The 56,520-nt window shown below is 69.6% G+C and carries 55 protein-coding genes and 1 pseudogene (1 of these 56 running past the window's edge); 16 read left to right on the top strand and 40 right to left on the bottom strand.

Going from position 1 to position 56,520, the window contains the following annotated elements; genetic code table 11:
* Positions 1–65 precede the first annotated feature (65 nt).
* Entirely contained in the window at positions 66–578 is a 513-nt protein-coding gene (locus ABGB18_RS23920) for a hypothetical protein (RefSeq protein ID WP_347697801.1), read from the top strand.
* 110 nt (positions 579–688) lie between these two features.
* On the opposite strand, the gene ABGB18_RS23915 is transcribed toward ABGB18_RS23920, so the two are convergent.
* The gene (locus ABGB18_RS23915) at positions 689–1,327 is read right to left on the bottom strand and encodes a TetR/AcrR family transcriptional regulator (protein WP_347697800.1); all 639 of its coding nucleotides are present in this window, start codon (positions 1,325–1,327) and stop codon (positions 689–691) included.
* Positions 1,328–1,504: 177 nt separating this feature from the next.
* On the opposite strand from ABGB18_RS23915, the gene ABGB18_RS23910 reads away from it, so the two are divergent.
* From ABGB18_RS23910 to ABGB18_RS23895, 4 genes are all read left to right on the top strand, one after another.
* The gene (locus ABGB18_RS23910; protein WP_347697799.1) at positions 1,505–2,254 is read left to right on the top strand and encodes an IclR family transcriptional regulator; all 750 of its coding nucleotides are present in this window, start codon (positions 1,505–1,507) and stop codon (positions 2,252–2,254) included.
* A gap of 71 nt (positions 2,255–2,325) precedes the next feature.
* The gene (glpK, locus tag ABGB18_RS23905; RefSeq protein ID WP_347697798.1) at positions 2,326–3,801 is read left to right on the top strand and encodes a glycerol kinase GlpK; all 1,476 of its coding nucleotides are present in this window, start codon (positions 2,326–2,328) and stop codon (positions 3,799–3,801) included.
* Positions 3,802–3,821: 20 nt separating this feature from the next.
* A complete protein-coding gene (locus tag ABGB18_RS23900; RefSeq protein WP_347697797.1) occupies positions 3,822–5,372 on the top strand; it encodes a glycerol-3-phosphate dehydrogenase/oxidase in 1,551 nt (516 codons plus the stop codon).
* Positions 5,373–5,396: 24 nt separating this feature from the next.
* Positions 5,397–5,885 carry a hypothetical protein gene (locus tag ABGB18_RS23895; RefSeq protein WP_347697796.1) on the top strand — a complete coding sequence of 163 codons (489 nt, stop codon included), beginning with the start codon at positions 5,397–5,399 and terminating at the stop codon, positions 5,883–5,885.
* A gap of 132 nt (positions 5,886–6,017) precedes the next feature.
* Here the strand turns inward: ABGB18_RS23895 and ABGB18_RS23890 are convergent, their stop codons facing one another.
* Genes ABGB18_RS23890 through ABGB18_RS23875 form a run of 4 tightly spaced genes read right to left on the bottom strand, consistent with a single transcriptional unit; the run spans position 6,018 to position 9,601 of the window.
* Positions 6,018–7,427: an NAD-dependent malic enzyme gene (locus ABGB18_RS23890; RefSeq protein ID WP_347697795.1), complete on the bottom strand. Its 1,410-nt coding sequence runs from the start codon at positions 7,425–7,427 to the stop codon at positions 6,018–6,020.
* 55 nt (positions 7,428–7,482) lie between these two features.
* Complete coding sequence (locus ABGB18_RS23885) at positions 7,483–8,112, bottom strand: cytidylate kinase-like family protein (RefSeq protein ID WP_347697794.1); 630 nt, start codon at positions 8,110–8,112, stop codon at positions 7,483–7,485.
* Positions 8,113–8,121: 9 nt separating this feature from the next.
* Positions 8,122–9,066 (bottom strand): tetratricopeptide repeat protein, encoded by a 945-nt coding sequence (locus tag ABGB18_RS23880; protein WP_347697793.1) that lies wholly within the window; start codon positions 9,064–9,066, stop codon positions 8,122–8,124.
* Positions 9,050–9,601 (bottom strand): MarR family transcriptional regulator, encoded by a 552-nt coding sequence (locus tag ABGB18_RS23875; protein ID WP_347697792.1) that lies wholly within the window; start codon positions 9,599–9,601, stop codon positions 9,050–9,052. The genes ABGB18_RS23880 and ABGB18_RS23875 overlap by 17 nt, the downstream gene beginning before the upstream one ends.
* A gap of 229 nt (positions 9,602–9,830) precedes the next feature.
* Here ABGB18_RS23875 and ABGB18_RS23870 point away from each other — a divergent pair, with 229 nt between their 5' ends.
* From ABGB18_RS23870 to ABGB18_RS23860, 3 genes are all read left to right on the top strand, one after another.
* Entirely contained in the window at positions 9,831–11,567 is a 1,737-nt protein-coding gene (locus tag ABGB18_RS23870) for a hypothetical protein (RefSeq protein ID WP_347697791.1), read from the top strand.
* A gap of 28 nt (positions 11,568–11,595) precedes the next feature.
* Positions 11,596–12,267 carry a DUF4230 domain-containing protein gene (locus ABGB18_RS23865; protein WP_347697790.1) on the top strand — a complete coding sequence of 224 codons (672 nt, stop codon included), beginning with the start codon at positions 11,596–11,598 and terminating at the stop codon, positions 12,265–12,267.
* A 161-nt stretch (positions 12,268–12,428) separates the two neighbouring features.
* Complete coding sequence (locus ABGB18_RS23860) at positions 12,429–12,581, top strand: hypothetical protein (RefSeq protein ID WP_347697789.1); 153 nt, start codon at positions 12,429–12,431, stop codon at positions 12,579–12,581.
* Between the two features lie 181 nt (positions 12,582–12,762).
* Here the strand turns inward: ABGB18_RS23860 and ABGB18_RS23855 are convergent, their stop codons facing one another.
* Both ABGB18_RS23855 and ABGB18_RS23850 read right to left on the bottom strand, forming a co-directional pair.
* A complete protein-coding gene (locus tag ABGB18_RS23855) occupies positions 12,763–13,170 on the bottom strand; it encodes a zinc-binding dehydrogenase (RefSeq protein ID WP_347697788.1) in 408 nt (135 codons plus the stop codon).
* A 344-nt stretch (positions 13,171–13,514) separates the two neighbouring features.
* Positions 13,515–14,702, bottom strand: coding sequence for an acetyl-CoA C-acetyltransferase (locus ABGB18_RS23850; protein ID WP_347697787.1), 1,188 nt, complete (start codon positions 14,700–14,702; stop codon positions 13,515–13,517).
* 84 nt (positions 14,703–14,786) lie between these two features.
* Between ABGB18_RS23850 and mce the strand changes: the two genes are divergently transcribed.
* From mce to ABGB18_RS23835, 3 genes are all read left to right on the top strand, one after another.
* Complete coding sequence (gene mce / locus ABGB18_RS23845) at positions 14,787–15,236, top strand: methylmalonyl-CoA epimerase (RefSeq protein WP_347697786.1); 450 nt, start codon at positions 14,787–14,789, stop codon at positions 15,234–15,236.
* Positions 15,237–15,402: 166 nt separating this feature from the next.
* The gene (locus ABGB18_RS23840) at positions 15,403–16,698 is read left to right on the top strand and encodes a DivIVA domain-containing protein (protein ID WP_347697785.1); all 1,296 of its coding nucleotides are present in this window, start codon (positions 15,403–15,405) and stop codon (positions 16,696–16,698) included.
* Between the two features lie 107 nt (positions 16,699–16,805).
* Entirely contained in the window at positions 16,806–18,026 is a 1,221-nt protein-coding gene (locus ABGB18_RS23835) for an AI-2E family transporter (RefSeq protein ID WP_347697784.1), read from the top strand.
* 15 nt (positions 18,027–18,041) lie between these two features.
* On the opposite strand, the gene ABGB18_RS23830 is transcribed toward ABGB18_RS23835, so the two are convergent.
* The 5 genes from ABGB18_RS23830 to ABGB18_RS23810 all read right to left on the bottom strand — a co-directional run bounded on the left by ABGB18_RS23830 (position 18,042) and on the right by ABGB18_RS23810 (position 24,399).
* Positions 18,042–18,851, bottom strand: coding sequence for an alpha/beta fold hydrolase (locus ABGB18_RS23830; protein ID WP_347697783.1), 810 nt, complete (start codon positions 18,849–18,851; stop codon positions 18,042–18,044).
* A 127-nt stretch (positions 18,852–18,978) separates the two neighbouring features.
* Positions 18,979–19,737 carry an SDR family NAD(P)-dependent oxidoreductase gene (locus tag ABGB18_RS23825; protein WP_347697782.1) on the bottom strand — a complete coding sequence of 253 codons (759 nt, stop codon included), beginning with the start codon at positions 19,735–19,737 and terminating at the stop codon, positions 18,979–18,981.
* Between the two features lie 104 nt (positions 19,738–19,841).
* Positions 19,842–23,006 (bottom strand): LamG-like jellyroll fold domain-containing protein, encoded by a 3,165-nt coding sequence (locus tag ABGB18_RS23820; protein WP_347697781.1) that lies wholly within the window; start codon positions 23,004–23,006, stop codon positions 19,842–19,844.
* A gap of 317 nt (positions 23,007–23,323) precedes the next feature.
* Entirely contained in the window at positions 23,324–24,028 is a 705-nt protein-coding gene (locus tag ABGB18_RS23815; RefSeq protein WP_347697909.1) for an alpha/beta hydrolase, read from the bottom strand.
* An 80-nt stretch (positions 24,029–24,108) separates the two neighbouring features.
* Complete coding sequence (locus ABGB18_RS23810; RefSeq protein ID WP_347697780.1) at positions 24,109–24,399, bottom strand: ATP/GTP-binding protein; 291 nt, start codon at positions 24,397–24,399, stop codon at positions 24,109–24,111.
* Positions 24,400–24,482: 83 nt separating this feature from the next.
* On the opposite strand from ABGB18_RS23810, the gene nucS reads away from it, so the two are divergent.
* From nucS to ABGB18_RS23795, 3 genes are all read left to right on the top strand, one after another.
* A complete protein-coding gene (nucS, locus tag ABGB18_RS23805; protein WP_347697779.1) occupies positions 24,483–25,145 on the top strand; it encodes an endonuclease NucS in 663 nt (220 codons plus the stop codon).
* A gap of 151 nt (positions 25,146–25,296) precedes the next feature.
* The gene (locus ABGB18_RS23800; RefSeq protein WP_347697778.1) at positions 25,297–26,763 is read left to right on the top strand and encodes an aldehyde dehydrogenase family protein; all 1,467 of its coding nucleotides are present in this window, start codon (positions 25,297–25,299) and stop codon (positions 26,761–26,763) included.
* A 144-nt stretch (positions 26,764–26,907) separates the two neighbouring features.
* A complete protein-coding gene (locus ABGB18_RS23795) occupies positions 26,908–27,450 on the top strand; it encodes a TetR/AcrR family transcriptional regulator (RefSeq protein ID WP_347697777.1) in 543 nt (180 codons plus the stop codon).
* 127 nt (positions 27,451–27,577) lie between these two features.
* On the opposite strand, the gene ABGB18_RS23790 is transcribed toward ABGB18_RS23795, so the two are convergent.
* The 4 genes from ABGB18_RS23790 to ABGB18_RS23775 form a co-directional block, all read right to left on the bottom strand.
* Positions 27,578–27,895, bottom strand: a complete 318-nt coding sequence (locus ABGB18_RS23790) for an STAS domain-containing protein (protein ID WP_347697776.1) — start codon at positions 27,893–27,895, stop codon at positions 27,578–27,580.
* Between the two features lie 80 nt (positions 27,896–27,975).
* Positions 27,976–29,139, bottom strand: coding sequence for a histidine kinase (locus ABGB18_RS23785; protein ID WP_347697775.1), 1,164 nt, complete (start codon positions 29,137–29,139; stop codon positions 27,976–27,978).
* Positions 29,140–30,249, bottom strand: a complete 1,110-nt coding sequence (locus ABGB18_RS23780; RefSeq protein WP_347697774.1) for an ABC transporter permease — start codon at positions 30,247–30,249, stop codon at positions 29,140–29,142. It lies immediately after the preceding gene.
* Complete coding sequence (locus tag ABGB18_RS23775) at positions 30,246–31,142, bottom strand: ATP-binding cassette domain-containing protein (RefSeq protein ID WP_347697773.1); 897 nt, start codon at positions 31,140–31,142, stop codon at positions 30,246–30,248. The genes ABGB18_RS23780 and ABGB18_RS23775 overlap by 4 nt, the downstream gene beginning before the upstream one ends.
* A 165-nt stretch (positions 31,143–31,307) precedes the next feature.
* Here ABGB18_RS23775 and ABGB18_RS23770 point away from each other — a divergent pair, with 165 nt between their 5' ends.
* On the top strand, positions 31,308–31,898 hold the full coding sequence (locus ABGB18_RS23770) for a cob(I)yrinic acid a,c-diamide adenosyltransferase (RefSeq protein WP_347697772.1): 591 nt from the start codon (positions 31,308–31,310) through the stop codon (positions 31,896–31,898).
* A 3-nt stretch (positions 31,899–31,901) separates the two neighbouring features.
* Here ABGB18_RS23770 and ABGB18_RS23765 read toward each other — a convergent pair whose 3' ends face one another.
* The 23 genes and pseudogenes from ABGB18_RS23765 to thrC form a co-directional block, all read right to left on the bottom strand.
* A complete protein-coding gene (locus ABGB18_RS23765; protein ID WP_347697771.1) occupies positions 31,902–32,282 on the bottom strand; it encodes a DUF2550 domain-containing protein in 381 nt (126 codons plus the stop codon).
* 29 nt (positions 32,283–32,311) lie between these two features.
* Entirely contained in the window at positions 32,312–32,713 is a 402-nt protein-coding gene (locus tag ABGB18_RS23760) for a F0F1 ATP synthase subunit epsilon (protein ID WP_090935559.1), read from the bottom strand.
* 103 nt (positions 32,714–32,816) lie between these two features.
* Positions 32,817–34,265 (bottom strand): F0F1 ATP synthase subunit beta, encoded by a 1,449-nt coding sequence (gene atpD, locus ABGB18_RS23755; RefSeq protein WP_347697770.1) that lies wholly within the window; start codon positions 34,263–34,265, stop codon positions 32,817–32,819.
* Position 34,266: 1 nt separating this feature from the next.
* On the bottom strand, positions 34,267–35,169 hold the full coding sequence (locus ABGB18_RS23750) for a F0F1 ATP synthase subunit gamma (RefSeq protein WP_347697769.1): 903 nt from the start codon (positions 35,167–35,169) through the stop codon (positions 34,267–34,269).
* 3 nt (positions 35,170–35,172) lie between these two features.
* Positions 35,173–36,822: a F0F1 ATP synthase subunit alpha gene (gene atpA / locus ABGB18_RS23745; RefSeq protein ID WP_347697768.1), complete on the bottom strand. Its 1,650-nt coding sequence runs from the start codon at positions 36,820–36,822 to the stop codon at positions 35,173–35,175.
* Positions 36,823–36,859: 37 nt separating this feature from the next.
* Positions 36,860–37,669, bottom strand: coding sequence for a F0F1 ATP synthase subunit delta (locus ABGB18_RS23740; protein WP_347697767.1), 810 nt, complete (start codon positions 37,667–37,669; stop codon positions 36,860–36,862).
* On the bottom strand, positions 37,669–38,226 hold the full coding sequence (locus tag ABGB18_RS23735) for a F0F1 ATP synthase subunit B (protein WP_347697766.1): 558 nt from the start codon (positions 38,224–38,226) through the stop codon (positions 37,669–37,671). Before ABGB18_RS23735 ends, ABGB18_RS23740 begins: the two co-directional genes overlap by 1 nt.
* Before the next feature lie 27 nt (positions 38,227–38,253).
* The gene (gene atpE / locus ABGB18_RS23730) at positions 38,254–38,493 is read right to left on the bottom strand and encodes an ATP synthase F0 subunit C (RefSeq protein WP_347697765.1); all 240 of its coding nucleotides are present in this window, start codon (positions 38,491–38,493) and stop codon (positions 38,254–38,256) included.
* 70 nt (positions 38,494–38,563) lie between these two features.
* Positions 38,564–39,361 (bottom strand): F0F1 ATP synthase subunit A, encoded by a 798-nt coding sequence (gene atpB / locus ABGB18_RS23725; RefSeq protein WP_347697764.1) that lies wholly within the window; start codon positions 39,359–39,361, stop codon positions 38,564–38,566.
* A gap of 70 nt (positions 39,362–39,431) precedes the next feature.
* Positions 39,432–39,647 (bottom strand): AtpZ/AtpI family protein, encoded by a 216-nt coding sequence (locus ABGB18_RS23720; protein WP_347697763.1) that lies wholly within the window; start codon positions 39,645–39,647, stop codon positions 39,432–39,434.
* 65 nt (positions 39,648–39,712) lie between these two features.
* Entirely contained in the window at positions 39,713–40,135 is a 423-nt protein-coding gene (locus ABGB18_RS23715; protein ID WP_347697762.1) for a hypothetical protein, read from the bottom strand.
* 130 nt (positions 40,136–40,265) lie between these two features.
* The gene (locus ABGB18_RS23710; protein ID WP_347697761.1) at positions 40,266–41,552 is read right to left on the bottom strand and encodes an MraY family glycosyltransferase; all 1,287 of its coding nucleotides are present in this window, start codon (positions 41,550–41,552) and stop codon (positions 40,266–40,268) included.
* Between the two features lie 57 nt (positions 41,553–41,609).
* Positions 41,610–42,875 carry a serine hydroxymethyltransferase gene (glyA, locus tag ABGB18_RS23705; protein WP_347697760.1) on the bottom strand — a complete coding sequence of 422 codons (1,266 nt, stop codon included), beginning with the start codon at positions 42,873–42,875 and terminating at the stop codon, positions 41,610–41,612.
* Positions 42,876–42,939: 64 nt separating this feature from the next.
* On the bottom strand, positions 42,940–43,311 hold the full coding sequence (locus tag ABGB18_RS23700; RefSeq protein ID WP_347697759.1) for a hypothetical protein: 372 nt from the start codon (positions 43,309–43,311) through the stop codon (positions 42,940–42,942).
* Complete coding sequence (locus ABGB18_RS23695) at positions 43,311–45,695, bottom strand: hypothetical protein (protein ID WP_347697758.1); 2,385 nt, start codon at positions 45,693–45,695, stop codon at positions 43,311–43,313. Before ABGB18_RS23695 ends, ABGB18_RS23700 begins: the two co-directional genes overlap by 1 nt.
* Positions 45,696–45,891: 196 nt before the next feature.
* Positions 45,892–46,539 carry an L-threonylcarbamoyladenylate synthase gene (locus ABGB18_RS23690; protein WP_347697757.1) on the bottom strand — a complete coding sequence of 216 codons (648 nt, stop codon included), beginning with the start codon at positions 46,537–46,539 and terminating at the stop codon, positions 45,892–45,894.
* 10 nt (positions 46,540–46,549) lie between these two features.
* A complete protein-coding gene (gene prmC / locus ABGB18_RS23685) occupies positions 46,550–47,404 on the bottom strand; it encodes a peptide chain release factor N(5)-glutamine methyltransferase (RefSeq protein ID WP_347697756.1) in 855 nt (284 codons plus the stop codon).
* Entirely contained in the window at positions 47,401–48,453 is a 1,053-nt protein-coding gene (gene prfA, locus ABGB18_RS23680; protein WP_347697755.1) for a peptide chain release factor 1, read from the bottom strand. The genes prmC and prfA overlap by 4 nt, the downstream gene beginning before the upstream one ends.
* A gap of 90 nt (positions 48,454–48,543) precedes the next feature.
* Complete coding sequence (gene rpmE, locus ABGB18_RS23675; protein ID WP_139627932.1) at positions 48,544–48,762, bottom strand: 50S ribosomal protein L31; 219 nt, start codon at positions 48,760–48,762, stop codon at positions 48,544–48,546.
* A gap of 146 nt (positions 48,763–48,908) precedes the next feature.
* Positions 48,909–49,307, bottom strand: a pseudogene (locus tag ABGB18_RS23670) (LuxR C-terminal-related transcriptional regulator); the annotation flags it as partial.
* Between the two features lie 195 nt (positions 49,308–49,502).
* On the bottom strand, positions 49,503–51,500 hold the full coding sequence (rho, locus tag ABGB18_RS23665) for a transcription termination factor Rho (protein WP_347697754.1): 1,998 nt from the start codon (positions 51,498–51,500) through the stop codon (positions 49,503–49,505).
* Positions 51,501–51,957: 457 nt separating this feature from the next.
* The gene (gene thrB / locus ABGB18_RS23660) at positions 51,958–52,863 is read right to left on the bottom strand and encodes a homoserine kinase (protein WP_347697753.1); all 906 of its coding nucleotides are present in this window, start codon (positions 52,861–52,863) and stop codon (positions 51,958–51,960) included.
* A 28-nt stretch (positions 52,864–52,891) separates the two neighbouring features.
* Complete coding sequence (thrC, locus tag ABGB18_RS23655) at positions 52,892–53,950, bottom strand: threonine synthase (protein ID WP_347697752.1); 1,059 nt, start codon at positions 53,948–53,950, stop codon at positions 52,892–52,894.
* A gap of 168 nt (positions 53,951–54,118) precedes the next feature.
* Here thrC and ABGB18_RS23650 point away from each other — a divergent pair, with 168 nt between their 5' ends.
* Positions 54,119–55,591, top strand: coding sequence for a glycosyltransferase (locus tag ABGB18_RS23650; RefSeq protein WP_347697751.1), 1,473 nt, complete (start codon positions 54,119–54,121; stop codon positions 55,589–55,591).
* Positions 55,592–55,647: 56 nt separating this feature from the next.
* Here the strand turns inward: ABGB18_RS23650 and ABGB18_RS23645 are convergent, their stop codons facing one another.
* Positions 55,648–56,520, bottom strand: the 3' portion of a protein-coding gene (locus ABGB18_RS23645; protein ID WP_347697750.1) for a glycosyltransferase family 2 protein. Its footprint extends 207 nt past the window's final position; 873 of the gene's 1,080 nt are visible here — the last part of the coding sequence; the start codon falls outside the window, past its right edge; its stop codon occupies positions 55,648–55,650.

The following is a 56,520-nucleotide window of genomic DNA, read 5'->3' as shown; positions in this document are numbered from 1 at the left end:
CGATGTTACTTTTCGTACGCGCTTGGGCACCTTACGTAGCAAAGATCACACCCTGGAGGGAGCACATGCGCGTCGGAACCCGTCTAGTCCTGGCGACCCTGCCGATGGGCTTCACGTTGTTGCTCCCCTCGGCGGCGCAGGCCTGGCCGTGGCCGCGGCCCGACCCCGGCGACCCGTTCACGATGTCGGTCGACGACGTGGCCTGCGGCACGGGCCGGGTGGCCGTACGGCTGCACAACCAGAGCCGCGAGCTCGTGCGGTTCGCACTCAAGGCCGACTCGTCGAGCGTGGCCACCGGTTCGATCCCGGCCCGCGCGACGATCGTCAAGCACGTCCCCGTGCGCCGGGGCAGCAACGCCGAGATCGAGGCGTTCCAGGTGACCGACAAGCAGCCCGAGGCGCTCATCGACTCCACTCTTGTCGACAACGACTGCCCGTGGGGCCACCGCACCGGCCACCTGCCCTTCACCGGTCCGCCCGCCGACCTCATGGCCAAGCTAGCCACCGCGGCCGGCATGGTGGTGATGGGCGGGATCCTGTGGTGGTACGGCTCCATCTGGCCACGCACCCACCTCTGACTCCGGCACGGGACCCGGCCCGGCCGCACATCGCGCCTGACCCCCGATATCAGGCTCGACAAAGGCCCGGCAGTCCGGCCTACGGCTCGATCAGCGCTCCGCCGGTCGGCCTACGGCTCGATCGACGCTCCGTCGTACGTCTCGACGAAGGCCCCGGCCCGGGCGGCGGCCAGTGTGCGCGCGACCGACCGCTCGGCCATCTCCCGCGTCACCGACTCCCTGGTGACCATCAGCCGGTAGTAGAGCGGGGCCGAGACCGCGCGCACCACTTCCCTGCCGTCCGTGCCCTCGGGCAGCTCGCCCCGCTTGACGGCCAGGTCCACGACGTGCGCCCACTCCTCGATGCGGCGCAGGTAGAACGTGCGCAGCGCCCGGGCGGCCTGCTCGTCGCAGGTGGCGGCCGCGATCACCGCCTGGAGCGTCGGCCCGAGCCGCTCGTCGGCCAGCGCGCCCTGGACGCCGAGGGCGTTGGCACGCAGGTCCTCCTCGACGGCGCCCGTGTCGGTGTGGGGTGAGGACTGGTTGGCCAGCTCGGTCATGAGGTCCGCGACCAGCCCCGCGGTGCTTCCCCAGCGCCGGTAGACCGTGGTCTTGCCGACGCCGGCCTTGGCCGCGACCTGATCCATGGTCAGGCCGTGGAAGCCGTGCTCGACCAGCTCGTCCTGCGTGGCCTCGAGCACGGCCGCGCGAACCCGCGCGGTGCGGCCTCCGGGCCGCACGGTTCCCGCCGAACGGGAAGGTTGGTCCATCTGGTCTCCTTCTTGCCGCCCATTCTAATGGCACTCTAATTCCATTAAGGCGCTGGGCATCTCGGCCTTCGAGTCTTCTCACCCTCTGGACGCGATCCGCCGATGATCGGTTCCACGACCTCAGATCAGCACCCCTCCGTTCGGCAGTACCGAACGCGCCTGGGTTAAAGTGCGATTGTGGGAGAGACGATTCAATCGGTCGAGCGGGCGGCCGCGATCCTGCGGTTGCTGGCCTCCGGCCCCGGCCGGCTCGGGGTCGCCGAGCTGGCCAGGGCGCTGGGCCTGCCGAAGGGGACGCTGCACGGCATCCTGCGCACGCTGGTCCACGTCGGGTTCGTCGAGCAGGACCACGCCACCGGCAAGTACCGGCTCGGCGCGACCCTGCTCCACCTGGGCAGCAGCTACCTCGACGTCAACGAGCTGCGCACCCGCGCCATCAACTGGGCCGACGCCCTGGCCGGGCGCAGCCACGAGAGCGCCTGGATCGGCACCCTGCACGAGGGCCAGGTCCTGGTGATCCACCACGTGTTCCGGCCCGACGACAGCATGCAGACCCTCCAGGTGGGCACGTACCTGCCGCCGCACGCCAGCGCGCTGGGCAAGGTCCTGCTCGCCCACGACCCGTACGGCGAGACGCCCGCGCTCCCGCTGCAGCCGCACACCAAGCGCACGATCGTCGACCCCGCCGCCCTGGAGGCCGAGCTCGACCTGGTCAGGACGCGCGGCTGGGCGGCCGAGACGGAGGAGCTGACGGAGGGCGAGGTGGCCATCGCCGCGCCCATCAAGGACTCGCGCGGCATCGTCGTGGGCGCCATCGGCATCCGCGGCGCCGTCGAACGGCTCGCGCCCGACGGCCCTCTGATCATGGAATACGTCTCTTATGTACGCGACGCGGCCCGCGCCATCACCCGCGACCTGGCGCGCTGACTTGTCCGCCCGCCCGACCCACGAATACGATTCGTTCGGCATTGTCGAACCTGAGCGAAGCGAGGAACCTCGTGCCTCGACCCCGATACGTCGCAGCCATCGACCAGGGCACCACGTCCAGCAGGTGCATCGTCTTCGACCAGGCCGGCCACATCATCTCCGTCGCCCAGCGTGAGCACCGCCAGATCTTCCCCAGGCCCGGCTGGGTCGAGCACGACGCGGGCGAGATCTGGCAGGCCGTGCAGGGCGTGCTGGCGGAGGCCGTCAGCGGCGCCGAGCTGGCCGGCGACCGGATCGCCGCCCTGGGCATCACCAACCAGCGCGAGACCACCGTGCTGTGGGACCGGCAGACCGGCAACCCCGTCTGCCCGGCGATCGTCTGGCAGGACACCCGCACCGCACCGCTGACCCGGGCGCTGGCCGAGCACGAGAAGCTGTTCAGGGACAAGGCCGGGCTGCCGCTGACGACCTACTTCTCCGGACCCAAGATCCGCTGGCTCCTCGACGAGCACCCGGGGCTGCGGGAACGGGCCGAGCGCGGCGAGGTGCTGTTCGGCACGATGGACAGCTGGCTGCTGTGGAACCTCACCGGCCGCCACATCACCGACGTGACCAACGCCAGCCGCACGATGCTGATGAACATCCACACACTGGCCTGGGACGACGAGCTGCTCGCCGCGATGGGCGTGCCCCGCGCGATGCTGCCGGAGATCCGGCCGTCCGCCGAGGTCTACGGCCGCACCGCCGACGGCGTCCCGGTCGCCTCGGCACTCGGCGACCAGCAGGCGGCGCTGTTCGGCCAGACGTGCTTCGCGCCCGGCGAGACCAAGAGCACCTACGGCTCCGGCAGCTTCCTGCTGATGAACACCGGCCAGGAACCGGTCGTCTCCAAGCACGGCCTGCTCACCACGGTCGGCTACCAGATCGGCGACGGCCCGGCCACCTACGCCCTGGAGGGCGCCATCGCGGTGACCGGCTCGCTGGTGCAGTGGCTGCGTGACAACCTGGGCCTGATCTCCAGCGCGGCCGAGATCGAGACGCTGGCCAGGACGGTGGACGACAACGGCGGCTGCTACTTCGTGCCGGCGTTCTCGGGGTTGTTCGCGCCGCACTGGCGCTCGGACGCGCGCGGGGTGATCGCGGGGCTGACCGGGTTCGTCAACAAGGGGCACATCGCGCGGGCCGTGCTGGAGGCCACCGCGTGGCAGACGCGCGAGGTCGTGGACGCCATGAACGCCGACTCCGGTCTCGACCTGTCCACGCTGCGCGCCGACGGCGGCATGACGGCCGACAACCTGCTCATGCAGACGCTGGCCGACGTGCTCGACGTGCCGGTGATCCGTCCCATGGTGGCCGAGACGACCGCCCTCGGCGCCGCCTACGCGGCGGGCCTGGCCACCGGCTACTGGCCGGACATCGACAGTCTGCGCGCCAACTGGCACAAGGCCGCCGAGTGGCGGCCCGCGATCGACGGGTCCGTACGCGAGCGCGAATACCGCAACTGGAAGAAGGCCGTGGCCCGCACCCTCGGCTGGGTCGAGCAGTGAGCATCTGGAGGGAGACAGCGATGGCGACCGCGATCGGGACCTACCGGGCCGAGGTCCGGGAGGAGTTGTCCCGCAATGCGTACGACCTGCTGGTGATCGGCGGCGGCATCCTGGGCACGTCGGTGACCTGGATGGCCGCCCAGGCCGGGCTCCGGGTGGCCATGGTGGACGCGGGCGACTTCGCCGGGGCCACCTCCAGCGCCTCCTCCAAGCTCGTCCACGGCGGCCTGCGTTACCTGCAGACCGGCAACGTCAGACTGGTCGCGGAGAACCACCGCGAGCGCCGCGCGCTGGCCGCCGACATCGCGCCGCACCTGGTCAAGCCTCTGACGTTCCTGGTGCCGATCTACCGGGGCGGGCCGCACGGTGCGGCCAAGCTCGGCGCGGGGGTGTTCCTGTATTCGGCGCTGTCGGTGTTCGGCGACGGGATGGGCCGGGTGATCACGCCGGGCCAGGCCGTGACCCGGGTGCCGGCCCTGCGCACCGAGGGCCTTCGAGCCGCCGCCGTCTACGGCGACCACCAGATGAACGACAGCCGGGTCGCGGTGATGACCGTACGGGCCGCCGTCGACGCGGGCGCGATCGTGCTCAACCACGCCGAGGTCGTCGGGCTGCGCAAGACGGACGGCAGCGTGACCGGGGCGGACCTGCGCGACCGGCTCGACGGCACCGAGTTCGGTGTCTCGGCCCGTCTCGTCCTGAACGCCACCGGCCCGTGGGTGGACCACCTGCGGCGGATGGAGGACCCGGGCGCGGAGCCGAGCATCCGGCTGTCCAAGGGCGCGCACCTGGTCATGCGCCGCCACGAGCCGTGGAAGGCGGCCTTGACCACGCCGATCGACAAATACCGGGTGACCTTCGCCATCCCGTGGGAGGACCACCTGCTGCTGGGCACCACGGACGAGGCGTACGAGGGCGACCCCGCCGAGGTGAGCGCCACCGAGGCCGACATCGCGCAGATCCTCGACGAGGCGGGCCACTCCGTGCGCGACTCCCAGCTCAAGCGCGAGGACATCACGTACGCCTTCGCCGGGCTGCGGGTGCTCCCGGGCGGGCCCGGCGAGGTGGCGGCGGCCAAGCGGGAGACCGTGCTGACCCGGGGCACGGGCGGCATGCTGTCCGTCGCGGGCGGAAAGTGGACGACTTATCGGCACATCGGCAGGCACGTGTTCGACATGCTCGCCCACCTGCCCGGCCGGCCCCTGGGCGACGACCTGGCCGACATCCTGCCCGCCGTGCCGCTGCCCGGCCTGGCCAGCCCGGACGCGGTGGCCATGCGGCTGTGGACCGACCGGGACCCGGGAACACGCATGGACCCCCTGGTGGCCCGCCATCTGGCCACCCACTACGGCACGATCGCCTTCGAGCTGGCCCGGCTCATCCGCGAGGACCCCGCACTCGGGGAGCGCATCCATCCGGACGGCCCCGACATCTGGGCCCAGGCCGTCTACGCCCGCGACCACGAGTGGGCCGCCACGGTGGACGACGTCGTACGCCGGCGCACCACGCTCACGGTGCGCGGGCTGGACACCCCCGAGATCCGCGCCCGCATCGCCGGCCTGCTCACCTGACGCGTCCCGGGGAAGGGGGTAGGCATGAGCACTCCGATGAACGAAGCCCTCCTCCGCCACTTCCGCGACCTGCGTGACGGCAACCACGGCCCGGCCGTCACGCGCGAGGACAAGGAACGCCTCTTCTACGCGGCCGTCGAACTCCTGGACCCGGTGGCCCGCACCGCCCTCGACGAGGCCAACACCGACCTGCTCCGCGACACCGGGGAGGTGGTGGCCAGCGGCATCACGAGGTCGCAGGAGGGCGGCCTCAACGCACTGTGGTCACTCACGTGGCCGGAGCAGCGCGCCGCCGGCACCCAGCCCATCGCGATCGTGGCCCACTACGGCCACGACTTCCACCACCCACACCTACGCGGCAACACGGTCGGCGACTGGCCCCTCAACGTCTTCGACGCCCCGGACGCCCGCTCCCAACTCGACACCCTCCGAGTGATCATCGCCGCCGACACCCACAACCTGGTCTTCCAGGAAAGCTACCGCCTCATCCCCGCGATAACCCAGCAACCCTGAGCCACCCAACCGGCCCACAATGCGCCGTTACGGCGGCCCGCCACGCGCGGGTCAGCCACCGTCCCCCTGGAGGCCCCGAACCACGTGCGGCGGATGGCGTGCCGCCGGCTCCGCCGTAACAGATAGAAGTCTCTATGCTTCGGTGAAACCTCTCGCACGCCCGCCCGCCGACTCTCGGACCGCTGCGGCGACGGCGCCCGCCACATCGGGGTGGAACACGCTCGGCACGATGTAGTTGGGCCCCAGCTCCTCAGGCGTCACCACGGCGGCCAGCGCCCCCGCCGCCGCCAGCAGCATCTCCTGCGTCACCCCGTCCGCCTGGGCGTCCAGCAGCCCGCGGAAGACCCCCGGGAAGGCCAGCACGTTGTTGATCTGGTTGGGATAGTCGGACCGCCCCGTGGCCACCACGGCGGCGTGGCGGCGCGCCTCGTCCACCGACACCTCGGGCTCCGGGTTGGCCAGCGCGAACACCACCGCGTCCGACGCCATCGCCGCGATGTCGTCACCCGTCAGGATGCCCGGCGCGGAGACCCCGACGAACACGTCGGCGCCCTTGATCGCCCCCCGCAGGTCCCCGGCGTATCCCTCGGCGTTGGTGTGGTCGGCGATCCACTGCAGCGAGTCGTCCAGGTCGTCGCGCCCCTTGTGCACGGCCCCCAGGTAGTCGCACACGACCACGTTGCGCGCGCCGGCCGCCAGCAGCAGCCGCAGCACCGCGTTGCCGGCGGCGCCCGCGCCGGCCATGGTGATCTTGACGGCGTCGATGTTCTTGTTCACGACCCGCAGCGCGTTGGTCAGCGCCGCCAGCACGCAGATCGCGGTCCCGTGCTGGTCGTCGTGGAAGACGGGGATGTCGAGGAGCTCGCGCAGCCGCCGCTCGATCTCGAAGCAGCGCGGCGCGCCGATGTCCTCCAGGTTGATCCCACCGAAGCCCGGCGCGATCACCTGGACCGTGCGCACGATCTCGTCCACGTCCTGGGTGTCGAGGCAGATCGGCCACGCGTCGATGCCCGCGAACCGTTTGAACAGCGCCGCCTTGCCCTCCATCACCGGCAGCGCCGCCTCCGGCCCGATGTTGCCGAGCCCCAGCACGGCCGAGCCGTCGGTGACGACCGCCACCGTGTTGCGCTTGATGGTCAGGCGCCGCGCGTCCTCCTTGTTGCGCGCGATCGCCATCGACACGCGCGCCACCCCGGGGGTGTAGGCCATCGACAGCTCGTCGCGGTTGCGCAGCGGCACCTTGGACTTCATCTCGATCTTGCCGCCGAGGTGCATGAGGAACGTGCGGTCGGACACCTTGTGGATCACGACGCCGTCGATGGCCTCGAGCTGGTCGACGATGGCCTGGGCGTGGTCGGTGTCCCTGGCGGCGCACGTCACGTCGATGCGGAGCTTCTCGTGACCGGCGTTGGTGACGTCGAGGGCGGTCACGACACCGCCCGCCGACTCTACGGCATGGGTGAGCTGGCTGACGGCCTGGCCGCCTGCGGGCACCTCGAGCCGGACGGTGATGGAGTATGACACACTCGGGACGGTCGCCACGCCAATCGCTCCTTCGGGACTGACCAAGAATGCATCCATGTTAGGGGCCTTCAGGTCAATCCAGTGCCTCGGCGGCGGTGACGATGAGGTCCACGCAGGTCGGGACCGGGATGGTGGTGCTGTCGAGCACCAGGTGATACTGGCAGGGGTCGGTGGGATCGGCCCGGTAGAAGTGCCGCACGTAGGCCGTCCTGGCGCGGTCGTTGTCCTCGATGATCTTTCTGGCCTCGCGCTCGCTCAGGTCTCCCAGCGTGGCCGTCTGCCGGATCCTGCGCGTGATCGGGGCGTCGAGCCGGACGTGCACGGCGCCGGGATGGTCGGCCAGCACCACCGCCCCCGCGCGGCCCAGGAAGACGCCGCCCTGGGTGCGGGCCATCTCCTTGAGCATGCGTTCGGTACGGCGCACGAACTCCTCGGGCGGAAGCGGCATCGCGCCGGGGACATACATGTCCACGCCGCCGAACGTGACCGTGGGCAGCCGCATCGCCCCCGACAGCAGCCTGCCGAGACCGTGCTCCGCCCGGTCATCGTGAGCCAGCGCCTCCTCCATCGTGCAGCCCAACTCCTGGGCGACGGCGCTGGGGATGGCGCGGTCGACAAAAGGCACCCCAAGACGCTCGGCCACGGCCGGGCCGATCTGACTGCCGGCCGTGCCGTATGTCGCCGATATGGTGACGACCCGCATAACCCCAGGCTAGAACAGCGCGCTCGCCAAAGCCCTACGTGCTTTCGCCAAAGATGGGTCTTCTGTCGGCAATGCGTCGAACAAGCCGAGCAGGTGCCGCCTGGCCTTGTCACGCTCGTCGCCCGAGGTGCGCTTGACCACGGCGATGACGCGGCCGAACGCCTCGTCGACCGAGCCCGACAGCATCTCCAGGTCGGCCGCGAGCAACTGCGCGTCGATGTCGGCCGGGTCCTGCAGGCGCCGCTGGACGTCGGCGGGGTCGGCCTCGGCCGTGCGCTTGATCAGGCCGACGCCGGCGAGCCCCATCTTGGCGTCCTCGTTGCCCGGCGAGCGGGCCAGCAGCCGCTGGTAGGCCTCCTGCGCCGCGTCGAGGTCGCCGCTCTCGATGGCCTGCTCGGCCGCCACCATGTCGGGGTCGGCGGGCGGGCCGTCGGGCGCCTGCTGCTGCTGCTCGCCGTCGGCCGGGGCCGGCCGGGCGTCGGGATTGGCCTGGTAGAACTGCTCGACCGCGCCCATCAGCTCGTCGAGCCAGCGGCGCACCTCCTGCTCGGGGAGCACCTGCTGGAAGCCGGTCACGGCCTGACCCTGGAAGATGGCCAGCACGGTCGGCACGGCCTGCACCCGCAGGGCCTGGGCGATCTGCGGGCTCGTGTCCACGTTGACCTTGGCCAGCACGGCCCTGCCGCCCAGGTCTCCGACCACCTTCTCCAGCACCGGGCTGAGCTGGGCGCTGCCCGGCGCCCGGGGCGACCAGAGGTCGAGGACGACGGGCATGGTCATCGAACGGTCGATGACATCGGTCGTGAACGTCTCCTCGGTCACGTCGACGACCGAGGCCGACGTGGCCGCCTGGGGACCCGCGGCCTCCCGCCGGGCCTGAGCGTCGATTGCCTGCTTGCGCGCGCCCAGGTCCACCGCTCCGTAGAGTGACCCGGGCCTAGAGAAGTCCGCCATGCCCTTCATCTTGCCGCATGGACGGAGGCGCGAAGTCACCCGCCGCCACCCGCAGCGTACGCAGCAGGTCGAACATCTCGTGGAGTTCGTCCTCGGCGTACATCGTCATGCCGAACTCGGCGGCCATCAGGTCGTCCGTGGCCCGCCGTACGACGTCCCTTCCCGAGTCGGTGATTTCGGCGAGCACGCCGCGGCCGTCGCGCGGATTCGGCAGCCGGGATACGAATCCGGACCTCTCCAGCCTGTCCACCGTGTTCGTGACGCTGGTGGGGTGAACCATGAGACGTTCGCCGATCTTGGACAGCGGCAGCGCGCCCGTCCTGCTGAAGGTCAGCAGCACCAGCGCCTCGTAGCGGGCGAAAGTCAGGTCGTACGGCCTCAGGAGCGCGTCGAGCTGCGACAACAGGACCTGGTGGGCTCTCATGATCGAGGTAACGGCCGCCATGGCGGCGGAGGGACCGAAGTGGGCGCGCCAGGAGTCCGCGGCGCGGTCGATCGGGTCGAACGGCAGGTTGAGCGGCTTCGACGGCGTCACAAGCGCTACCGTAGCGCGCCCCTCGCCCCGGTTCGTCTGAGTACTCCTCGCGACAGGCCTCTTCGCTTGACCAAGAGTCCGGACATCAATCATCACGCTCAGTTATGGTTCTCATACGAATGGTGACGGCGAAGCCAAGTCCGAGGGCCGTGGGGACCGGCCTGGACTGATCGATTACGCGTCGCCTAGGGGCACGGGGGGTGCTTGATGTACGTCAACGGGAAAAAGGGTGCGTGAGCACGCGGGCGTTTCACGAGAGGAGCTGAAGCAGAGCGCGGCGGTCACCGTTGCCGTGCTCCTGGCTCTCGGCCTGGTCGCGGCGTGGAACGTCCTGATACCCGGCGTGGACGCCTGGGAGAACATCGTGGCCGCGGTCATCGGCTCACTGCGGTTGACCGGACCGGTCGCGGCCGCGTTCGCCGCCTGGGTGGCGCTGCGCAAGCGCCGGGCCCTGCGCGGCCGCTCGCTCACCACGTGGCGGGCGCTCAAGGCGCCGCTGGCGATCGTGGTGGTGGTGCTGGGCTCGTTCGGGGCGACGGTGCTGGTGCTGGCCGTCAAGACGGTGCTCACCGACCAGGCCGGTCGGCTGAGCCTGTCCGGGCTGGGCATGGGCATGGCGGGGCTGGCGCTCTACTCGGTGATCGGGTGGGTGGCCGGCTGGGTGGCGCCGCACGCGTTCACCCCGCCCGTCGCGGGGCTGGCCTGCTACGTGGTGTTCTCGTGGCTGGCCGACGACCGCGGATGGGCCGACAAGCTGGCGCCCGGCACCGGGGAGCCATATGACCTGTTCCAGGGGTTGAGCGGAGCGCCGTTCTTCGACCAGACGATCTGGCTGCTGGGCATCACGGCGACGCTGCTGCTCGGCTGGGCGGCACTGGTGACCAGGCAGGCGCTGGTGCTGGTGTGCGCGGTGCTGGCCGTGCTGACCGCCGCGATGGGCGTGTCGCGGGTGCTGGCCCAACCGAAGCCGGCCGCGGCCGAGGACATCGCCTACAGCTGTCAGGAGTGGCCGATCACGGTGTGCGTGCATCCGGGGATGCGGGCCGGGCTGACCGAGCTGGGGGCGGCGTTCACGCAGATCGCCTCCCGGCTGGCGGGCACGCCGGCCGCGTTCACGCGGGTGGAGCAGCGGCCGCTCGAAGACGAGCTGAAGCCGTCGAACGGGCTGGCGCCGGTGCACGTCCCGGACCTGTCCGCCGGGTTCGCGGAGGAGGCGGCGTACGAATACGTCGACTCGCTCGCCGCCCGGTGCCCCGGCACGGTCCCGGACGGCTACCGGCAGATCGTGATGGCCTGGCTGCGCAGCGAGCCGCTGCCCGGCGGGCCGATGCCGGAGCACCAGTACGCCGCCTCGTGGTTCTCGGGGTTGAGCGAGCACCAGCGGCGGGAGTGGCTGCGCATGTTCTACAGCGACTTCCAGCGCTGCGGCCTGTCGAGCACCCACTTCGGCGGGGGTCCCGCGCGGGTGCAGGTCGCTCCGTCCGTACGGCCGACGCCGGAGTCCAGCCAGGTCTACCCGGTCTACCCGGATCCCGCCCACACGCCCACGCGCGACTCGGCGCCCGTCACCCCAGGGACCGGCTCGGCGCCCGGCTCCGGCCCGCCGCGCGGGGCCGGGACCTCGCCGGGGTCCGTCACGGGATGGACGTCCGGCACACCCTCCGCGGACTGGACTCCGGTCATGCCGACCGCGGACTGGACTCCGGTCATGCCGACCGCGGGCTGGACCCGGGCGATGGCCCCGGCGAGACCCACGATGGCGCCCGCCGCCGCGACGTCCCCTCCTCTCTCTAAGGCGCTGTCCCCGGCGATGTCCGCCGCCGTGTCCGGGGCCCTGGCCGCGGTGTCCTGGGCGAGCGGCTCGAACCCGGCGCGCATGCCGGGGAGCGTGGTGGCGGCGGACGGGCCGCTGGTGGCGGAGTGGGACGGCCGGGGACCGCAGATGTCACCAAACCGTTGGCACTGATGATCGACGAGCGGGTAGTCATGCTCGCATGACGACTTCCCGTACGACGCCGCCCGAGGTGAGTCCCGGGCGGCGCCGCAGGTGGCGATATGTGGCGGGTTTCCTGGTCCTGGCGGTCCTGCTCGTGGTGGGCGGCCGCCTGGCCTGGTCGTGGCTCAACCCGCTCGGCGAGCAGGTGATCGATCGCAGCCAGCCGGTGTTGCTGCAGTCGATCAAGGACCTGAGCAGGTTCGAGGCCGCGACGGGGAACTTCCAGGTGGTCGTGGACCTGGAGAAGGACGCCAACTTCCTGCCCGACGCGATCAAGGGCACGCGCACGCTGTTCGTCGGAGCCGGCGGGGTGGACGCGTACGTGGACTTCTCCGCCATGGCGACGGGCGCGGTGACGGTCTCCCAGGACCGCACCCAGGCGACGGTGCGCCTGCCCCGGGCCCAGCTCGAGAAGCCCAATCTGGACAACAGCCGCTCCTACGTGTTCGCCCAGCAGCGCGGCCTGTTCGACCGGGTGCAGGACTTCCTGACGGGTTCGCCGGGTGACCAGCGCGAGCTCTATCTGCTGGCCGAGAAGAAGATCACCGAGGCGGCCGTCGCGAGCGACCTGCGCGCCCGGGCCGACGCCAACACCAAGGCGATGGTGTCGGGCATGCTGAAGTCGCTGGGCTTCACGAAGGTCACGGTCAAATACACCGACGAACCCTAGCCCCGCTCGCGCCTACCTTAGGCGCCCCGCACATCCCACTAAGGACCTTCCTAGCAACCCATATGCCAACAGATAAGGCATACGCCCGATGTGGCGGAGAGGGCCTTAGGCCGAGTCTTGAGAGTGCGGAGAACAAGACTCGCCAACAGGGGGACATTCGGATGAACGCCGAACTTGATTACACGGTGATGCAGCACCGCGCCTCCGAGCTGCGGCGGACCGCCGCCGAGCAACGCCAGGTGCGCGAGGCGATGCGGGCCCGGCGCTCGGATCGCCGCCACCGCTCGATCCTGCCCAAGTTCCTGGCCTCGTGACCACCCACACGCAGCCCGGCCGCAACCTCCCTCGCGGCCGGGCTGAACTGCCCCCTTAGGGGGGCACGCGCGGGACCGGATTCCTGGCCGGTTCCGAGGCGCGAAATCACGAAGCCCCGGTCCATTCCTGGTCGGACCGGGGCTTCGTGCCGCTCAGGTCCCGGCAACACGTGTTTCAGGATCACTCGCCGGAGCGCACAGCGATGACGAGCTTGCCGAGCGCGTGGCCCTGCTCCAGGTGGTGGATGGCGTCGGGGAGCTCTCTCAGCGAGCACTCCCGGTCCACCATCGCCGTGATCGTGCCCGCCTCCAGCAACTCGGCCGGCACCCGCAGGTCGGCGGCCTTGGCCGGGGCGAACAGCGCCCGGCGGGCCCCGGCGGCAGGCGCCCAGCGTGACCTCCGGGTCGAGCCGCCCCTCGTCGCCGCCGTCGCTGCCGGCGTCTCGACCCAGGCCCTGCGAGCGGCGTTGTGGGGCAGCGCCGGGGTGGGTGCGGTGACCCGGGTCGAGAGACCTCGGCTGATCCTCCGTTCGAGCTGACGCCCGTCACGGACGTCTACGGGAACGCCCGGAAGTGCCCTTCCGACCACGACGTGGACTGGTGGCGCTGGAGTCGTGGTCTGCTTCCGGTGTGAGGTAACAGGATTTATGCGGTTGAGACGCCCTTGTGCGGCGGAAGATCTCCTTTCGGTCTGGGGGGTAGCCCATTATGTACACGGAGAGTAACGAGATCGCAACTCTCTGTTCACGCATCGGGGATGTCCCATGGCACGTGATCACATATGGGCACCACCCAGCACCGCAAGGCACCGGCGAGCGGTCACCGGCCCCTCCCGGAGCACGGTGACCCGGCGGTTCGCCCCGCCAGGACGATGAGCCCAGCCAGGACGGTGAGCCCAGCCAGGACGGTGAGCCCGGCGGTTCGCCCGGCTTGCTAGGACTTCGGGACCCGGATGAGGAGGGCGTCGCCCTGGCCTCCGCCGCCGCACAGGCCGGCCGCGCCCAGGCCGCCGCCGCGCCGCTTGAGCTCGTACGCCAGCGTCAGCACGATCCGCGCCCCCGAGGCCCCGATCGGGTGGCCGAGGGCGATGCCGCCGCCGTTGACGTTGACCTTGTCCAGCGGGATGCCCAGCTCCTTGGCCGACTGCAGGACCACGCTGGCGAAGGCCTCGTTGATCTCCACCAGGTCCAGGTCCTGCGCGGTCACGCCCTGCTTGGCCATCGCCTGCCTGATGGCGTTGGCGGGCTGCGACTGCAGCGAGGCGTCCGGGCCCGCCACGTTGCCGTGCCGGCCGATCTCCGCCAGCCACTCCAGGCCCAGCTCCTCGGCCTTGGACTTCGACATGACCACCACGGCGCAGGCGCCGTCGGAGATCTGGGAGGCCGAGCCCGCCGTGATCGTCCCGTCCGCCGCGAAGGCCGGGCGCAGCTTGGCCAGCGTCTCCGGCGTCGTGTCCCCGCGTACGCCCTCGTCGTCCTTGACCACCACCGGCTCGCCCTTGCGCTGCGGGATCTCCACCGGGGCGATCTCCTCCTCCAGGACGCCGTTCTTGATGGCGGCGGCGGCGAGCTGGTGGGAGCGGGCCGACAGCGCGTCCTGCTCGTCGCGCCCGATGCCCAGCCTGGTGTTGTGGCGCTCGGTCGACTCGCCCATCGCGCACTGGTCGAACGCGCAGAACAGGCCGTCGTGGGCCATCGAGTCCACCACCGGCGAGTCGCCGTACTTCACGCCCTTGCGCAGTCCGGGCAGCAGGTGGGGGGCGTTGGTCATGGACTCCATGCCCCCGGCCACCACGATGTCGAACTCACCGGCCCTGACGAGCTGGTCGGCCAGGGCGATGGCGTCCAGGCCAGACAGGCACACCTTGTTGATGGTGATCGAGGGGACGGTCATCGGGATGCCGGCCTTGACGGCCGCCTGGCGGGAGGGGATCTGGCCCGCTCCGGCCTGCAGGACCTGGCCCATGATGACGTACTCGACGGCCTCCGGCGCCACCCCCGCCCGCTCCAGGGCGGCCTTGATCGCGATGCCGCCGAGCTCCACGGCCTGGAGCCCGGACAGGGCGCCGAGCAGCTTGCCGATCGGGGTGCGAGCTCCGGCGACGATGACGGAACTGGACATGACAACGGCCTCCTGTGCTCGCGTCGGATTCTTTGACACCATACCCACGAGTAGGGTGACGATCGCCATGGAGGTAGGCCACACATGTTCATGCGTATTGACCACGTCGCCATCGCCTGCCACGACCTCGAGGAGAAGATCGCCTTCTTCTCCGAGACGTTCGAGTTGACGGTCGTGGCCCGCGAGGTCAACGAAGAACAGGGGGTCAAGGAGGCTATGCTGCACATCGGTGACGGCGAAGGTGGGGGCTCCTACATTCAGCTCCTAGAGCCTCTCTCGGCGGACTCACCTGTGGGAAAATTCCTCGCCAAGCGGGGCGAAGGCCTCCACCACGTGGCATTCGGGGTGTCCAACATCTCGGAAGCCATGGCTAAGATCGAATCAAAGGGCGTGAGGCTGCTGGACGAGCGTCCCAGGCACGGGTCGATGGGCTCGGAGATCGCTTTCCTGCATCCCAAGGATGTCAGCGGAATGCTGACCGAGTTGGTCCAGGCAGCCCCGCCTTCGAAAAACGGAGAAAACGTTCATACGTAACTAGTCACGCAGAAAGCTGGACGGGGCTTCGCCGGTGGCACCAGCGGAGTACGCTTGACCTTCCACCGGACATGGGGCCTGCCGCGAGGCCAGGTCCCTGGTACGGATGCCCCGAACCCCCCGTCCGGCCCGTGTAGCCGTCTCGACAACCCAGGATCGAGCCTCCATGCAGTCCGACATCGACGCCCAGCTCAACAACTTCTTCGAGGACGCCCCAGCACGCGAGTTCGACGTAGTGCTCCGTGGTTACGACCGGCATCAGGTCCACGATCACCTGAAGCAGCTCGACGGGGAGCTTCGCCAGGCCCGCGAGCAGGTCGCCGGCCTGCAGCGCGATCTGTCCGACTCCCAGCGTCAACTACAGGAGCAGGAGCGGCCCACCTACTCCGGGCTCGGTGCCCGAATCGAGCAACTGCTACGCCTGGCCGAGGAGCAGGCCACCGAGCTCGTGCAGGCCGCCAGGTCCGAGGCCAACGAGATCAAGGCCCAGGCCAAGGTCGAGGCCGCCGACATGCGTGCCGCCGCCGAGGCCGAGGCAGCCGAGAAGCGCGCCCAGGCCACGCGCGAGAGCGACGACATGCGCTCCACCGCCGAGCGGGAGGCCGACGAGATCCGCTCGACCGCCCGCCGCGAGGCCGACGAGCTGACCAACACCACCGAGCGCGAGGCCGCCAAGCTGCGCGCCACGGCCGACCACGAGGTCGCCGAGAAGCGCGCCGACGCCGAGCGGGAGATCGCCAAGCTCCGCACCACCACCGAGCGCGAGGTCGCCCAGCTACGCGCCTCCACCAAGCGCGAGCGCGACGAGGTGCTGACCACCGCCAAGCGGCAGGCCGACGAGATGCGCGCGCAGGCGCAGCGGGTGCTGGAGGAGTCGGAGGCCAAGCGGGCGCAGGACGAGGCGGAGTTCGAGATCCAGCTCGCCTCTCGCCGCGAGGACGCCGAGCGCCAGGAGGCCGAGCGCCACGCCAGCGCCCAGGCCGCCACACAGAAGCTGGTCGCCGAGGCCGAGCAGCGCGCCGCCACGGCCGAGTCGAGGGCCACGAAGGCGACCCAGCAGGCCGACCAGACCCGCCGCGAGGCCGACCTGCACGCCAAGCAGCTCGTCGCCAACGCCCGCAAGAGCTCCGAGTCGATAGTGGCCGAGGCCAAGACGAGCGCCGAGACGATAGTGACCGAGGCGAAGAACGAAGCCGAGCGCACCCGTACGGCGATGCAGCGCCAGGTCGACGAGCTCACCCGCCAGCGCGACAGCATCACCAGCCACCTCGCGCAGCTCCGTCAGCTCCTCGGTGGCGCCCCCCTGCCCGGCATGGACCCCGAGCCCGCGGTCACGGCGGCCCCGCCGAAGCCGGCGCTCGCCGCGCCCGCGCCCGCGCCGGTGGTCGAGGCTCCGGCCACCACGCCGGCCGCCAAGGCCGAGTCCAAGTCCGAGGACGACGCCGAGTGGTGGCAGGAGTAGCCGCCGGCCAGTAGACGGGGGGCTGAGTGACGGCTGGAGAGAGCCTGGCGATCCGATGGTCGCTAGGCTCTCTCTTCTTTGTCCGCCGGTGACCACGGGGAGTCCTCTTGACCGCAGAAGCCGATCCCACCAAAACCGACCCTGCCGAGACCGGCCCCACCAAAACCGGCCCCGCCAAAACCGGCCCCACCAAAACCGACCCTGCCGAGACGGGCCCCACCGAGACCGGCCTGGGCAAGGAGCGGGCCCCGCGCGGCGACTCCGCTCTCGACGGGGCCGGGCAGCCGTACGGGCTGCCCGGGAAGCCGCTCGCCCGCGGCCCCTTCCTGTTCGGCCTGGTCGGCGGGCTGGGAGTGCTGACGGCCATCGCCATCGCGCAGATGGTCGTCAACTCTCTGAGCACCATCATCCTGGTCGTCGTGGCGATGTTCCTGGCCGTCGGGCTCAACCCGGCAGTCGAGGCACTACAGCGCCGCGGACTGGCCAGGCGGGGGGCGATCTCGATCGTGTTCGCCGGCGTCATCGTGGCGTTCGTGCTGTTCGGCCTGGCCGTGGTGCCACCGGTCAGCCAGCAGCTCACCGAGTTCATCGCGGCCGTCCCCGGCTACATCACCGACCTGAGCAACCATCCGACGCTGCGCCAGATCGATGCCGACTACCAGATCCTGACGCAGTTGCGCTCGTTCGTGACCACGACGCTCGGGCCGGCGCTGGCCAGCGGGATCATGGGCGCGGGCCTGGTGGTGCTCAACGGCGTGTTCACCACGGTGACGCTGCTGGTGCTCATGCTGTACTTCCTCGGCTCGCTGCACACGATCAAGGAATATCTGCTCAAGCTGGTGCCCGCCTCCCGCCGGGCGCGGACGGGCGCGATCAGCGAGCAGATCCTCACCGGCATCGGCGGCTACGTCGCGGGCAACGTCCTGATCTCGATCATCGCGGGCGTGCTGACCTGGATCTTCCTGTCGGTGATGGGCGTCCGGTACGCGCTCGCGCTCGCCCTGGTCGTGGCCCTGACAGACCTCATCCCACTGGTGGGCGCCACGATCGGCGCGGTGCTCGTGAGCGGCGTCGCGCTGCTGCAGTCGCTGCCCGCCGGGATCGCGTGCGCGGTCTTCTTCGTGGTCTACCAGCAGGTCGAGAACTACTTCATCTACCCGAGGGTGATGAAGCGCTCGGTGAACGTGACCCCGGCCGTGACGGTGATCGCGGCGTTGTTCGGCGGCGCCCTGCTGGGCATCGTCGGAGCGCTGCTGGCGATCCCGGTCGCCGCGGCGATCGCACTGATCATCCGCGAGGTCGTGGTCCCCCGTCAGGAGCGCACCTAGCGGGCGCCCGGCCCCTCACCGGTGGCCCCCGGAGAGCTCCGTCCTGAGGAATTCGGTCACCGCGGCGTTGAACGCCTCCGGCTGCTCGACCGCGCTGAGGTGACCGGCCTTCGGGATGATCTCCAGTCTGCCCTCGGGCACGGCCCTCACCATCGCCTCGGCGTCGGCGGGCGGCGACAGCTCGTCCTCCTCCCCCACCACGATCAGCAGCGGCACCTTCAGGGCGCTCAGCGTGTCGAACGAGCCGGGCCGCGCGGCCATCGCCCGTTGCGCCCAGGCCACGGCACCCGGCGGCGCCGACTGCACCAGCCCCTTGACCCGTCCGAACACCATGGCCCGCCGCTCCCTGGTCGTCGGCCCGATGAGCGCCGGCAGCACCTCGCTGACCAGCACCTCACTGCCCCCTTCCAGCACGGCCTGGGCGATGCGCTCCCTGTTGTCCCGCGCCGGGGGCGGGTCGGGGCTGGCCTTGGTGTCGGCCAGGATCACGCCGAGCACCCGGTCGGGGTGCCGGCGGCAGAACGCCATGGTGACGTAGCCGCCCATCGACAACCCACCGACCACCGCCCTGTCGATGCCCTCCCCGTCCAGCAGCCTGGCGACGTCGTCGGCCATCAGGTCGAGTGACGGCTCGTCGTCGCCCAGCCGCGAACCGCCGAACCCGCGCAGGTCAGGCGTGATGACCCGGCAGACCTTGGCCAGCCCTTCCCGCTGGGCCAGCCACATGGCCGACGACAGCGGGAACGCGTGAAGCAGTACAACCGGGAGCCCGGTCCCGGCGGATCTCGTGTAGAGCTGCACGGACCACACGGTAGCCCGGTTCACGGCGACAATCACTCCTCGACGTATGCCGATATGCCCCAATGAATCCGACCAGTTTCTCCGAGGCGTCCCTAAAAGTGGCCATTGGCCGAAATATCCGGAAAATCTGGCGCGGCGCGGGCCCCTCCGATCAGATGGCGGTGGCTCCGCCGTCCACGAACAGCACCTGGCCCGTCATGTACGCCGCCGCCGGACTGGCCAGGAACACGGCCGGCTGGGCAATCTCCGCCACCGTCCCCCAGCGCCGCATGGGCACGCTGGCGACCGTGGCGGCACCCGTGGTCGCGTCCTCCCAGAGGTTGCGGTTGAGGTCGGTGGCCGTCCAGCCGGGGCACAGGGCGTTGACCCGCACGCCCGCCTGGGCCCACTCCACGGCCAGCGTCTTGGTCAGCGCGACCAGCCCGGCCTTGGCCGCGGCGTACGGGGCCAGCAGGGGCGCGCCGAGCGCCGCGACCGAGGCCACGTTGATGACCACGCCGTCGCCCCGCTCCAGCAGGTGGGGGGCGACCGTGTGACAGACGGCCATGGCGGAGTCCAGGTTGAGCCGCATGAGCTTGTCCCACCCGGCCAGCCGCAGGTCCTTGAACTCGACGAGGAAGTTCGAGCCGCCGGCGTTGTTGACCACGATGTCGAGGTGGCCGAGCCCGTCGATCGCCGCCGCCACCGCTCCGGCGGCGGCCTCGCGGTCGGTGAGGTCGGCGGGCACGACGACCGCGCGCCGCCCCCGGGCCTCGACCTCCTTGCCCACCTCGGCGAGCAGCTCGGCCGACCTGGACACGAGCGCCACGTCGGCCCCGGCCTCGGCGTACGCGACCGCGATCGCCCGCCCGATCCCCTTCGACGCCCCGGTGACCAGAGCCTGCTTGCCAGTGAGATCGAACGCGCCCACGCTGCCTCCTCCGGTGCCGCTACCGAACAAGATTCTACGCCCGGGAACTCCACCGGCGCGGGACCACGAGGGCCCCGCGCCGGGAGGCTTGCTGGGCGGTCGGGTTACTGGGCGGCCAGCTGAGCGATCTGCTCGGCGTTCAGCACGCCGTCATAGACCCGGACATCGTCGACGCTGCCCGGCCAGTAGCCGGTGAAGGCGCCGGCGGCCTTGGTCCGGCCCAGTTGCAGCGGGCCGGTGGCGTTCCAGGCACTGACGTGGTCGGTGACGGTGTAGGTGGACAGGCGGCCGTTGACGTAGATGCGCAGCTCGCCGGCCAGCGAGTCGTACACGGCCGCCACGTGCGTCCACTCCAGCGGGGCCGGGAAGGCGTCGGAGCGAGTACGGACGAGGGCCGCGGTGTCGGTGTCGGCGGCGGCCATGCCGAGGGTCCAGCGCTCCTGCTCCTTGTCGTAGCCGAGCTGGAACCCGGCGGCCCGGTTGCCCGGCTGGGCCACGAGCGCGGCGTCGCGGGTGGGCAGGTAGTCGAGCTGGGTCCAGGCGGCGACGGTGAACCCGTTCTTCGTGTTCGCCACGGGCGCGGTGGTCGCGGCGTGACCGGTGACACCGTCGAACGCGAGCGCGCCGTCCAGCCAGCCGAACGTCCACGAGGCGGCGCCGGTGAGCGTCGCGGGGGTCGCCCAGCCCGAGGAGTCGGCGGCGGTCGAGCCCAGTTCCTCGTCCATCTTCCAGTGCCCGACCAGCGTGGCGGCGCTGTTCACCAGGTCGGCGACCTCGTCGGCGAACATGGCCCGGCCGTAGAGGCGGACCTCGTCCACGTCGCCGGCCCAGTAGTCCGCCGCGGAGCCGTTGACCTTGCCGCGGCCGATGGTGACGGGACCGGTGGCGTTCCAGGGCTGGGTGTAGGCCACCGTGGACTCCAGCCTGCCGTTGACATACAGCGAGAGCCGGCCCTCGGCCGCGTCATAGACGCCAGCCAGGTGGGTCCACTCGTTGAGCCTGGGAGCGGCCTGGGACAGGGCCCGCACGGCGGAGGCGCCGTCCGCGTCGCTGCCCGGGCGGGTCAGCGCCCAGCGGTCGTCCGCCTTGGAATACTGCAGCGCGAAGGCTCCGGTCCTGGTGCCCTCCTGGGTGACGACGGTGGCGTTGCCGGCCGTGCCGGTCAGCCGGGCCCAGGCGGTGACGGTGAAGTTCTTCGAGGTGTCCACGACGGGGCCCGAGGTCTGCGCGTACGCGTTCGACAGGCGCACGCCCGCGCCGGTCCTGCCGGTCGTCCAGGTGGCCCCGTACAGCGTGGCCGGGTGCGCGCCGGCGGCGTCGCCGGCCACCTGGCCCGTGCCCTCGTCCATGGACCAGCGGCCGCTCGGGACGCTGCCCGCGTTGACGTTGAAGACGTAGGTACGGATCGGGCCGAGCTGGCCGGACCGGTCCTTGCTGCGCACCGCCAGGATGTTGGGACCGTCGTGGCGCGGGGTGAGCTGGATCGTGGCGCCGCCGTCAGGACCGGCCGGGACCTCCACCTTGGGCGTGGTGTCGAGCCCGTAGACGTAACGGGCCACGTCGGTGACGCCGTTGGGGGCGAAGGTGAACGTACCGGCCAGGCCGAGGCCGTCCCTCCAGGTGTTCTCCGGGTACTGGGGCGAGGAGACCTCGGGTTCCCGGCCGGGGGCCGAGGCGTCCACGGTGGCCTCGCACCACGGGCCCCACTCGCTGTTGGCCATGCCGTCCTCGGCGCGTACCCGCCAGCGGAGCAGCGCGCCGTCGGCATACAGGCTCTGCGGGATGGTCGCGGAGAAGGCGGTGCCCGTGGACCCCATCGGGGTCACGTACTCGCCGATCTTGCCGCCGTCGCCGTTGTACCACTCGAAGCGGCCCTTGACCGAGTTGTCGGCATCGTTCAGCTTGGCCCACAGCTTGGGCGCGGCTGTGCTGATGATCGGACGGTCGTCACCGGTGACGCAGGGGCCGCCCGGGTCGGACCACACGTCGGCCGCCACGGGGACGGTGGGCAGCGAGTTGTACTCGATCACCACGCTCGGGTTGTTCCTGAACTTCTTCCAGGCGTACTCATCGGTTTCGCTGGTGGCCCGCAGCCCGATGGTCATGGTGGGCCACTTCTTGGCGGCGGCGTCGACGGCCCACGAGGTGACGTCGAACTCCACGCCGCCGGGCAGGCAGTTCGGGCCCCAGCCCTTGGCCACGTTCACCGTGGCGAGCAGCCTCGTCCACGACGGCTGCGCGGCCCAGGTGGTGGACTTGCTGATCGCGCCGGTGCCCCAGGCCTCCACCTTGCGGGCGCTGCACGAGTACGACCACGTCTCATACGTCCGCAGCGTGGCCTTGATGATCTGCTTGCCGTGGATGGCGGAGCCGGTGTTCATCTGGAAGAACGACCGGTTCTTCTGCGACTCGACGTGGCCCACCCTGGCGACGTCGCTGGAGTTGAGGTAGTTGGAGTTGGGCCAGTTGCTCCAGACGGCCGTCCAGGATCCGCGGGCCGCCGAGAAGTACGGGTCCAGATAGACGGGGAAGCGCGTCTGCGGGTCCGTCATCATCTTCATGTCCGGCCGGAGCCGCAACTGGCTGCCCGCCAGCGTCACCCCCATCTCGGCCTGCCGGGCCTCCGGGGAACGGCCTTCCTTGAGCGCCTGCGGGCTGCTGATCCCCTCGGAGTCCCACATCTTGGGGGTGGGGGCGACGAAGATCGTGCCGCCGCCGGCGTCCACGGCCTCCACGTTTCCGGCGCCGTCCGCCTTGAGCGACAGGCCGGAGGCCGACAGCGGGAACGCCAGCTCGGTCATCTTCGCCGCGGCCTCGCGGGACTTGACGACCAGGAGGTGCGAGAAGCCGTCCACGTCGGCGGTGACCTGGAGGTCCACGCCGGGCATGACCTCGGGGTAGGTGGCGGTGTCGCCCTTCAGCACCGGCTTGGGCAGGCGGCCCTGCCAGCCGAGCCTCATGTTCTTGGCGCCGCGCGACAGGCTCGCCAGCGGGGCAGTGCCGCCGCCGGAGAACGTCAGATCGACCGCCGCGGCGACCGGCTCGACCGCGCCGTCGGGGCGCACGCGGAGCGTGGTGTCCACGGGGACCCAGCCGTCGGCCTTGCGCACGCGTACCGGGCGAGCGTTCAGTTCCATGGTGAGCGTGCCGTCGGGCTGGGCGAAGACCTGGCGGGTCTCGCTGCGCATCGACTCGACCTCGACCGGCTTGCCACCCTGACGGGCCAGCGCGAGCGCGGCCCGCTCCGTCTCCTCTGGCGCCTGCGCCACGGCCGGTGGCTCAACTGTGCCCACGGACTGTGGCGCCGGCTCGGCGAAGGCCTGATGGGGCACTGCTAATGCCGTCCCCGCTAACACTGCTGCGATCAGACCACGCGATAACGGCATACGTACCTCGCCCCATCAGAGCAGGGGTTACGCCCGGGACGAAGACGGCCCGGCGTCTCCACGATCTTCGATTGACGATCGGATTCTCGCCCTGACCCGCGCACACGGTCCAGACTTTTAATCATTCTGCTCAAGAAAATCTTCATAGCAGCGCCGTTTCAGGAAATATCCGCCAGAACCGGGCGCGCGCCGGCCGGTGATCAGACCTCGGTCGGCAGCGGCCAGGCCGCCGGGTTGACCCGCTTGACGATCTCGTTGAGCGCGATCCGCACGTACGGCTCCCCCACCCACAGGTGCTTGGCCCCCTCCACCCCGATGACCTCGGCCTGCGGCACCCGCGCGAACCGCTTGCGGGCCTCCTCCGGCCGCAGGTAGTCGTCGAACTCGGGCACCAGCGCCGTCAGCGGCCGCCCGAACCCGGCCCAGGCGTCCAGATCCGCGTCGGTGGCCCTGTGCAGCGGCGGCGAGAGCAGGATCGCGCCCTCGACCAGCGGATCGTGGGCCCACTTGAGCGTCAGCTCGGTGCCGAACGACCACCCGACCACCCACACATGCGGCAGATCGTGGAACTCGGCGTATTCCAGCGCCGCGGCGACGTCGAACCGCTCGCCCTCTCCCCCGTCGAACGTGCCCCCCGAGGTGCCGCGCTCCGAGGACGTGCCACGCGTGTTGAACCGCAGCACCGCCAGGTCGGCGAGGGCGGGCAGGCGGTTGGCGGCCTTCTTGTAGACGTGGCTGTCCATGAAGCCGCCGTGGGTCGGCAGCGGATGGAGGGTCACCAGCGTCGCAACGGGAGGCCGGTCGAGGGGCAGGGCCAGCTCGCCGACCAGGGTCAGGCCGTCGCCCGTGTGCAGCTCGATCGGCTCACGCCGGGCGGGCAGCACGGTCGCCGCGCGAATCTCCACCATGGATCCCTTCAGTGCTGATGCCGAACTGCCGCAGAGGGGCCCTACCGGGCATAACGGTAGGGCGGGCAGATCTCTTATCAATAGCGGCTCCTGCCGGGGCCGCGGTCGAGTCTCTTACGCCAGCAGGACTGGTGCCAGTGGCGGCGTTCCTCGTCGCCGCCCGGCCAGTTGGGCCAGGCGACGAGGTGCGGCCGGCCGCCGCGGATCTCCTGGTCGCAGCCGGGACATCGGTAGTCCTTGGTGGAGGAGGCGCCGGTGAGTATGCGCACTTTCCACTCGCCGTCGGGCCATTCCTCCACGGTGTCCAGGCCGGTGGGGAAACCGAAGGGACGGGAGGACTCCCTGCGGCGGGCGCGGCGGGGACTCATCGAGACTCACGCATCGCCCGTGTGAACGCCGCCTGTTCGAACGCCATGCGTCCAGTTTTCCAGAGCCGCTAAGGTGGGTCGTCATGCGGCTGGTCATCGCGCGCTGCAGCGTGGATTACATCGGGCGGCTCACGGCGCACCTGCCGTTGGCGCCGCGGCTTGTCCTGATCAAGGCGGACGGCAGCGTGAGCATTCACGCCGACGACCGCGCGTTCAAGCCGCTCAACTGGATGAACCCGCCGTGCAAGCTCAAGGAGGACGGCGAGACCTGGACCGTCACGCACGGCAAGACCGGCGAGAAGCTGGTCCTGACCATGGCGGAGATCCTGCACGACTCCAGCCACGAGCTGGGCGTGGACCCCGGGCTGATCAAGGACGGCGTGGAGGCCCACCTGCAGGAGCTGCTCGCCGAGCACATCACGACGCTGGGCGACGGCTACTCGCTGATCCGCCGCGAATACATGACGGCCATCGGTCCCGTGGACATCCTGTGCCGCGACGCGGTGGGGGCGACGGTGGCGGTGGAGATCAAGCGGCGCGGTGAGATCGACGGGGTGGAGCAGCTCACGCGCTACCTGGAGCTCCTCAACCGCGACCCGCTGCTGGCGCCGGTGCGGGGGGTGTTCGCGGCCCAGGAGATCAAACCCCAGGCCCGGGTGCTCGCCACCGACCGCGGCATCTCATGCGTCGTGCTCGACTACGACACCCTCCGCGGCATCGAGCCGGAAAACCCCACCCTCTTCTAGCTTCATCCGTTACGCGCTGCCAGGACAACCACTCGCCGCCGCTGGCTGAGCGCCCTCCAGAAAACGCCCCCTAACCCCAACCCCCTCTTCATCCGTAACAAATGAAAAAGGGTTAGGTGCCAGAAGACATGAACAACCCTATCGTGGGGGCATGGCGGGGTTTGAGTCTTTGGATCCGGTGAGTGGCGCGGTTGTCGGTAGACATCCCGACCACGCGGCAGATGCCGTTCGCGACGCCGTAGGCCAGGCCGAGGAAGCGGGCCGATGGTGGGCCGGGCTGGCGCCGGCTGAGCGGAGGAGGCGCCTGCTCGACTACAAGGCGGTCCTCGCCCGTCACCTGCGCGACCTGGCCGACCTGGTCCGCCAGGAGACCGGCAAGCCCACCGGCGACGCCACCCTGGAAATCGTCCTGGCGATCACCCACCTCGACTGGGCCGCCCGCAACGCGCACAAGGTCCTGGGCCGCCGCCGCGTGAACACCGGCATGATCGGCCTCAACCTCACCGCCACCCTCGAATACCTCCCCCTCGGCGTGGTGGCCGTGATCGGTCCCTGGAACTACCCGGTCTTCACCCCCATGGGCTCCATCTCCTACGCCCTCGCCGCCGGCAACGCCGTCGTCTTCAAGCCCAGCGAGCTCACCCCCGGCATCGGCGTGCGGCTGGCCGAGTTGTTCCGCGAGTCGGTCCCGGAGCAGCCGGTGTTCCAGACGGTGACGGGTCTCGGCGGGACCGGCGCGGCGCTGGCGGCCGATCCGCGGGTCGGCAAGGTCGCGTTCACCGGCTCGACCGCCACGGCCAAGCGCGTCATGGCGGCCTGCGCGGCGAATCTGACCCCGATCGTGGCCGAGTGTGGCGGCAAGGACGCGTTCATCGTGGACGCCGACGCCGATCTGGCGAAGGCCGCCGACGCCTGCCTGTGGGGCGCGATGTCCAACGCCGGGCAGACCTGCGCGGGCGTCGAACGCGTTTACGTCGTCGAGGCCGTCTATGAAAGTTTCATGCGCGAGCTGTCCACCCGGGTGACAAAAGTGAAAGCCGGTCAGGACTACGGGCCGATCACGATGCCGGGCCAGCTGGACATCATCAAGCGTCACATCGACGACGCCACCAAGTCCGGAAAAATCGTGACCGGCGGCACCGACTCTGTGCACCCCCCGTACGTGGACCCGGTAATCATCGAGGACGTCCACGAAGACTCCCCCGCGGTTCGCGAGGAGACCTTCGGCCCCACCATCACCGTGCGCCGCACCCGCGACGCCCAGGAGGCGTTGGAGCTGGCCAACGCCTCGGCGTACGGGCTGGGCGGCACCGTTTTCTCCCGCGACACACGCCGGGCGACGGAGCTGGCCCGCATGATGCGCACCGGAATGACGGCCATCAATTCCGTGATCTCGTTCGCCGGAATCCCGGCCCTGCCGTTCGGCGGTGTCGGCGATTCCGGGTTCGGCCGCATCCACGGCGCCGACGGGTTGCGCGAGTTCGCCAGGGCCAAGGCCATCTCCCGCCAGCGCTTCGCGCTGCCCGGGATGAACTTGACTTCGTTCTCCCGGGGCCCCGGGGAACTTGAGCGGCTGATCAAACTCGTCACGTTCTTGCACGGGCGACGCAAGAGATAATCTTTCCACTCTTTCCCTAAAGGGATCATCCGTCCATAATTGTGTGCTTTGGGGGCCACGATCATGTTGGACGGGTGGAATGTGAACCGGTCTTACCGGGGAATGTCGGCTGAGCAAAGACTGGCCGACAGACGCGAGCGGCTGATGACAGCCGCCTACTCGCTATACGCGAAGCCGGGTTTCGCGGCGACGACCATCGAAAGGCTGTGCTCGGAGGCGCGGATCTCCAACCGCGCCTTCTACGAATGTTTCGGTGGCCGCGAGGAGCTCCTGCAGGCGCTGCACGAGCGATGTGTGGAGGAAAGCCTGGTAGTCGTGGCCAAGGCGGTCCAGGATGCCCCGAGTACGCTCGACGACAGGGTCAAGGCGGGGATTCGCGCCTATATCGAGTTCACCACGGCCGACTGGCGGCGGGCCCGCATCATGCACGTCGAGGTACGCCGGTCGGGCGATGTCCTGACCACCTCAGGGCAGCGTGCGGTCGACTCCTTCGCCCGGCTCGTGGAGGAGGCCTCTGCCGATTTCCCGGCCGCCGCCCCGCTGAATCGGCGGCTGGTGGCACGCGGCGTCATAGGTGCGTTACAGGAGTTGCTCATCGAATGGCTCCTCGCGGAGGCGCAGCCGGCGACCGACGAACTCGTGGACGTCGCCGTGCACATCTTCACCCGCAGCCTCGGCGCCCCTTGAGCCGCGGCGATAATCGCCATTCACTCCGGTTTCCCCGGCACCATCATTCGGACAGCCGGAATCTACATTTCGCCTAAGTCAAGAAAGGCGGGCGACGGCTGATCGTCGCCCGCCCGGATATGTCATGTCAGGCCACCGCGGCCGCCGGAACCTCCACGTGCAGCACCCGATTCAGCCGGGTCACCGCCAGTATCCGCATGATCCGCGGTGGCACCCCCCGAAGAACGAGGCGGCGTTGCACGCTCAGCGCGCGCCGATGCGCGCCCACGAGCACCCCGAGACCTGTGGCGTCGATCATCTCCAGCTTGGAGAGGTCCAGGATCAGGTCACCGTCACCGGATTCGAGGGCCTTGTGCAGCCGCTCGCGCACCCCGGCTGACGTGCCGGCGTCGAGCCGGGCGCCGATCCGCACCACCTGTGCTCTCGGATTGCCCCGGACGCGCATGCCACCTCCTCAGTCACGCCTCACAGCGTGGTCTTACCCTGTGCGAAGCGCTCACGACGTGAACACCCCACACTTTGCCCCTACCCACGTATCGGGAGTGACACGACCGCACTCAGTACGAACTGTCCATCTTCCGTCGGATGAGCGGTCACTTTGCCCCCCACACCGGCCAGCCGCTCCCCCAGCCCCGCCAGTCCGGTGCCCAGTTCGGCGACGGGCAGCCGCGCGACTCCGTCGTTGCGCACACTGAGCTCCGCCACCTCCTCGGTGAAGCGGATCGTGATGTCGCAGACCGTCGCGGTGCTGTGCTTGAGCACGTTGGTCACCGCCTCGCGGACCGCGTAGGCGAACACCGGGGCCACTCCGTCGGGCAGCTCACGGTAGGGCAGGTGGACCTGACAACGGACACCGGCCGCTTCGAGCACACCTTTCACGCTATTCAGCTCAGCGGTCAAGTCAAGCTCGCGGTAGCCGCGCACGGCCTGCCTCAGCTCCCGCAACGCCTTCCTGGTCAGCTTGTTGACCTCGGCCATCTCGGCCTTGGCGGCCGCCGGGTCCACGTCCGACAGCCGTACGGACAGCTCGGTCTTGACGGCGATGGCCGAAAGCTGGTGCCCCACGAGATCGTGCAGGTCCCTGGCGAAGCGCAGCCGTTCCTCGGCCAGCGCCAGCCGCGTGTGCGCCTCGCGGCCCTCGTGAGCCTCTTCGGCGAGCGTCCAGATCCACAGCCACATCCGATTGCACGGCGGCAGGAGAGCGCAGAACACCCCGTCGACCAGCGCCATGAGGATCATCCCCGCCTCGAAGCCCATGCCTGGCCCCGTGCGGATCCATTCGTCGGCGAACAGGGCGGAGAGCCCGACACTGACCACCCACGTGCCCGCCGCCAGGAGCACGACCGTGCGCCTGTGGACTATGAGCGTGGCGAAGGACAACCAGCACACGAGCGTGAATCCCCAGCCGTACGGGCTGGCCCCGCCCAGCGCCGCCGCCACCAGAGCGAGGACCGCCGTTCCCACCACCAGTTTGGTGGGATACCGGCGGTCCATCAACGCGTTGAACATCCGTGGTGAGAGCCAGGTGAACCAGATCGCGGCGGCCAGTGCGGGCACAGTGCGCCACCAGGAGATCTTCCCCTCGCCGATCGCGATCACCATGGCCAGGACGATGAAGACCCACATCATCGCGAAGCCGGAGAACAGCATCTTGAAGGTGAAGCTCCGCGCCCGCTTGATCCGATCCATCTAGCGCGTACGCAGCACGTCGCCCAGCTTGAGCCGGGCACCCGTCCGCAGCACCGCCCGCTGGTAGACCGTGGCGCCGAAGCTCAGCACCACCAGCACGGCCACGACCATCGCCGCCATCGAGACCCCCACCTGCCACAACGGCACCTCGACCGCCGCCATCCGGATCGGCATGATCATCGAGGAGAACGGTGGCACGTAAGACAATACCGTGGCCAGCGTCCCGGTGGGTTCGCTGGTGGCGTAGAAGGCGACGAAGTACGTGACCATGAGCAGCATGGTCAGCGGCGTCAGCACGGTGTTCACCTCCTCCTGGCGCGAAACCAGCGACGCGAGCGCGGCCGACAGCGTGGCGAAGAAGGCATAGCCCAGCACGAACCACACCAGCACCCCTGCCAGCAGGCCGGGAATGCCGGGCGGGAAGTCCGCGGCCAGGCCGGAGGCCACGGCCCCGAGCAAGCCCACGACCGCGATCGTGGCGAGGTTGATCAGGCCGAGCACGCCCAGTCCGACGATCTTGCCGCCGAGCAGTTGCCACGGCCGCACCGTGGAGAGCAGGATCTCCACGATCCGGCTGCCCTTCTCCTCCACGACCCCCATCGCCACCATCACGACCTGGCTCATGAGCAGCATGAAGAGTAGGAGCACCAGCACCACGGCGATCCCGGCGCGGGCGGCCTCGTAACGCGTGTCGGCGCCCACGGACTCCATCCGCAGCAGCGGGATCGAGACCCCGGCGGCCCCGAGCCTGCTCTCCTTGTTGACACTCTGCAGCAGCACGCCGAGCTGAGAGTCGATCTCCCCGTCGCTGATCACCTTGGTGCCGTTGACCAGCACCGCGTCCACGTCCCCTGCCAGAACGGCCTTCTTGGCCGCGTTCTCGTCAGGGAAGGAGCGCCAGGTGACCTCCGCGTCCGGCGCGGCGGCCTGCAGCGGCAGTTGCTGGGAGTTGACCGTGCCGAGCGTGTACGAGGTGGGCCCACCGAATATCTTGGGCGCGAAGGACACAGCCGCCACCAGCAACGCCGTGATCAGCAGGCCGATCACGAACCCCTTCGTCCGTATCTGTGTGGTGATCTCCCGCCGGGCGACCAGCATCAGTCCGTTCACGCCACGGCCTCCTTGAAGATCTCGGTGAGGGTCGGCTGCTCGATGCCGAAGTGCTCCACGTGCCCGGCCTTCATGGCGCGGCGCAGGATCTCCTGGTCGTCGCCGTCGTCGGTGCGCAGGGTGTGCCGGTCGCCCGCCACGGTGACCGTGCCGGGCAGGCCGTCCGCCCAGCCCGGCGCGGGGTTCCTGACGACCACGCGCAACGAGTTGCTCTCGGCGGCGCGCAGGTCGGCCACCGTGCCCGTGGCCACCATCCGGCCCGCCGAGACGATGCCGACCGAGTCGCACAGCCGCTCGACCAGCTCCAGTTGGTGACTGGAGAAGATCACCGGCACGCCGCCCCTGCACCGCTCCTGCAGCGCCGTGGCCAGCGCGTCCACCGCGATCGGGTCGAGCCCGGAGAACGGCTCGTCCAGGATGAGAACCTCGGGGTCGTGCACCAGCGCCACGGCGAGTTGCACCCGCTGCTGGTTGCCCAGGGAGAGCGCCTGCACCGCGTCACCCCGGCGCTCGGTCAGCCCGAGCCGCTCCAGCAGGTCGTCGGTGGCCTTCTTCGCCTCCGCCGGGCCCAGCCCGTGGAGCCGGCCGAAATACTCGATCTGCTCGGCCACCCGCATCTTCTGGTAGAGCCCGCGCTCCTCCGGCATGTAGCCGAAGCGCTGCCGCTCGTCATAGCCGAGCGGCTTGCCCTGCCAGGTCACCGAACCGGAGTCGGCCTGCAGCACCCCCATGACGATGCGCATGGTCGTCGTCTTGCCGGCGCCGTTCGCTCCGACGAAACCGAACATCTCCCCCGGCCGTACGCTGAAGCCGATTCCGTCCAGGGCGACCTTGCCGTTGGGGGTGTCGGGCCCGCCCGCGAAACGCTTGCGCAGTTCGCTGATCTCGAGCATCAGGTCCTCTCCTTCGTCATGGGTCAATCGTGGCGTTTACGGCATTCGCCCGGCCAGTCGCCGAAATCACGAGCCCGATATGGATCCCGCGGCCGATGTCGATGACATTTGTCATGACCCACCACCGGCACGCCGGGGCCATCACACCCCCATTACGCTGAGGTCATGACGCGTGCAGACAAGGACAAGCCGGTCGTCCTCTCCCGCATCTACACCCGCCTCGGGGACGACGGCAGCACAACGCTCAGCGACATGAGCCGCACCTCGAAGACCGATTCCCGGCTGGCCGCCTACGCCGACGTGGAGGAGGCCAACGCCCACCTCGGCGTCGCCCTCTCCCACGGCACGCTGCCCGCCGACCTCGTGGAGATCCTGATACGCGTCCAGAATGAGCTGTTCGACCTCGGAGCCGACCTGTCCACGCCGGTCACCGACAACCCGGAGTTCCCCCCGCTGCGGGTCGAGCAGTCCTACGTCGACCGCCTCGAAGAGCAGTGCGATCGCCTCAACACCGGCCTCAAGCCGCTGCGCAGCTTCATCCTCCCCGGCGGCGACCCGGCCACGGCCGCACTCCACGTGGCCAGGGTCACGGTCCGCCGCGCCGAGCGCACCACCTGGGCCGCCCTGCACGAGCACGACGACGTCAACCCGCTGACCGCGAAATACCTCAACCGACTGTCCGACCTGCTGTTCATCGCCTGCCGCGTGGCCCACGCCGGCAACGAGATCCTCTGGAAGCCCGGCGGCACCCGCTAGACGTCAGGCGACGTCCAGATAGGCGCTGGGGGGAGCCGACTCCAGCCAGGCCAGGAACCCCGTCATCGCATCGGCGCTCATCGCGATCGACACATCACGCGTGCTTCCGCCGAAATCGACAGCGAAAAGCCCGCCGTCGATCTCACGGCGGGCGGAAACGACGAGGCCGCGCCTCGCTATCGCGTGGCGCGGCCTCAGTCGGATGCCCAGGAGGGGAATCCAGTGAAGCTCCCCGTCGGCATAGCGGGCCACCCCGCTTTGCCAGCCGCCCTCACCCACCCGCAGGCGGCAGGGTACGCTCCCGCGCGAACGGGCCAGCGTGACCCCGCGCAGAACTATGAGGGCGGCACACAGCAATACGATAATCACGACCGTCGCCACCATGCCGCCCCCTGAGCCCGCTGTTCTAAGTATTAAACCTCTTCGCCCGCGGCCTTCAGCCGTGCCCTGGCACGTTTGGCCTCAATGGCCGCGTCGGCGTCCTCATGGTCGGCCTCGATGGAGGCCTGGGCCCGGTCGAGAGCATCACGGGCAGCCGCGACGTCGACCTCGGAGCCTAGCTCGGCCACCTCGGCGAGCACCGACACCTCATTGTCGGCCACGGAGATGAAACCTCCGTGCACCGCCGCGACGAGATCTCCTTCGCCCTCCCGCTTCACACGCAGCACGCCGCCCTCGACGAGGACACCGAGCACAGGTGCGTGTTGCGGCATAATACCGATCTCGCCGTCCACGGTCTTGGCAATCACCATGTCGGCCTCGCCCGACCAGATCTCACGCTCGGGTGAGACAACCCCTACGCGTAGCTTCGCCACTTGTGTAGGTTCCTTTCTGATCAGGTAGTGAGGTGGCCCTTCCGTGCCCCGTCACTACCGCAGGTGCGGGTGGACCGCTGGACGCGGCCCACCCCTGGGGCGATTAGCGGCGCTCGAGTTCCTTGGCCTTGGTCACGGCCTGCTCGATGCCACCGACCATGAAGAACGCCTGCTCGGGCAGGTGGTCGTACTCGCCGGCGCACAGACCCTTGAACGAGGCGATGGTCTCGTCCAGCGGGACGGTCTCGCCCGGCTGGCCGGTGAACGCCTCGGCGGCGTACATCGGGTGCGACAGGAAGCGCTCGATGCGACGGGCCCGCTGGACGGTGACCTTGTCCTCTTCGGACAGCTCGTCGATACCGAGGATCGCGATGATGTCCTGGAGCTCGCGGTACTTCTGCAGGATCCGCTTGGTCTCCTGGGCCACCCGGTAGTGCTCCTCGCCCACGATCTGCGGGTCGAGGATCCGGGAGGAGGAGTCGAGCGGGTCCACCGCCGGGTAGATGCCCTTCTCCGAGATCGGCCGGGAGAGCACGGTCTGCGCGTCGAGGTGCGCGAACGCGTTGTGCGGCGCCGGGTCGGTGATGTCGTCGGCGGGCACGTAGATCGCCTGCATGGAGGTGATCGAGTGACCACGCGTCGAGGTGATGCGCTCCTGGAGCACACCCATCTCGTCGGCCAGCGTCGGCTGGTAACCCACCGCGGAGGGCATACGGCCGAGCAGGGTCGAGACCTCCGAACCTGCCTGCGTGAAGCGGAAGATGTTGTCGATGAACAGCAGCACGTCCTGCTTCTGCACGTCGCGGAAGTATTCCGCCATCGTCAGCGCCGACAGCGCCACCCGCAGCCGGGTGCCCGGCGGCTCGTCCATCTGGCCGAAGACGAGCGCGGTGTCCTTGAGGACGTCCGCCTCCTCCATCTCCAGCCAGAGGTCGTTGCCCTCACGGGTGCGCTCGCCCACACCGGCGAAGCACGAGGTGCCACCGAAGTTACGGGCGACCCGGCGGATCATCTCCTGGATCAGAACGGTCTTGCCGACGCCGGCGCCGCCGAACAGACCGATCTTCCCACCCTGCACGTAAGGGGTGAGCAGGTCGATGACCTTGATACCGGTGACCAGCAGCTCCGTACGGGACTCGAGCTGGTCGAAGGGCGGCGACGGCCGGTGGATGCCCCACCGCTCCTCGATCTTGAGCGATGCGGTCGGCACGTCGAGCGTCTCGCCCAGCGCGTTCCACACGTGGCCCTTGACGACGTCGCCGACCGGCACCGAGATCGGGCCGCCGGTGTCCGTCACGGCCTGGCCGCGGACCAGGCCGTCGGTGGGCTGCATGGAGATGGCGCGTACGAGGTTGTCACCCAGGTGCTGGGCGACCTCGAGGGTCAGGGTCTTGGTCTCGCCGCCGAGGGTCACCTCGACATGGAGCGCGTTATAGATGTCGGGCATCGCATCGACGGGGAACTCCACGTCGACGACGGCGCCGGTGACGCGTGCCACGCGGCCTGTGCCGGCCGCGGGGGCTTCTACAGTCTCAACAGCCTCTGCAGTCATTTCACTCTTTCCCCGCTGCGGCGTCAGCGAGCGCGTTGGCCCCACCGACGATCTCGCTGATTTCCTGGGTGATCTCGGCCTGGCGAGCCTGGTTCATCTGCTGGGTCAGCACCCGCATCAGCTCGTTGCCGTTGTCGGTCGCTGCCTTCATCGCACGCCGCCGTGCGGCCTCCTCCGCGGCCGCCGACTGCAGCAACGCCGTGAAGATGCGGGACTCCACATAACGCGGGAGCAGCGACTCCAGCACGTCGGCCGCGGTCGGCTCGAACTCGAAGTACGGCGGGATCGCGCTGGTGTCCGTCACCTCGGTCTCCTCGACCTCCAGCGGCAGCACACGCTTGACCACGACGTTCTGCGTGAGCATCGACACGAACTCGGTCGACACGATGTGGATCTCGTCGATCCCGTTGTCGTCCTTGAACGAGTCGATCAGCACGTTCGCGATCCGCTTGGCGTCGGCGTAGGCGGGCTTCCGCGAGAAGCCCACCCAACTCCCGCCCATCTCCCGGTTGCGGAAGGTGTGCCAGGTGACGCCCTTGACGCCGGTGACGAACGGCACCGGCGTCAGCCCGCGGCTCTCCAGCAGCCCGCGCAGGGCCTCGGCCTCGCGCAGCACGTTGGCGTTGAAGCCACCGCAGAACCCGCTGTCGCTGGTGACGATGAGCACGCCCGCCTTGGTGGGGTTCTCCTTCGCCACGGTCAGCGGATGGTCGACGCTGGCCGCGTTGCTGACGACGCCGGTGACGGCGCGGGTGATCTCGCGCTCGTACGGCAGAGCCGCCTGCATCCGCTGCTGCGCCCGCACGATCCGCGAGGAGGCGATGAGCTCCTGGGCACGCGTGATCTTCGCGATCGACTTGACCGAGCTGATCCGCCGCCGCAGCAGCCTTAGCTGGGCACCCATGTCCTACTTCTCCGTCGCCGGACGGACGACCTTCTTGATCTTCTCCTGGCCGACCTCGCCCGCCTCCAGCGGGGCCACCGGCTCGTCCTTGACCAGCAGCTCACCGGAGGACGTGGTGAAGCCCTTCTTGAACTCCGTGACGGCGTCCTTGAGGACCGTCACGGCGTCGTCGGAAAGGTCGTTGGTCTCCCGGATGCCGTCGAAGATGCCCTTGTGCGAGGACTGCAGGAAGTCGAGGAACTCCGACTCGAAGCGACGGACGTCCTCGATCGGCACGTCGTCGAGCTCGCCGGTGGTGCCGGCCCACACCGACACGACCTGCTTCTCAACCGGGAACGGCGAGTACTGCGGCTGCTTGAGCAGCTCGACCAGGCGCTGACCGCGCTCGAGCTGAGCGAGGGAGGCGGCGTCGAGGTCGGAGGCGAACGAGGCGAACGCCTCCAGGTCGCGATACTGCGACAGCGACAGCTTAAGCGTGCCCGCGACCTTACGCATGGCCTTGACCTGCGCCGAACCACCGACTCGGGAGACGGAGATACCGACGTTGATGGCCGGGCGCACACCCGCGTTGAACAGGTCGGTCTCGAGGAAGCACTGACCGTCGGTGATGGAGATGACGTTGGTCGGAATGAACGCCGACACGTCGTTACCCTTGGTCTCGATGATCGGCAGACCCGTCATCGAGCCACCACCCATGTCGTCGGAGAGCTTCGCGCAGCGCTCCAGCAGCCGGGAGTGGAGGTAGAAGACGTCGCCGGGGAAGGCCTCGCGGCCCGGCGGGCGACGCAGCAGCAGGGACACGGCGCGGTAGGCGTCGGCCTGCTTGGTCAGGTCGTCGAAGATGATCAGGACGTGCTTGCCCTGGTACATCCAGTGCTGGCCGATGGCCGAGCCGGTGTAGGGGGCAAGGTATTTGTAGCCGGCCGGGTCGGAGGCCGGGGCGGCGACGATGGTGGTGTATTCAAGCGCGCCCGCCTCCTCCAGCCGGGCCTTGACCTGCGCGATCGTCGAGCCCTTCTGGCCGATCGCGACGTAGACGCAGCGCACCTGCTTGGTCACGTCGCCGGAGGCCCAGGCTTCACGCTGGTTGAGGATGGTGTCCACGGCGATCGCGGTCTTGCCGGTGCCACGGTCACCGATGATCAGCTGGCGCTGGCCGCGGCCGATCGGCGTCATGGCGTCGATCGCCTTGATGCCGGTCTGCAGCGGCTGCTTCACCGGCTGCCGCTGGACGACCGTGGGGGCCTGGAGTTCGAGGGCGCGCAGGCCTTCGGACTCGATGGCACCCTTGCCGTCAAGCGGGTTACCCAGGGGGTCGACCACGCGACCGAGGAAGTTGTCGCCGACCGGCACGGACAGGACCTCGCCCGTCCTGCGGACGGTCTGGCCCTCCTCGGTGCCGCTGAAGTCGCCCAGGATCACGACACCGATCTCGCGGGTGTCGAGGTTAAGTGCCAGGCCGCGCGTGCCGTTCTCGAACTCGAGCAGCTCGTTCGCCATCGCCGAGGGAAGGCCTGAGACATGGGCAATGCCGTCGCCGGCGTCGACGACGGTCCCGATCTCCTCGCGCGCGGCGCCTTCCGGTTCGTACGCCTGGACGAAGCGCTCAAGCGCGTCCCGGATCTCGTCCGGCCGGATCGTAAGCTCCGCCATCTCTACTCTGTCTCCCTATCCACGGTCCACCGATTCGCTAGCCGGCCAACCGGCGGCGGACTTCTTCGATTCGTCCCACAATGGTGGTGTCGATGATCTCGTCGCCGATGCGGACCGAGAACCCACCTAGCACTCTCTTGTCGACCTCGACGTTCAGGTGCACGTCGCGGCCGTAGGAGTCGCTCAGCCACGCCGACAGGCGCCGCTTCTGCTCCTCGGTCAGCTCCACCGCGCTGCGAACGACGGCCACGAGGCGCTGGCGCTGCTGCGCCACGAGCTGGCCGACCTCTTCCAGGCCTGACTCCAGGCTACGTCCTCGCGGGTGTACCGCCACCTGCGTGATCAGGCGCAGGCTGGTCGGCGCGACCTTGCCGCCGAGCAGGTCGCGCAGCAGCTCCCGCTTGCCCGAATCCGGGGCGCCCGCGTCGGCCAGGGCGCGACGCAGGTCGGAGTTGGCGGCGACGATGCGGCCGAAGCGGAAGAGCTCGTCCTCCACGTCGTCGAGCCTGGACTGGCTCTCCGCCTCCGCCGCCGCGGCGACGACGCCGAGCCGTTCGAGCACGTCGGCCAGGTCACCGCCGCGCGACCACGGGACCGAGACCGCGGATTCGGCCGTGGCCACCGCCGCCTCGCTGACCTTGCCGTCGAGCAGGGAGCGCACCGCTCCCGCCTTCCGCTCACCTGCCCTGGCCGGGTCGGACAGGGCACGGCGCAGGCCGTGCTCACGGTCGAGCAGGTCCGCGACGGCAAACAGCTCGTCGGAGAGCGTGCCGAGGTCGGCGCTACCGGCGACCGCGTTGAACCGCTCTTCGACCTGCGCGAACGACGACCTGCTCAGGCCCCTCATCAACGCACCGCCTGCGCCGACTGAGAACTCTCCAGCTCATCGAGGAACCGGTCGACGATGCGGCTCTGCCTGGCCTCGTCCTCCAGGGACTCGCCGACGATGCGGCCGGCCAGCTCGGTCGACAGGCGACCGATCTCCGTACGGAGCTGAGCGAACGCCGCCTGGCGGTCCGCCTCGATCTGCGCGTGCGCGGCCTCCACGAGACGGCGGGCCTCTGCCTGCGCCTCCTCACGGAGCTCCGCCTTGATCTGCGCGGCCTGCTCGCGAGCCTCCTCGCGCAGCCTGGCCGCGTCGCGACGGGCCTCCTCAAGCTGCTCGGCGTAGCGCCGCTGCAGGACCTGAGCCTCGGCCTGGGCCTCCTCGGCCCTCTTGATGCCGCCCTCGATCGCGTCGGTCCGCTCGGCCAGCGTCTTCTGGATACGCGGGACGAGCATCCTGCCGACGACGATGAAGACGACGAGGAACGAGAAGATACCGACGACGAGCTCGAAGGTGTGCGGAAGGAGCGGGTTGGCGCCCTCCTCCGCCGCGAGGAGCGCAGCTGCTTTGATCATCATGGGTGCAGCCTTTCGTCAGAAGGGTGATCAGGCAGCGCCGATGTTCTGGAAGATGAACGGCGCGACCAGGCCCAGGAGGGCCAGGGCCTCGGTGAGGACGAAGCCGAGGAGCATGTTCTGGCGGATCAGGGGGTACGCCTCCGGCTGGCGGGCGATGGCCTGCACGCCCTGGCCGAAGATGATGCCGACGCCGATGCCGGGGCCGATGGCGGCGAGACCGTAACCGATGGCGGTGACGTTGCCGGAGACCTCAGCGAGAACGCTCATTGCTTATTCCTTTACTGGACGGCCGGTGAAGGGAAGTCTCACCGGTCATGGATATTCCGGTATGTGGTTCTCAGTGTTCTGCGTGCAAGGAGTTACCGATGTACATCGCTGCCAGCATCGCGAAGAGGAACGCCTGCAGGTACTGGATGAAGATCTCGAAGGCCGTGAAGATGATCGTCATGATCACGCCGACCACGCCGACGCCCGCGCCCAGCGGGGTCAGCTTCTCGAAGAGGAACCAGAAGCCCACCATGCTGAAGAAGGCCAGGAGCATGTGACCGGCGAACATGTTCGCGAAGAGTCGGACCGCGTGCGTGAACGGCGCGATGATCAGGTTGGACAGAAACTCGATCGGCGCCAGCAGCAGGTAGATGCCCTTGGGCAGTCCCGGCGGGAACATCATGTTCTTGAAGTAGCCCCAGCCGCCCTGGTGCTTGATGCCCAGGTAGATCTTGAGAACGTAGATCAGCGCCGCCAGCACGATCGGGAAGGCGATGTGCGAGGCCACCGGGAACTGCAGGATCGGCACGACGCCCATCAGGTTCCAGACCAGAACCAGGAAGAAAATGGACACCAGCAGGCCCATCCACCGGTCCGCGTCCTTGCCGAGGAAGGGCCGGGCGACCTGGTCGCGGACGAACATGTAGCCGAACTCGACGACGTTCTGCACACCCCTGGGGACCACCTTGGGGTTGGCGAAGGCCGCCCAGCAGACGCCGACCACCAGAAGCATGCTGATGATGGCGAGCAGAACCGGCTTGGTGAACCAGTCGACCCCGGGAATGATCGGAGTAAAGGAGTTGAACAGCTCGTCAGGCGACGGTGCCTGGAACTGGTCGGCGGGAGCTAGGACCGTCAGCGCGTTCACGCGGCGTTCCCTTCAACGTCGTAGTGGATCACAAGAATTTCCTCATCGGCGGAGTGATCGCCGGGTGGGGCTAGCGACCGAACTTCCGGTATGCCAGGTAGCCGCCGAGCACCACCCCTAGGACGATGCCTATGGGGAAGAACGCGGACATGTCCAGCCAGCGGTCCAGCAACCAGCCGATTCCGCCGTAGACGGCCATCCCTCCGACCAGATAGCTGGGGACTGACCACATGGCGTCGGCGAAGTCGCGACCGTCTTCTTCCGGTCGGCGTTCCTGTGCGCTCATCGCGGGGCTGACGATAGCAGGCAAGTGGAGGACTAGTCATATCGGGCCCCGCCCGGGCACCGATCTCATGACTCGCCCTTTCCCGGAACGGAGGCCTCCGGATCGACGTAGAGCATCTTCGTCTTGAGGAACGCGCGGACCTCGAAACCCGTCCAGACAAGCGTGCAAACCACGACCGACCAGGCGAACGCCACGGTGTTCCAGGCGGTGGTGTCGCGGAAGGAGGACAGCACGACCATGATGACGACGACTTTGACGAGGTAGCTGACCATCGCGGCGATCGCCATCATCTGGGGGGAGACACGCGCGGCATACGACACCGCCACCACGCTGATGCTGAAGAAAACCCCGACTAGCAAGGTGCCGAGCGCCGCGCCCAGCGCGCCCTTGCCGCCTGCCACCAGAAGTGAGGCGACCACGGCCACCAACCCGACCGCGAAGGTCGGGATCGCGGCGCTCCTGAGTACGCGCACGTCATTGGCCTGCATCGGTGCTCCATCAACATGTTATCAAGCGAGCGTTTGCTACCCCTAGAACCGGCGGGTCTGGGGCCCCTGCTCGTGAAAGATATCACAAGCTCACGGAAGACCGCTTTTACCTGCCGTTTCTAGTTCGCGATCAAGAACGGCTCGGAAAGGCCGGGATGACCGGTTTGCCCTCGGCAGACGCGCGCTCGGCCGAAGGGCCGTCCGCGGGTGGCTCCTGCCGTCTGACCTCGGTGTCCGGCAGGATCGGTGGCATCGGACCGGTGGGCGGCCCGTCGTCGTCGCCCTTGCCGCGCGGCGCCGAGTGCGCCCCGCCCTTGCTCCGCCAGCGCGGCAGGGCCATCAGCACCAGAACGGCCACCGCCAGCACGATGACCACGGGGAACAGCAGGACCGGCACGCCCACGGTGGACATGCCCACGATGCCGAACGAGAACAGGAAGGTCCAGGCGTACATGATCAGCACGGACCGCCGGTGCGAGTGGCCGATGTCCATCAGCCGGTGGTGCAGGTGACCGCGGTCGGGCGAGAATGGCGACAAGCCGTAGGAGGTGCGCCGCACGACCGCGGTGATCAGGTCGATGAGCGGCAGCACCAGCACCGCCGCGGGGATGAGCAGCGGCAGCACCACCGGAAACTTGTTCATCTCCACGATGGCCCAGGTGTCGACCGGTGTCACGGTGATGATCGAGGAGGCCAGCACCAGCCCGATCAGCATGGCGCCGGTGTCGCCCATGAAGATCTTCGCCGGGTGGAAGTTGTGCGGCAGGAAGCCCAGGCAGGTGCCGATGAGCACGGCGGCGATGGCGGCCGTGGCGGTGATGTTACTGCCGTTGATGTCCTGCGAAATGATGATCGAATAGGCCCAGGTGGCCAGGCCGGCGATGCACACGATCCCGGCGGCGAGCCCGTCGAGCCCGTCCACGAAGTTGACCGCGTTGATCGTCACGACCACGACCAGGATGGTGATGACGGTGCTGAGCGTGTAGTCGAGGCTGGTCGGGCCGCCCCAGGCCTCCGGCAGCGGGAGGGAGGTCAGCCGCATCCCGAAGAAGACCAGCACCCCGGCCGCCGCAACCTGGCCGGCCAGCTTGATGAAGGGGTCCATGCCCCACCAGTCGTCCAGGAACCCGGTGAGCGTGATGAGCCCGCCCGCGACGATCAGCGCCAGCACCGGCTGGGCGTCCGTGTTGCCCGTCAGCGCCGAGCCGGAGTGGGTGAGCTGACCGGCCAGCACCAGGCCCGCGACCAGCCCGCCGTACATGGCCAGGCCGCCCAGCCGCGGCGTCGGCGTGGTGTGCACGTCACGATCGCGAATCTCGGGCATGGCACCGATGCGGATGGCGAAACGGCGCACCAGGGGGACCAGCAGGTAGGTCACAGCTGCCGAGATGAGCGCCATGAACAAGTATTCGCGCACGTACCTAGTTTCCCGGATCCTCCGGCCGACTGTGACCGGAAAACGACTCAGACCAGCTTAATATTCGCTCAGATATGGCCGATGTATGGCCAGAAGCGCCGAAACTCTTTCCCGAACCTCGCTCGCGCCGCCCGGCCGGCGCACCGCGCAGGCCACCAGAGTCCCCACCTCTTTGAGCTCCTCGGGCCCCATGCCCTGGGTCGTCACGCACGGCGTGCCGACACGGATCCCCGAGGTCACGGCCGGAGGCTGGGGGTCGTAGGGGATCACGTTGCGGTTGAGCGTGATCCCGGCCGCCGCGCACCTGCGCTCCGCCTCCGCCCCCGACACCCCGATGTCCCGCAGGTCTATCAGGGCCAGGTGGGTGTCCGTGCCGCCGGACACCGGCCGCATCCCCGCGGCGGCCAGCGCGTCCGACAGCGCCCGCGCGTTCGCCACCACCCGCCTGGCGTACTCGGCGAACTCCGGCCGCATCGCCTCCCCGAACGCCACCGCCTTGGCCGCCACCACGTGCATCAGCGGCCCGCCCTGGACGAACGGGAACACCGCCCGGTCGATCTTCCTCGCCAGCTCCCCGGTGCACAGGATGGCACCGCCGCGCGGCCCGCGCAGCGCCTTGTGCGTGGTGAGGGTCACCACATCCGCGTACGGCACCGCCGAGGGGATCACGCCGCCCGCCATCAGGCCGATCGGGTGCGCCGCGTCAGCCAGCAACCACGCCCCCACCTCGTCGGCGATGCCACGGAAGGCCGCGAAGTCGATCAGCCTCGGGTACGCCGTGGCGCCACACACGATGAGCTTGGGCTGGTGCCGCAGCGCGAGGTCGCGCACCTCGTCGTAGTCGATGAGTTCGGTGTCCCGACGCACCCCGTACGAGACGACGTCGAACCATCTTCCGGAGAAGTTCACCTTCGAGCCATGGGTGAGGTGGCCGCCGTGCGGCAGGGCCATGGCCAGCATGGTGTCACCTGGCTGGAGCAGGGCGGCGTAGGCGGCCAGGTTCGCGGAGGCGCCGGAGTGGGGCTGGACGTTGGCGTGCTCGGCGCCGAACAGCCGCCGCGCCCGGTCCACCGCCAGCCGCTCGGCCCGGTCCACGACCTCGCAACCGCCGTAGTAGCGCCGGCCCGGGTAGCCCTCGGCGTACTTGCTGGTGAGGGTGGATCCCAGGGCGGCCAGGACTGCGGGCGAGGTGAAGTTCTCGCTCGCGATGAGTTGGAGCCCGCCGCGAACTCGGTCCAGTTCGTCGAGCAGGACCTGAGCGAGCTCGGGATCCTGCCGCTGCAGCAGCCCGAAGTCCGGGCCGTAGTAGGGCTGCGCACCCATTTCCCTACTACGACCCGATGTCCCGTTTCTCCCATATGCCAGCGTTCTGAGCCGAAATTTCACCTCATTGGAAGGCATGTGGGGCGTTGGCCGCCGTCGGAATCCAGCGCGGCGTGTCGGCCGCCTCGTCGCTGATCGCGGTCAGCACGGAGTGGCGGTAGACGGCCAGTCTGGTGCGCCATTCGCGGATGTCCTCGACATAGCGCTTCCCCACCGGGGCGTCCCACGTCTGCGGGCTCCTGGCCAGGTCGTACGCCTTGTCGAGGGCGCTTGTGAGGGTTTCGAGCTGCGGTATGACGGTGTTCCAGGCGACGATCAGGCGCTGGTAGTCCGGGTTGAACTCCCAGGCCCGCTGCGGGTCGTCCAACGGCCCCGTGGCGACCGGCGGAACCTCGTCGCGCCCCCTGGGCCTCGGCGCGGGCGGATCAACGTACATCACGCGCTCCTCTCCGGCCCACCAGGCTCCACCGCCCCCGACCCCCCAGCCGGCCCGACCTCCCTGTCCACCCACTGCCCCCTGCCGTACTCACCGGACGGAACCTCCGGAGACGGCAATTCCGTCGGCTGCACATCACGCACGTCGTCCAGCAGCACCCTGAGCACCTCAGGATCGATCGGCGCCACATTCACGGAAACCACGCCCTCCCCCTCACCAACCCAAGCCCCGGCACCACCCCCCACCACAGCCTCGCGGCCCCCCACCGCCCCAGCCACGTCGCCCAGAGCCCCACCAGTCCCTGCGACGCCACCGGTCGATCCGACCACAGCGCCGGCGGACGACGCGGCACTGGTGGACGATGCGGCCGTCGCGCCGGTAGACGATCCCGTCGCAGCGCTGCCTGGCTGATCGGTGGCGGGCGGCGTCGGCGGGATCCTCACGGGCTCTCCTTGCCCGCCTGTCCCCCGCTCACCAGTGCCCTGATCTCCGGCCCTCCGCTCACCTGTGCCCTGATCTCCGGCCTCGCGATTACCCGTGCCCGAGCCCTCCGAGCCCTGGTCGCCGGCTTCCCGACCCGCACCCCGGCCACCGGAGCCTTCATCACCGGCCTCCCGACCATCAGCGCCCCGGCCACCGGAGCCCTGGTCACCGGCCTCACGACCACCAGAGCCCTGTCCATCGCCGGTCCCCTGACCTGGCTGATCTCCTGCCGACCGGTCCGGAGTGGTGCCCGTGCCGCCAGGCGACCGATCCGTGTCCGAGGGGCATGCGTCGTCGACCCGTCCGGTGGAGGCCGCATCGCCGGCTGACCGCCCCACCGCATCCCCGCCGCCGTCACCCGCCGACCCACCGCGGACAGGCGAGCCGTCACCGAGCGAGCCGCCGTCGGCGGGTGAGCCGTCGGCCGGCCTGTCGTATGCGGGTGTGGCGGGGATGCCTGACGTTTCTGCCGTGGAGCCGCCGGCTGTTCCCGGTGGTGGGAGTGTCACCCCGTCGCCGCTGCCCGCACCTGGCCGGCCTGGGTCGATCGAGCTTGCGGGACCGTCCGGGCGGATGTCGCGTTCGGCCCAGTCGCCCATCCCGTACTCGCCCGCGGGGACCTCGACCCGGGGCATGTCCACCGGCGGGATGTCCCGGTAGTTCTCGATCACCGTCTTCAGCGCGTCCGGACTGGGCGGGGCCGTCTTGGCGGAGACCACGTCGTTTCCGTCGTTGGCCCAGGTGTTGCCGTTCGCGGCATTGGTGGAGTCTGCGGGCACCTTCGGCATTTCCGCGGGTTGCACGTCGTTGGGCCGCTCCAGTAGGGCTTCCAGTTGCTCGGCCGTCGGCGGATCTATGGGCACCTGGAGCACCTTCACGCCATCGACCACCACGATCTGCGGCTTCGTCGCGTCCTGCTGGTCCTTGGCCGGGGTGCCGGTCGCAGCCCCGTCGGCTTCGACCCCGCTGTCCCCCCTGCCGCCCACGTCGTCGTCCTTGGACTGGTCCGCAGGTCGGTCGCCGGTCGCACCATCGCCTCCGGTGTCCTGACCCGCCCCGGTGCCCTCCCCTGTTCCGGCGCCTTGCCCCGCCCCGGTGCCCTGCCCTGTTCCGGTGCCCTGCCCTGTTCCGGTGCCCTGCCCTGTTCCGGTGCCCTGCCCTGTTCCGGTGCCCTGCCCTGTTCCGGTGCCCTGCCCTGTTCCGGTGCCCTGCCCTGTTCCGGTGCCCTGGCCGGTCCCGATGTCCCCCGTCCCGGCCCCAACGTCACTTCCGGCCCTCGTGTCCTGGCCGGTCCCCGCGCCCTCCGCGCCGTCGCACGATTTCCCGCCGGAGTCCGCCCTGGCCTCGCCGTCGCCGGCCTTCGCCTCATCCCCGGTTTTGGGATCATCCTCGACTTTCGGGCGATCCCCGGTCTTCGGATCTTCCTCGCCCTTCGGACGATCCCCGGTCTTCGGATCTTCCTCGCCCTTCGGACGATCCCCAGTCTTCGGATCTTCCTCGCCCTTCGGACGATCCCCCGGTCTGGCGTCATCGCCGGCTCTGGCCTGGTTTCCGTCTTTCCCGGAGTTCCCGCCGTCGTCCCTGGTCCCGCCCTTGCCGACGGCCCCTTCCTCAGCGGCTTTCGGCTCCTCGCCGGCTTTCGGCACCTCGCCCCTCCGGCCGGCGTCATCACCCTCGCCAGGCGCGTCATCGGCGCCCGGAGGGTTGTCCTGCCGCCCCCCGCGAACGTTGCCCTCGTCGGCCGACTCCGCCCCCTCGCCCGGAACGTTCCCGCGGGGCTGATCAACCCGTTTCTCCAGCACCCCGAGCCGGACGTTGACGTCCTTGACCATCGCGTCGACCGCCTCGGCGACCTGGACGGGACGTTGGGTGGTCTGGGTGGCGAGGCCGGCCCGGCTCATCGCGGCCCTGACCCGGTCTTCGACCCCGCGCATCTGCGTGGCCGCGTGCTTGACCTCGGTCAGCAGGTCACGAACCAGCTTGGGGTCCATGCCGTCGAACTTGCCCATCGGCCACTCCCGGACGTATCACCGCTCCGGGCCTCACCGTAATCTTGGCCGCGGCACAGCCGCAGCCGGGATAAGCAGACGGTATCGGTCAGTCGTCGGTGGCGACGTAGCCGATGATGCCGCGCAGCTTCTCCACCGGGATCGCCCCGCGCCGCAACATCCTGGGCACGGCCGTGGTGAGGTCGAGGATGGTGGAGGGCGTGCTGTCGGTGGTCGTGCCGCCGTCGAGATAGACCGCGACCGAGTCGCCGAGCTGCTCCTCGGCCCCCTCCGCCGTGCTGGCGGGCGACGCGCCCGAGCGGTTGGCGCTGGAGACGGCCATGGGACCGGTCTCCTTGAGCAGGTCGAGCGCGACCGGATGCAGCGGCATGCGGATGGCCACCGTGCCCTTGGTCTCCCCCAGGTCCCAGGTTAGGGCCCTGTTGGCCTTGCAGACGAGCGTGAGCGCCCCGGGCCAGAAGGCGTCTATCAGGTCCTGCCCGTACGGTCCCAGGTCCTCCACGAGCGCTGTGGCGGCTCTGACGGTGCCCACGAGCACGGGCGGCGGCATCTCCCGGCCCCGCCCCTTGGCATCGAGCAGCGCGGTCACGGCCGCCGGCGTGAACGCGTCGGCACCGATGCCGTAGACCGTGTCGGTCGGCAGCACCACCAGCTCGCCGCGACGCACGGCGGCGGCGGCCTCTTTCAGTCCCTCGCTCCGCTGATCGAGGTCGGAGCAGTCATAGCGTCTTCCCACGGCGTGCATCCTAGTCCTGGCCCAGCCGGGCCGTGACGAAGCGGTCTCTTCTGGTGAGGTCCTGGCGAAGCCGTACGTCCCGCCAGCCGTTGTCCTCGGGGAAGGTCAGGTAGACCGCCCTGCCCTGCTCGTCGGCGTGCTCGACGACGACCCAGCCGCCGGGGCGCAGCAGGCGCCGCGCCGTACGCTCGACCGCGCGCACCTCCCCAAGCCCGTCCTCGCCCGAGCCGTAAAGAGCCCTGGAGGGGTCGTAGTCGCGCACCTCGGGGTCACGCGGGATCGCGCCGGGCGGGATGTAGGGCGGGTTGGAGATGACCAGGTCCACCTTGCCGTTGAGCTCGGGGAGTGCCTCCGCGAGGTCCTCGGGGTGCAGGTGGGTGCGGCCCTGGCCGTGCTCGGAGATGTTGCGCTTGGCCCACGTGTACGCGGCGGGATCGACCTCCACGGCGTGCACCTCGGCCAGCGCCACCTCCTGGGCGATGGACAGCGCGATCGCCCCCGACCCGGTGCCCAGGTCCACCACGAGCGGCGCGGTCACGTCCATGGCGCGCAGCGTCTCGATGGCCCAGCCCGCCACGACCTCGGTCTCCGGCCGCGGCACGAACACGCCGGGCCCGACCGCGAGCTCCAGGTAACGGAAGTAGGCGTGCCCGGTGATGTGCTGCAGCGGCTCGCGGGCCTCCCGCCTGGCGACGCCCTCCCAGAACAGCGCGTCGAAATCGGCGTCCTTGACCGTGTGCAGCTCGCTCCTGCGCACGCCGTGGACGAACGCCGCGATCTCCTCCGCGTCGGTGCGCGGGGAGGGAACACCTGCCTCGGCCAGCCGGGCGGTGGCGAGGGCGATCTCGTCCAGCAGAAATGTCATGAGTGTTGTGCGAGCTTCTCCGCCATCTCGGCATCGATGAGGGCCTGGGTGACGGCGTTGAGCTCACCGTCGAGAACCTGGTCGAGGTTATACGCCTTGAAGCCCACCCGATGGTCGGAGATGCGATTTTCCGGGAAGTTGTACGTGCGTACGCGCTCGGACCGGTCGACCGTGCGGACCTGTGACTTGCGCTCGGCCTGGGCGGCGGCCTCGGCCTCCTCCTGGGCCACGGCCAGCAGCCGGGCCCGCAGGATGCGCAGGGCCGACTCCTTGTTCTGGAGCTGGCTCTTCTCGTTCTGGCACGAGACGACCACGCCCGTGGGCAGGTGGGTGATGCGGACCGCCGAGTCGGTGGTGTTGACGCTCTGGCCGCCGGGGCCGCTGGAGCGGTAGACGTCGACGCGCAGGTCGTTGGGGTCGATCTGGACGTCGACCTCCTCCGCCTCCGGGTAGACGAGCACACCCGCGGCGCTCGTGTGGATGCGGCCCTGCGACTCGGTGACGGGCACCCGCTGCACCCGGTGCACCCCGCCCTCGTATTTGAGCCTGGACCACACGCCCTCATCGCCCTTGGCCCTGATGCCGACCGTGACGTCCTTGTAGCCGCCGAGGTCGGAGGGCTGGCTGTCGATGACCTCGGTCTTCCAGCCGAGCCGCTCGGCGTAGCGGAGATACATTCGCAGCAGGTCGCCCGCGAACAGCGCCGACTCCTCACCGCCCTCGCCCGCCTTGATCTCCATGATGATGTCCTTGTCATCATTGGGATCGCGCGGGATGAGCAGGTGCCGGAGCCTCTCCTCCAACTGGGGGATGCGCTCCTCGATCTCGGCGGCCTCGGCCGCGAACGCCTCGTCCTCGCCCGCCAGCTCCTTGGCCGCGGTCAGGTCCGCGCGGGCCGACTCCAGCTCGCGATAGGTGCCGACGATCGGCGTGAGCTGGGAGTAGCGCCGGCCCAGGGTGCGGGCCCTGTTCTGGTCGGCGTGCACGGCGGGGTCGGCGAGCTGCAACTCCAGCTCGGAATACTCCTTGAGCAACTCGTCGAGATTCACCGTGCGTCCTTCGTCTGGAATGTGGCCCTTGTCTCACCAACAACGCCGGCCCAGGCGCACCGAGATGCGTCCGGACCGGCGTGAGTGAAGCTACTTGCCCGTGGCCTTCTTGCCGAAGCGCTTCTCGAAGCGCGCCACCCGGCCGCCGGTGTCGAGGATCTTCTGCTTGCCCGTGTAGAACGGGTGGCAGGCGGAGCACACGTCAGCGTGGATCACGCCGTTTTTCGCGGTGCTGCGGGTGGTGAACGTGTTGCCGCAGGAGCAGGTCACCTGCGTCACGTGATAATCAGGGTGAATGTCGCGCTTCATCGCTGTCCTTTCGGGGCCGCGGCCGCCGGGTCGCCGTGACAGGCGTGAACCGGAACCGCGAAATGGTCAGCTACCAGTGTGCCAGATCGTGCAACCATCCCAGGCCATCCGGCATTCCCACGATCTTCACTCAGGCCACACCTGCCTCAGCGGCCCAGGTACGTGAGCACGGCGAGCACCCTCCGGTGGTCCTCCGGCGCGGGCCCGAGCGCCAGCTTGGCGAAGATGCCGGAAATATGCTTCTCCACCGCGCCTTCCGTGACGACCAGCCCGGAGGCGATCGCGGTGTTTGAACGACCCTCGGCCATCAGGGCCAGCACCTCCCGCTCCCGCGGCGACAGCGAGTCGAGCGGGGCGCCCCTGCGCTGGCGGCTGAGCAGTTGCACGACCACCTCCGGGTCGATGACCGTCCCGCCCGCCGCCACCTGCCGCACCGTCCCAAGAAACTCGGCCACGTCGGCCACCCGCTCCTTCAGCAGGTAGCCGACGGCCCGGCCGATGAGGTCGCCGGCGTAGCGCTCCTCCACGTACTCCGCACCCAGGACTCCGCTGCGCGCGTACTAACGCCACCCGCTAACGCCACCCGCGAACATTCACCCAAACCCCACACGCAACACGGACCCCTCGCACACATCCGCGCCCCGCCGTCACCGCAGACCACGCCCGAACATTTGGCGAACTCCGGACGACAGGAAAAGGGACGACCGGGGAAACCCCGACCGCCCCTTCCCAGGGATCCGCTAGTCGCGGTCGTTGCTCACCGTGGTCTTCTGGACCTGCAGGAGGAACTCCGCGTTGGACTTGGTCTCCTTCATCTTCTCCAGGAGCAGCTCAAGAGCCTGCTGCATGTCCAGCGCGTGCAGCACCCGCCGCAGCTTCCAGACGATCTGCAGCTCCTCCTTGGCCATGAGGATCTCTTCCTTACGCGTGCCGGACGCGTCCACGTCCACCGCCGGGAAGATGCGCTTGTCGGCCAGGGAGCGGTTGAGCTTCAGCTCCATGTTGCCGGTGCCCTTGAACTCCTCGAAGATGACCTCGTCCATCTTCGACCCGGTCTCGACCAGGGCCGTGGCGAGGATCGTCAGCGAGCCGCCGTTCTCGATGTTGCGGGCGGCGCCGAAGAAGCGCTTGGGCGGGTAGAGCGCCGTGGAGTCGACACCACCCGACAGGATGCGCCCGGACGCCGGGGCCGCCAGGTTGTAGGCGCGGCCGAGGCGGGTGATCGAGTCGAGCAGGACGACCACGTCGTGGCCCAGCTCCACCAGGCGCTTGGCCCGCTCGATGGCGAGCTCGGCGACGGTGGTGTGGTCCTCGGCGGGACGGTCGAAGGTCGAGTGGATGACCTCGCCCTTGACCGACCGCTGCATGTCGGTGACCTCTTCAGGCCGCTCGTCCACGAGCACGACCATCAGGTGGCACTCGGGGTTGTTGCGGGTGATCGCGTTGGCGATGGCCTGCAGCACCATCGTCTTACCGGCCTTGGGCGGCGAGACGATCAGACCACGCTGGCCCTTGCCGATCGGCGAGACCAGGTCGATGATCCGCGTGGTGAGGATGTTGGGCTCGGTCTCGAGCCGCAGGCGCTCCTGCGGGTAGAGCGGCGTCAGCTTGTTGAAGTCCGGCCTGTTGCGGGCCTGCTCCGGGTCCATGCCGTTGACGGTGTCGAGGCGGACCAGGGCGTTGAACTTCTCGCGCCGCTCGCCCTCGCGGGGCTGCCGGACGGCGCCGGTGATGACGTCGCCCTTGCGCAGGCCGTTGCGGCGGATCTGGGCCAGCGAGACGTAGACGTCGTTGCTGCCGGGCAGGTAGCCGCTGGTCCTGACGAACGCGTAGTTGTCCAGGATGTCGAGGATGCCGGCGATCGGGATGAGGACGTCGTCGTCGCCGATGACCGGCTCGCCGCCCTCGAAGCGGTCGCGGCCACGGCCACGGTTGCGCTCCCTGAAGCGGCCCCTGCGGCTGCGCCCGCCGCGGTCGTCGTCGTCGCCCCGCTGGTCACCGCGCTGGTCACCGCGCTGGTCGCGCTGGTCGCGGCCACCCGCGTCGGCGGCGCGCTCGCGCTGCTCGCCGCGCCCGCCGTCGGCACGGCCGCCCTCACCGCGGTCGCCGCCCGAGCGGTCACCGCTGCGGTCGCCACCGCGGTCACTGCTGCGGTCACTGCTGCGGTCGCCACGCTCACGACGCTCGCCGCGGCTGCGGCGCTCGCGACGGCTCTCGCCGCGCTCGGCCCTCGTGTCGCCCTGCCCGGTCTCCACGGGTTGCGCGGACTGAACGGGCTGCGCGGGCTGCTCCACGATCGGGTCCGCGGAAGCCGCGGCGGCCACCGGTACGGGGGCCGCGGCCACGGGCTCGGCCGGCTGCGCCGCCGGTGGCGGGGCAGGCTCCTCGGCTGTCTTGGTGCGGGAACGTTCCCTGCGCGTCCGGGTCGGCCGCTCGGCCGCCGGCGCCGCGTCCGTCGCGGCTGGAGCCTCTGCCGCGGGCGCGGCGGCCGGTGCGCCATCGCCGGAAGCGCCACCCTGCTTCTCCTGGATGGCCGCGATGAGCTGGCTCTTCCGCATGCGCCCGGTCCCGCTGATGCCCAGCTCCGCTGCCATCTTCTGCAGCTCGGGCAGCACCTTGGCGGACAGTCCGGTGCCGGAGCGACGCGCACGCGGCTTGGCCGGAGCGCGGGTGGGGGTGTCGCCGGACGCCGGCTCAGCGCCTGATGCGTCGGAGAGGAGTTCGGTGGTGTCGCTCAACTAAAAGGTCCTTCCCAGGGGTCGGGCGCCGGTTTTGTTCTGCCGGACGTCCCGGAGGTGCTTGCGATCCGGCGGGACAGACCGGGTCGGGGTGCACTTTGCGATCTTCGGCTGTCGCTGGGGACGGCCGCCACTCTTGGGGAGGGGCTGGTCCACGCCGCCCATGGGCCTTGGCGCGTGGCTGACACCCCCCGGATTGCTGTCGCCAACCAGATGTCGAGATGCTTCGAACGCGCAGGTCCCCGTCGTCGCCACCTCGCGTCGAGCCAACCGGGTGTGGGCCAACCGGAGGCGACGGATTCCGGGGAGACAGCCGCGCTGCGCACGCCTCGCGACGTGAAGCATGATGCAGCGATGTATGGCTGACAAGCACGCACCCACCAAGGGGGCATCTGGTGCGGCTATCAGCCTAACATCACCAGCGCACACGGCTATTCCCTGAAGGTCTAAAGAGGCATCAGCGTGTCTCGGGGAACTGAACGTTCGCACCAACCGGGTCGACGTCCATTTGCTGGATGTGCCAGTCATTACCCACTTCTGGCGCGATCAAATCCTGCGAATCCGATGTCGAAAACGCAAGCACCGTGGGACCCGCTCCCGAAACCACGGCGGGCACGCCCACCGCACGCAGACGTTCTACCAGATCCGCGCTCTCTCGCATGGCAGGCGCGCGGTACTGCTGATGGAGTCGATCTTCTGTACCGGCGAGCAAAAGCCCTGGTTCCGGCCGCTGGGTCAGCGCGGCGATCAGCAACGCGGCCCGGCCGGCGTTGAAGGAGGCGTCCTTGTGGGGCACATCCTTCGGCAGCAGTCCCCGTGCGGTCTCCGTGGCCAGCCGCGTCGCGGGAACGAAGACGACCGGGCGGACGCGCGCATCGGGAACAAATTTCACCATATGCGGTGCTCCGGCCTGGTCGAACCAGGCCACGGTCAGCCCGCCGGCCAGGCACGGGGCCACGTTGTCCGGATGGCCCTCCAGCTCGGTGGCCAGCTCGAAAACCGCATCGTCGGAGAAATCCCCGCCGGCCAGCGCGCGGGCGGCCAGGATGCCCGCGCAGACCGCCGCCGAGGACGATCCCAGGCCGCGGGCGTGCGGGATCCGGTTGCGGCAGCGCAGGCGGATGCCCTCCGGCTGAGGGAACCCCATCCTGTCGAACGTCGCCCGCATGGCCCTGACGACCAGGTGCCCCTCGCCGAGATCTACCTCCCCCGCGCCCTCGCCCTCCACGGTGACGTGCACACCCCGGTCACCGGTCAGCGTGGCCTCGACCTCGTCGTACAGACCCAGCGCCAGCCCCAGCGTGTCGAACCCCGGCCCGAGGTTCGCCGAGGTGGCCGGCACGCGAATCTCAACGGTCCTCATCCACTCACGTTTCCTCCCCGTGCCCACGTCATGCGAGATTGAGCGCCGCCGCGGCGGCGTGAACGTCGATGGGAATGACGACCGGCGCGGGCGCCCCCGAGATGGCCCAGTCGGGATCCTTGAGCCCGTTGCCCGTGACCGTGCAGACGATGCGCTGCCCCGGATCGACCATGCCCTGCGCGTGGGCCTGCAGGAGCCCGGCCACGCTGGCCGCCGACGCGAGCTCCACGAACACGCCCTCTTCCTGCGCCAGCAGCTTGTACGCCGCCGCGATCTGCCGGTCGGTCACCGACTGGATGGCCCCGCCCGACTCGTCGCGGGCCGAGGTGGCCAGCGACCAGGAGGCCGGGTTGCCGATGCGGATCGCGGTGGCGATCGTGTGCGGGTGGGCCACGGGCGCCCCCTCCACGATCGGCGCCGCGCCGCTGGCCTGGAACCCGAACATGCGCGGCCGCTTCGACGACACGCCGTCGTCGAAATACTCGCGATAGCCCATCCAGTAGGCCGAGATGTTGCCCGCGTTGCCCACCGGGATGCAGTGGATGTCGGGCGCGTCGCCGAGCGTGTCGACGATCTCGAACGCCGCCGTCTTCTGCCCCTGCAGCCGGTAGGGGTTGACCGAGTTGACCAACGCGATCGGATAGCTGGAGGACAACTTCCTGGTCATCTCCAGGCAGTCGTCGAACGACCCCTCGACCTGCAGCAGCGTGGCCCCGTGAACGAGCGCCTGGGCCAGCTTGCCCATGGCGATCTTCCCCTTGGGCACCAGCACGGCGCAGGTAAGCCCCGCGCGAACGGCGTAGGCCGCCGCCGAGGCCGAGGTGTTGCCGGTGGAGGCGCAGATGACCGCCTTGGCCCCCTCCTCGACCGCCTTGCTGATGGCCATGGTCATCCCGCGGTCCTTGAAGCTGCCCGTCGGGTTGGCCCCCTCGACCTTCAGGTAGACATCACACCCCGTGAGGGCGGACACCCGGTGCGCGGGCACCAGCGGTGTGCCGCCTTCGAGCAGCGTGATGACAGGCGTCTTCGTCGTGACAGGAAGACGCTCGCGATATTCCTCTATGAGGCCACGCCACGACCTGCTCATGATGACTCCCTACCTGCGGTGTTGGGCACAGAGTGTACGGGGTGGGGCGACCCGTCGTTGAGCCGCGTCCACAGGACGGACGGGCCACGTAAAACCCTCGTTGGACAGGGGCACTATTCAGGAAATTCTCAGCATCTCCCGATAAGGTCTCGGCAGGGGGTCACCACCATGAACGCGCGTCCTGCTCTGAGGCAGAACGACTATTCACCAGTAGCGGCACCGCCGCTCGGCACCTGGACACCCGCCCTCTCCGTGAGCGTGGTCATACCCGCTCACGGCGGGCAGGAACGGCTGGATCTTACGCTGGCCGCGCTGGCGGCGCAGACGTACCCGGCCCATCTCATGGAGGTCCTGGTCGTCGACGACGGCAGCGATCCGCCGATCCGGCTGCCCGAGCTGAGACCGGCCGGCACCCGCGTCGTTCGGGTGCGTGACGGCTGGGGCATCTCCAACGCGGTCAACACCGGCGCCAACGCCGCCGACGGCGAGATCATCCAGCGGCTGGACGCCGACATGGTGGCCTGCCGCGAGCACATCGAGGCCCTGGCCCGCTGGCACCACGTGACGGACTACCTGGTGACGATCGGGATGAAGAAGTTCGTCGAGGCGCCGCCCGTCACTCCGCGGGAGGTGTTCAGGGCCGAGCACCTGGGAGAGGTGTTCGACCTGGCCGGGGCGGTGGCGAGCTCCACCGAGGCGACGATCGCCAAGACCGAGGGGCTGCGCAAGAGCCGAAACCCCTACCACGTGTGCACCGGGCCGACGTTCGCCCTGCCCAGGGAGGTGTTCCACGCCGTGGGCGGGCTGGATCCGAACGTCGTGCGGGGCGAGGACACCGAGTTCTCCTACCGGCTGGCGATGCACGGCGTGGTGTTCGTGCCCGATCTGGACGCCGAGGCCGTACACCTCGGGTTGCCGGCGCAGCGCCGCGACAAGGAGCGGGCCGTGCGGGCGGTCGAGCCGTACCTGGCGCACCGGATCCCGCTGCGCAGGGACCTGCGCAAGGAGCGGGGACGACGGTGGCTGGTGCCGTACGTGGAGATCGTGTTCGACGTCCGGGACACCTCGATGGCCGTGGTGCGGGAGGCGGTGTCGGCGGCGCTGGACGGCAAGCTGCAGGACGTCGTGGTGACGCTGGTGGCGCCGTGGTCGCTGCTGGACTCCTCGCGCCGCTTCGCGATCGGGGACGCGTGCATGGAGTTGCGGCTCATGCGCGAACTGTTCGCGCATGACGAACGCGTCCGGCTGATCGACGAGGCCGCCCCGACGCCCGCGCCGACCCCGTTCCGCTACCGTGGCCCGGTGGACGTGGCACTGCACCGGGTGACGCTGGAGCGCATGATCGAGTCGGTGCAGCAGGATCTCACGGGCGTGCTGGTGGTGGACCTTCCCGACGGGCGTACGGCCCGGCTGGAGCGCACCTCGGCGCTCGGGCGCGCCCTCCTGCTCGCCGGCCCGGGCGCGGACCCGGACACCGTCATCGCCACCACCCACGGCGTACGCCACGAGCCGCCGGACCGCTTCTGGCCCGCCGCCGCGAAGCCCGAGCCGGTCACCATCCCGGCCCCGCCGCAGGCGGTCGTGGAACCACCGGAGAAGACCCTGCTGAGACGCCTGAAGTCGGCCCTCCGCCCGAACTGACCCACCCACCGCCCTCCGCGTCTCACCGCGGCCGGGAGGATCGCGCCGGGGCACCCTTATGCCGCCGCGGCCTCCATCAGCAGGCTCGGGCGGAAGCCGCGCCACTGGTTGGCGGCCACCTTGAGGAAGTGGGCCAGCGGCAGTTGCCACGTGTGCTCGTCGCTGAGCCCTCGGCGCAGGACGTAGCCCAGGCCGTGGGTCCGGTAGATGCGTGCCCCGGCTTTTTGCGCCGCCTTGAGGAATTCGAGGTCAACGGCCCGCGGCAGGCCAGGGAATCCCCCGATGTCCTGAAATTTCGACAAAGGTGTCAGGATCGTGCCGCCGGCGACGTGGTCGGTCCAGACCTCGCTCGGATACTTCGCCCCGCTCGCGAACGTCGTCCGCCTGATCATGGCCCGCAACGGCTCCAGATAGAAGAACTCGGCCGTCGTGCCCACCACGTCCGCGCCCGCGTACGACAGCGCCATGAACAGGTCGGCCAGGTGGCGGGGACCGTACCAGTCGTCGTCGTCCCACTTCGCCACGTAGTCGCCGCTCGCCAGGCCCGCCGCCCGGTTGAGCACCTCGCCAAAGGGCACCGACGCCTCCGCCTCGACCCACTCGACGGGCAGCGAACAGGCCTCGACCGCCGCGCGTACCTGCTCGAACGCCACCCCGTGCAGCCCCAGCAGCACTTCCACCTCGACGTCGCGCTGGCGCTCCATCTGGGCCAGCGCCGTCCCGACCATGCCCGGCCGCTTGGTCGACATGACGATGCTGACCTTCGGCCGGCCGGGGGGGTGGGCCAGCCGGCGCAGGCGTACGCTGTGCTCCTCGCGCCGCAGGTCGGCGAGGGCGCGCGGGGTGCCGTCGGCGGCGTGGCCGAGCCAGTCGCGGTCGGTGAGCAGCGCGGCGAGGCCGGCGGGCACCCAGGGAGCCGCCCGCTCGGC

It is taken from the genome of Nonomuraea sp. B12E4 (genome assembly GCF_039871825.1).
Classification (GTDB): Bacteria; Actinomycetota; Actinomycetes; order Streptosporangiales; family Streptosporangiaceae; genus Nonomuraea.
Note: the sequence above shows the minus strand (reverse complement) of the source record. Positions and strands in the feature narration are given on the sequence as shown.

Excerpts from the sequence above, each read along its gene's own strand:
- ABGB18_RS23920 (WP_347697801.1), top strand. The coding sequence starts at position 66 with ATGCGCGTCGGAACCCGTCTAGTCCTGGCGACCCTGCCGATGGGCTTC.
- ABGB18_RS23915 (WP_347697800.1), bottom strand. The coding sequence starts at position 1,327 with ATGGACCAACCTTCCCGTTCGGCGGGAACCGTGCGGCCCGGAGGCCGC.
- ABGB18_RS23900 (WP_347697797.1), top strand. The coding sequence starts at position 3,822 with ATGGCGACCGCGATCGGGACCTACCGGGCCGAGGTCCGGGAGGAGTTG.
- ABGB18_RS23895 (WP_347697796.1), top strand. The coding sequence starts at position 5,397 with ATGAGCACTCCGATGAACGAAGCCCTCCTCCGCCACTTCCGCGACCTG.
- ABGB18_RS23885 (WP_347697794.1), bottom strand. The coding sequence starts at position 8,112 with ATGCGGGTCGTCACCATATCGGCGACATACGGCACGGCCGGCAGTCAG.
- ABGB18_RS23880 (WP_347697793.1), bottom strand. The coding sequence starts at position 9,066 with ATGGCGGACTTCTCTAGGCCCGGGTCACTCTACGGAGCGGTGGACCTG.
- ABGB18_RS23865 (WP_347697790.1), top strand. The coding sequence starts at position 11,596 with ATGACGACTTCCCGTACGACGCCGCCCGAGGTGAGTCCCGGGCGGCGC.
- ABGB18_RS23860 (WP_347697789.1), top strand. The coding sequence starts at position 12,429 with ATGAACGCCGAACTTGATTACACGGTGATGCAGCACCGCGCCTCCGAG.
- ABGB18_RS23850 (WP_347697787.1), bottom strand. The coding sequence starts at position 14,702 with ATGTCCAGTTCCGTCATCGTCGCCGGAGCTCGCACCCCGATCGGCAAG.
- mce (WP_347697786.1), top strand. The coding sequence starts at position 14,787 with ATGTTCATGCGTATTGACCACGTCGCCATCGCCTGCCACGACCTCGAG.
- ABGB18_RS23840 (WP_347697785.1), top strand. The coding sequence starts at position 15,403 with ATGCAGTCCGACATCGACGCCCAGCTCAACAACTTCTTCGAGGACGCC.
- ABGB18_RS23810 (WP_347697780.1), bottom strand. The coding sequence starts at position 24,399 with ATGAGTCCCCGCCGCGCCCGCCGCAGGGAGTCCTCCCGTCCCTTCGGT.
- nucS (WP_347697779.1), top strand. The coding sequence starts at position 24,483 with ATGCGGCTGGTCATCGCGCGCTGCAGCGTGGATTACATCGGGCGGCTC.
- ABGB18_RS23800 (WP_347697778.1), top strand. The coding sequence starts at position 25,297 with ATGGCGGGGTTTGAGTCTTTGGATCCGGTGAGTGGCGCGGTTGTCGGT.
- ABGB18_RS23795 (WP_347697777.1), top strand. The coding sequence starts at position 26,908 with ATGACAGCCGCCTACTCGCTATACGCGAAGCCGGGTTTCGCGGCGACG.
- ABGB18_RS23790 (WP_347697776.1), bottom strand. The coding sequence starts at position 27,895 with ATGCGCGTCCGGGGCAATCCGAGAGCACAGGTGGTGCGGATCGGCGCC.
- ABGB18_RS23785 (WP_347697775.1), bottom strand. The coding sequence starts at position 29,139 with ATGGATCGGATCAAGCGGGCGCGGAGCTTCACCTTCAAGATGCTGTTC.
- ABGB18_RS23775 (WP_347697773.1), bottom strand. The coding sequence starts at position 31,142 with ATGCTCGAGATCAGCGAACTGCGCAAGCGTTTCGCGGGCGGGCCCGAC.
- ABGB18_RS23770 (WP_347697772.1), top strand. The coding sequence starts at position 31,308 with ATGACGCGTGCAGACAAGGACAAGCCGGTCGTCCTCTCCCGCATCTAC.
- ABGB18_RS23765 (WP_347697771.1), bottom strand. The coding sequence starts at position 32,282 with ATGGTGGCGACGGTCGTGATTATCGTATTGCTGTGTGCCGCCCTCATA.
- atpD (WP_347697770.1), bottom strand. The coding sequence starts at position 34,265 with ATGACTGCAGAGGCTGTTGAGACTGTAGAAGCCCCCGCGGCCGGCACA.
- ABGB18_RS23750 (WP_347697769.1), bottom strand. The coding sequence starts at position 35,169 with ATGGGTGCCCAGCTAAGGCTGCTGCGGCGGCGGATCAGCTCGGTCAAG.
- atpA (WP_347697768.1), bottom strand. The coding sequence starts at position 36,822 with ATGGCGGAGCTTACGATCCGGCCGGACGAGATCCGGGACGCGCTTGAG.
- ABGB18_RS23740 (WP_347697767.1), bottom strand. The coding sequence starts at position 37,669 with ATGAGGGGCCTGAGCAGGTCGTCGTTCGCGCAGGTCGAAGAGCGGTTC.
- ABGB18_RS23735 (WP_347697766.1), bottom strand. The coding sequence starts at position 38,226 with ATGATGATCAAAGCAGCTGCGCTCCTCGCGGCGGAGGAGGGCGCCAAC.
- atpE (WP_347697765.1), bottom strand. The coding sequence starts at position 38,493 with ATGAGCGTTCTCGCTGAGGTCTCCGGCAACGTCACCGCCATCGGTTAC.
- ABGB18_RS23720 (WP_347697763.1), bottom strand. The coding sequence starts at position 39,647 with ATGAGCGCACAGGAACGCCGACCGGAAGAAGACGGTCGCGACTTCGCC.
- ABGB18_RS23715 (WP_347697762.1), bottom strand. The coding sequence starts at position 40,135 with ATGCAGGCCAATGACGTGCGCGTACTCAGGAGCGCCGCGATCCCGACC.
- glyA (WP_347697760.1), bottom strand. The coding sequence starts at position 42,875 with ATGGGTGCGCAGCCCTACTACGGCCCGGACTTCGGGCTGCTGCAGCGG.
- ABGB18_RS23700 (WP_347697759.1), bottom strand. The coding sequence starts at position 43,311 with ATGTACGTTGATCCGCCCGCGCCGAGGCCCAGGGGGCGCGACGAGGTT.
- ABGB18_RS23695 (WP_347697758.1), bottom strand. The coding sequence starts at position 45,695 with ATGAGCCGGGCCGGCCTCGCCACCCAGACCACCCAACGTCCCGTCCAG.
- prmC (WP_347697756.1), bottom strand. The coding sequence starts at position 47,404 with ATGACATTTCTGCTGGACGAGATCGCCCTCGCCACCGCCCGGCTGGCC.
- rpmE (WP_139627932.1), bottom strand. The coding sequence starts at position 48,762 with ATGAAGCGCGACATTCACCCTGATTATCACGTGACGCAGGTGACCTGC.
- thrB (WP_347697753.1), bottom strand. The coding sequence starts at position 52,863 with ATGAGGACCGTTGAGATTCGCGTGCCGGCCACCTCGGCGAACCTCGGG.
- thrC (WP_347697752.1), bottom strand. The coding sequence starts at position 53,950 with ATGAGCAGGTCGTGGCGTGGCCTCATAGAGGAATATCGCGAGCGTCTT.
- ABGB18_RS23650 (WP_347697751.1), top strand. The coding sequence starts at position 54,119 with ATGAACGCGCGTCCTGCTCTGAGGCAGAACGACTATTCACCAGTAGCG.